This window comes from Mesorhizobium sp. M1143, from assembly GCF_040318435.1.
Taxonomy (GTDB): Bacteria; Pseudomonadota; Alphaproteobacteria; order Rhizobiales; family Rhizobiaceae; genus Mesorhizobium.
The window spans coordinates 1-57671 of record NZ_JAMYMJ010000030.1 but is presented as its reverse complement, the minus strand read 5'-3'; the positions used below and the strand labels follow the sequence as shown (position 1 = coordinate 57671).

At 64.0% G+C, this 57671-nt stretch carries 50 protein-coding genes and 1 tRNA gene (1 of these 51 running past the window's edge); 33 read left to right on the top strand and 18 right to left on the bottom strand.

What is annotated here, in order from left to right; genetic code table 11:
* The 6 genes from NKH35_RS19990 to NKH35_RS19965 all read left to right on the top strand — a co-directional run.
* Positions 1 to 582 carry the 3' portion of a COG4223 family protein gene (locus tag NKH35_RS19990; RefSeq protein ID WP_352915991.1) on the top strand. 909 nt of this gene lie to the left of the window's left edge, so the window shows 582 of its 1491 coding nt (coding positions 910-1491); the start codon falls outside the window, past its left edge; the stop codon is at positions 580 to 582.
* Positions 583 to 592: 10 nt separating this feature from the next.
* Positions 593 to 2194, top strand: a complete 1602-nt coding sequence (locus NKH35_RS19985; protein WP_352915988.1) for a heme biosynthesis protein HemY — start codon at positions 593 to 595, stop codon at positions 2192 to 2194.
* Positions 2195 to 2270: 76 nt separating this feature from the next.
* Positions 2271 to 2750, top strand: coding sequence for a tellurite resistance TerB family protein (locus NKH35_RS19980; protein ID WP_023687738.1), 480 nt, complete (start codon positions 2271 to 2273; stop codon positions 2748 to 2750).
* A 14-nt stretch (positions 2751 to 2764) separates the two neighbouring features.
* Positions 2765 to 3481 (top strand): glutamine amidotransferase, encoded by a 717-nt coding sequence (locus tag NKH35_RS19975; RefSeq protein ID WP_023834670.1) that lies wholly within the window; start codon positions 2765 to 2767, stop codon positions 3479 to 3481.
* Between the two features lie 188 nt (positions 3482 to 3669).
* Positions 3670 to 3933, top strand: coding sequence for a YMGG-like glycine zipper-containing protein (locus tag NKH35_RS19970; RefSeq protein WP_023670477.1), 264 nt, complete (start codon positions 3670 to 3672; stop codon positions 3931 to 3933).
* 56 nt (positions 3934 to 3989) lie between these two features.
* Complete coding sequence (locus tag NKH35_RS19965; protein WP_352915985.1) at positions 3990 to 4625, top strand: LolA family protein; 636 nt, start codon at positions 3990 to 3992, stop codon at positions 4623 to 4625.
* A gap of 30 nt (positions 4626 to 4655) precedes the next feature.
* Here NKH35_RS19965 and NKH35_RS19960 read toward each other — a convergent pair whose 3' ends face one another.
* The 9 genes from NKH35_RS19960 to NKH35_RS19920 all read right to left on the bottom strand — a co-directional run bounded on the left by NKH35_RS19960 (position 4656) and on the right by NKH35_RS19920 (position 18289).
* Entirely contained in the window at positions 4656 to 7859 is a 3204-nt protein-coding gene (locus tag NKH35_RS19960) for an efflux RND transporter permease subunit (protein WP_023745388.1), read from the bottom strand.
* Positions 7856 to 8962: an efflux RND transporter periplasmic adaptor subunit gene (locus NKH35_RS19955; protein ID WP_023687741.1), complete on the bottom strand. Its 1107-nt coding sequence runs from the start codon at positions 8960 to 8962 to the stop codon at positions 7856 to 7858. The genes NKH35_RS19960 and NKH35_RS19955 overlap by 4 nt, the downstream gene beginning before the upstream one ends.
* Positions 8963 to 9323: 361 nt before the next feature.
* Positions 9324 to 10565 (bottom strand): MFS transporter, encoded by a 1242-nt coding sequence (locus NKH35_RS19950; protein WP_023670472.1) that lies wholly within the window; start codon positions 10563 to 10565, stop codon positions 9324 to 9326.
* Positions 10566 to 10723: 158 nt separating this feature from the next.
* Positions 10724 to 11824 carry an aminotransferase class I/II-fold pyridoxal phosphate-dependent enzyme gene (locus NKH35_RS19945; protein WP_023670471.1) on the bottom strand — a complete coding sequence of 367 codons (1101 nt, stop codon included), beginning with the start codon at positions 11822 to 11824 and terminating at the stop codon, positions 10724 to 10726.
* A 133-nt stretch (positions 11825 to 11957) separates the two neighbouring features.
* Positions 11958 to 12422 carry a Ros/MucR family transcriptional regulator gene (locus NKH35_RS19940; protein WP_023670470.1) on the bottom strand — a complete coding sequence of 155 codons (465 nt, stop codon included), beginning with the start codon at positions 12420 to 12422 and terminating at the stop codon, positions 11958 to 11960.
* Between the two features lie 214 nt (positions 12423 to 12636).
* The gene (locus NKH35_RS19935) at positions 12637 to 13341 is read right to left on the bottom strand and encodes an ROK family protein (protein ID WP_023670469.1); all 705 of its coding nucleotides are present in this window, start codon (positions 13339 to 13341) and stop codon (positions 12637 to 12639) included.
* Between the two features lie 119 nt (positions 13342 to 13460).
* Positions 13461 to 14834: a glucose-6-phosphate dehydrogenase gene (gene zwf, locus NKH35_RS19930; RefSeq protein WP_023687745.1), complete on the bottom strand. Its 1374-nt coding sequence runs from the start codon at positions 14832 to 14834 to the stop codon at positions 13461 to 13463.
* A 23-nt stretch (positions 14835 to 14857) separates the two neighbouring features.
* Positions 14858 to 15871, bottom strand: coding sequence for a phosphogluconate dehydrogenase (NAD(+)-dependent, decarboxylating) (gnd, locus tag NKH35_RS19925; RefSeq protein WP_023670467.1), 1014 nt, complete (start codon positions 15869 to 15871; stop codon positions 14858 to 14860).
* Positions 15872 to 15913: 42 nt separating this feature from the next.
* Entirely contained in the window at positions 15914 to 18289 is a 2376-nt protein-coding gene (locus tag NKH35_RS19920; protein WP_352915980.1) for a glucan 1,4-alpha-glucosidase, read from the bottom strand.
* A 248-nt stretch (positions 18290 to 18537) separates the two neighbouring features.
* On the opposite strand from NKH35_RS19920, the gene NKH35_RS19915 reads away from it, so the two are divergent.
* The 8 genes from NKH35_RS19915 (at position 18538) to NKH35_RS19880 (ending at position 28156) form a co-directional block, all read left to right on the top strand.
* Complete coding sequence (locus NKH35_RS19915; protein ID WP_023683930.1) at positions 18538 to 19551, top strand: ABC transporter substrate-binding protein; 1014 nt, start codon at positions 18538 to 18540, stop codon at positions 19549 to 19551.
* 48 nt (positions 19552 to 19599) lie between these two features.
* Positions 19600 to 21117 (top strand): sugar ABC transporter ATP-binding protein, encoded by a 1518-nt coding sequence (locus tag NKH35_RS19910; RefSeq protein WP_023709692.1) that lies wholly within the window; start codon positions 19600 to 19602, stop codon positions 21115 to 21117.
* A gap of 1 nt (position 21118) precedes the next feature.
* Positions 21119 to 22090 (top strand): ABC transporter permease, encoded by a 972-nt coding sequence (locus NKH35_RS19905; RefSeq protein ID WP_352915976.1) that lies wholly within the window; start codon positions 21119 to 21121, stop codon positions 22088 to 22090.
* A gap of 2 nt (positions 22091 to 22092) precedes the next feature.
* Positions 22093 to 23040, top strand: a complete 948-nt coding sequence (locus NKH35_RS19900) for an ABC transporter permease (protein ID WP_023698400.1) — start codon at positions 22093 to 22095, stop codon at positions 23038 to 23040.
* A 126-nt stretch (positions 23041 to 23166) separates the two neighbouring features.
* The gene (locus NKH35_RS19895) at positions 23167 to 24192 is read left to right on the top strand and encodes a BMP family protein (protein WP_023694458.1); all 1026 of its coding nucleotides are present in this window, start codon (positions 23167 to 23169) and stop codon (positions 24190 to 24192) included.
* 174 nt (positions 24193 to 24366) lie between these two features.
* The gene (locus tag NKH35_RS19890; RefSeq protein WP_023747356.1) at positions 24367 to 25878 is read left to right on the top strand and encodes an ABC transporter ATP-binding protein; all 1512 of its coding nucleotides are present in this window, start codon (positions 24367 to 24369) and stop codon (positions 25876 to 25878) included.
* Positions 25879 to 26159: 281 nt separating this feature from the next.
* The gene (locus tag NKH35_RS19885) at positions 26160 to 27215 is read left to right on the top strand and encodes an ABC transporter permease (RefSeq protein WP_023683937.1); all 1056 of its coding nucleotides are present in this window, start codon (positions 26160 to 26162) and stop codon (positions 27213 to 27215) included.
* Positions 27212 to 28156, top strand: coding sequence for an ABC transporter permease (locus tag NKH35_RS19880; RefSeq protein ID WP_352915972.1), 945 nt, complete (start codon positions 27212 to 27214; stop codon positions 28154 to 28156). Before NKH35_RS19885 ends, NKH35_RS19880 begins: the two co-directional genes overlap by 4 nt.
* 71 nt (positions 28157 to 28227) lie before the next feature.
* Here NKH35_RS19880 and NKH35_RS19875 read toward each other — a convergent pair whose 3' ends face one another.
* Positions 28228 to 28995, bottom strand: a complete 768-nt coding sequence (locus NKH35_RS19875) for an SDR family NAD(P)-dependent oxidoreductase (RefSeq protein ID WP_023686096.1) — start codon at positions 28993 to 28995, stop codon at positions 28228 to 28230.
* Positions 28996 to 29229: 234 nt separating this feature from the next.
* Between NKH35_RS19875 and NKH35_RS19870 the strand changes: the two genes are divergently transcribed.
* Positions 29230 to 29385: a hypothetical protein gene (locus NKH35_RS19870; RefSeq protein ID WP_023670454.1), complete on the top strand. Its 156-nt coding sequence runs from the start codon at positions 29230 to 29232 to the stop codon at positions 29383 to 29385.
* A gap of 158 nt (positions 29386 to 29543) precedes the next feature.
* The gene (locus tag NKH35_RS19865; RefSeq protein ID WP_023726079.1) at positions 29544 to 30500 is read left to right on the top strand and encodes an LLM class flavin-dependent oxidoreductase; all 957 of its coding nucleotides are present in this window, start codon (positions 29544 to 29546) and stop codon (positions 30498 to 30500) included.
* A 245-nt stretch (positions 30501 to 30745) separates the two neighbouring features.
* Here the strand turns inward: NKH35_RS19865 and NKH35_RS19860 are convergent, their stop codons facing one another.
* The gene (locus tag NKH35_RS19860) at positions 30746 to 31420 is read right to left on the bottom strand and encodes a cysteine hydrolase family protein (protein ID WP_352915969.1); all 675 of its coding nucleotides are present in this window, start codon (positions 31418 to 31420) and stop codon (positions 30746 to 30748) included.
* Positions 31421 to 31764: 344 nt separating this feature from the next.
* Between NKH35_RS19860 and exbB the strand changes: the two genes are divergently transcribed.
* The 12 genes from exbB to NKH35_RS19800 all read left to right on the top strand — a co-directional run bounded on the left by exbB (position 31765) and on the right by NKH35_RS19800 (position 44792).
* Positions 31765 to 32754, top strand: a complete 990-nt coding sequence (exbB, locus tag NKH35_RS19855; RefSeq protein WP_352915966.1) for a tonB-system energizer ExbB — start codon at positions 31765 to 31767, stop codon at positions 32752 to 32754.
* Between the two features lie 6 nt (positions 32755 to 32760).
* The gene (gene exbD / locus NKH35_RS19850; RefSeq protein ID WP_023726082.1) at positions 32761 to 33219 is read left to right on the top strand and encodes a TonB system transport protein ExbD; all 459 of its coding nucleotides are present in this window, start codon (positions 32761 to 32763) and stop codon (positions 33217 to 33219) included.
* Complete coding sequence (locus NKH35_RS19845; RefSeq protein WP_352915963.1) at positions 33216 to 34181, top strand: energy transducer TonB; 966 nt, start codon at positions 33216 to 33218, stop codon at positions 34179 to 34181. Before exbD ends, NKH35_RS19845 begins: the two co-directional genes overlap by 4 nt.
* 171 nt (positions 34182 to 34352) lie before the next feature.
* Positions 34353 to 35447: a transporter substrate-binding protein gene (locus tag NKH35_RS19840; protein ID WP_352915960.1), complete on the top strand. Its 1095-nt coding sequence runs from the start codon at positions 34353 to 34355 to the stop codon at positions 35445 to 35447.
* The gene (locus NKH35_RS19835) at positions 35444 to 36058 is read left to right on the top strand and encodes an ANTAR domain-containing response regulator (RefSeq protein ID WP_352653433.1); all 615 of its coding nucleotides are present in this window, start codon (positions 35444 to 35446) and stop codon (positions 36056 to 36058) included. Before NKH35_RS19840 ends, NKH35_RS19835 begins: the two co-directional genes overlap by 4 nt.
* Positions 36036 to 36938 (top strand): ABC transporter permease, encoded by a 903-nt coding sequence (locus tag NKH35_RS19830; RefSeq protein ID WP_023668590.1) that lies wholly within the window; start codon positions 36036 to 36038, stop codon positions 36936 to 36938. The genes NKH35_RS19835 and NKH35_RS19830 overlap by 23 nt, the downstream gene beginning before the upstream one ends.
* 13 nt (positions 36939 to 36951) lie before the next feature.
* The gene (locus NKH35_RS19825; RefSeq protein WP_023668591.1) at positions 36952 to 37872 is read left to right on the top strand and encodes an ABC transporter permease; all 921 of its coding nucleotides are present in this window, start codon (positions 36952 to 36954) and stop codon (positions 37870 to 37872) included.
* A gap of 28 nt (positions 37873 to 37900) precedes the next feature.
* The gene (locus NKH35_RS19820; RefSeq protein ID WP_352915955.1) at positions 37901 to 39544 is read left to right on the top strand and encodes an ABC transporter substrate-binding protein; all 1644 of its coding nucleotides are present in this window, start codon (positions 37901 to 37903) and stop codon (positions 39542 to 39544) included.
* Positions 39534 to 40478 (top strand): acetamidase/formamidase family protein, encoded by a 945-nt coding sequence (locus NKH35_RS19815; protein WP_352915952.1) that lies wholly within the window; start codon positions 39534 to 39536, stop codon positions 40476 to 40478. Before NKH35_RS19820 ends, NKH35_RS19815 begins: the two co-directional genes overlap by 11 nt.
* A 187-nt stretch (positions 40479 to 40665) precedes the next feature.
* The gene (locus tag NKH35_RS19810; protein WP_352912307.1) at positions 40666 to 42447 is read left to right on the top strand and encodes an ABC transporter ATP-binding protein; all 1782 of its coding nucleotides are present in this window, start codon (positions 40666 to 40668) and stop codon (positions 42445 to 42447) included.
* Positions 42448 to 42574: 127 nt separating this feature from the next.
* Positions 42575 to 43525, top strand: coding sequence for a hypothetical protein (locus tag NKH35_RS19805; protein ID WP_352915949.1), 951 nt, complete (start codon positions 42575 to 42577; stop codon positions 43523 to 43525).
* Between the two features lie 52 nt (positions 43526 to 43577).
* A complete protein-coding gene (locus NKH35_RS19800) occupies positions 43578 to 44792 on the top strand; it encodes a hypothetical protein (protein ID WP_352915946.1) in 1215 nt (404 codons plus the stop codon).
* Between the two features lie 48 nt (positions 44793 to 44840).
* On the opposite strand, the gene NKH35_RS19795 is transcribed toward NKH35_RS19800, so the two are convergent.
* From NKH35_RS19795 to NKH35_RS19785, 3 genes are all read right to left on the bottom strand, one after another.
* Entirely contained in the window at positions 44841 to 48266 is a 3426-nt protein-coding gene (locus NKH35_RS19795; RefSeq protein WP_352915943.1) for an acyl-[ACP]--phospholipid O-acyltransferase, read from the bottom strand.
* A 91-nt stretch (positions 48267 to 48357) separates the two neighbouring features.
* Positions 48358 to 48645, bottom strand: coding sequence for a YiaA/YiaB family inner membrane protein (locus NKH35_RS19790; RefSeq protein ID WP_352915940.1), 288 nt, complete (start codon positions 48643 to 48645; stop codon positions 48358 to 48360).
* A 110-nt stretch (positions 48646 to 48755) separates the two neighbouring features.
* Positions 48756 to 49442 (bottom strand): PspA/IM30 family protein, encoded by a 687-nt coding sequence (locus tag NKH35_RS19785; protein ID WP_352915937.1) that lies wholly within the window; start codon positions 49440 to 49442, stop codon positions 48756 to 48758.
* A 107-nt stretch (positions 49443 to 49549) separates the two neighbouring features.
* Between NKH35_RS19785 and NKH35_RS19780 the strand changes: the two genes are divergently transcribed.
* On the top strand, positions 49550 to 50158 hold the full coding sequence (locus NKH35_RS19780) for a TetR/AcrR family transcriptional regulator (RefSeq protein WP_352915934.1): 609 nt from the start codon (positions 49550 to 49552) through the stop codon (positions 50156 to 50158).
* A 105-nt stretch (positions 50159 to 50263) separates the two neighbouring features.
* Positions 50264 to 52228 carry an acyltransferase family protein gene (locus NKH35_RS19775; RefSeq protein ID WP_352915931.1) on the top strand — a complete coding sequence of 655 codons (1965 nt, stop codon included), beginning with the start codon at positions 50264 to 50266 and terminating at the stop codon, positions 52226 to 52228.
* Positions 52229 to 52329: 101 nt separating this feature from the next.
* Here the strand turns inward: NKH35_RS19775 and NKH35_RS19770 are convergent.
* Positions 52330 to 52405 (bottom strand) — tRNA-Ala (locus NKH35_RS19770).
* Positions 52406 to 52553: 148 nt separating this feature from the next.
* Here NKH35_RS19770 and NKH35_RS19765 point away from each other — a divergent pair.
* Positions 52554 to 52844 (top strand): YggT family protein, encoded by a 291-nt coding sequence (locus tag NKH35_RS19765; protein WP_023668602.1) that lies wholly within the window; start codon positions 52554 to 52556, stop codon positions 52842 to 52844.
* A gap of 13 nt (positions 52845 to 52857) precedes the next feature.
* Complete coding sequence (locus NKH35_RS19760) at positions 52858 to 53169, top strand: DUF167 family protein (RefSeq protein WP_023715892.1); 312 nt, start codon at positions 52858 to 52860, stop codon at positions 53167 to 53169.
* Positions 53170 to 53279: 110 nt separating this feature from the next.
* Here NKH35_RS19760 and NKH35_RS19755 read toward each other — a convergent pair whose 3' ends face one another.
* Genes NKH35_RS19755 through NKH35_RS19745 form a run of 3 tightly spaced genes read right to left on the bottom strand, consistent with a single transcriptional unit; the run spans position 53280 to position 56052 of the window.
* The gene (locus NKH35_RS19755) at positions 53280 to 54161 is read right to left on the bottom strand and encodes a MurR/RpiR family transcriptional regulator (protein WP_352915928.1); all 882 of its coding nucleotides are present in this window, start codon (positions 54159 to 54161) and stop codon (positions 53280 to 53282) included.
* Between the two features lie 50 nt (positions 54162 to 54211).
* Positions 54212 to 55279 carry an ABC transporter ATP-binding protein gene (locus tag NKH35_RS19750; RefSeq protein ID WP_352915925.1) on the bottom strand — a complete coding sequence of 356 codons (1068 nt, stop codon included), beginning with the start codon at positions 55277 to 55279 and terminating at the stop codon, positions 54212 to 54214.
* A 2-nt stretch (positions 55280 to 55281) separates the two neighbouring features.
* Positions 55282 to 56052, bottom strand: coding sequence for an SDR family NAD(P)-dependent oxidoreductase (locus NKH35_RS19745; protein WP_352915923.1), 771 nt, complete (start codon positions 56050 to 56052; stop codon positions 55282 to 55284).
* Positions 56053 to 56230: 178 nt separating this feature from the next.
* Here NKH35_RS19745 and NKH35_RS19740 point away from each other — a divergent pair, with 178 nt between their 5' ends.
* The gene (locus NKH35_RS19740; protein ID WP_352915920.1) at positions 56231 to 57463 is read left to right on the top strand and encodes an ABC transporter substrate-binding protein; all 1233 of its coding nucleotides are present in this window, start codon (positions 56231 to 56233) and stop codon (positions 57461 to 57463) included.
* Positions 57464 to 57671: the final 208 nt, after the last annotated feature.

Below are 57671 nucleotides of genomic sequence, written 5' to 3'. Positions count from 1 at the left end.
AAGACGCAGGAAGGCAAGATCGCCGCGCTGGAGCAGTCGGTGACGCAACTCGCCGGCAAGGTCGATGCGCAGGCCTCGCAGCCAAAGATCGCGATGGCCATCGCCGCTTCGGCCTTGAAGGCGGCGCTTGACCACGGCGCGCCGTTCGCCGCCGAGTTGGAGACCTTCGCAGCGATCTCGCCCGATGCACCGCAGATTGCGGCGCTGCGCCCCTACGCTGAAAAGGGCGTCCCGACCCGCACCGAGATCGCCGGCGAGGCCGACGCCGCGGCCAATGCGATGGTCGCGGCGGCGACGCCGGTCGATGAAAATGCCGGCTTCTTCCAGAACCTTTTGTCGAGCGCCGAATCGCTGGTCAAGGTTCGGCCGATCGGCGCCGTCGAAGGCGCCGGCGCGCCGGAAACCGTGGCGCGCATCGAAGTGGCGGTCAATCAGGGCGACTACGCCAAGGCGCTCAGCGAATACGCAACGCTGCCGGATGCGGTCAAGGCCGCCGGCGCCGACTTTGCCGGCAAACTGAAGGCGCGCATCGACGTCGAGACGCAGGTCGACGCGCTGATTGCAGGTGCGATGAAGGCATGAGGACGACACGATGATCCGCATTCTCATCTTTCTCGGCGCCGTCTTCGCGCTCGGTCTTGGCTTTGCCTGGCTGGCCGATCGTCCCGGCGAGATGGTCGTTACCTTCAACGGTTACCAATACCAGGTCAGCCTGATGGTGGCTGCGGTGGCGATCGTTGCCGTCGTCGCAGCGGTGATGATCGTCTGGTGGCTGATCAAGTCGCTGTGGAACAGCCCATACACGATCTCGCGCTATTTCCGCGTGCGCCGCCGCGACCGCGGCTACCAGGCGCTGTCGACCGGCATGATCGCAGCCGGCGCCGGGGACGGCGCGCTAGCCCGCAAGAAGACCAAGGAAGCCGCCAAGCTGATCCGCTCCGACCAGGAGCCGCTGATCCAGTTGCTCGAAGCGCAAGCCTCGCTGCTCGAAGGCGACCATGAGGGCGCGCGCGAAAAATTCGAGGCCATGCTCGACGACCCCGAAATGCGGCTGCTTGGCCTGCGCGGGCTCTATCTCGAAGCCGAACGGCTCGGCGACCGCAACGCCGCGCGTCACTATGCCGGCCGCGCCGCTTCCGTCGCGCCGCAACTGGCTTGGGCCGCCGAATCGACGCTGGAGGATCTGACCGGGCGCGGCGACTGGGACGGCGCGCTGAAGCTGGTGGAGGCGCAGAAGTCGACCAGGCAGATCGGACGCGACGCCGCCAATCGCCGCCGCGCTGTGCTGTTGACCGCCAAGGCGCAGGCGCTGACCGACAGCGACCCCAATGCAGCCAAGGCAGCCGCTCTCGAGGCCAACAAGCTCGCGCCCGATTTCGCGCCGGCCGCGGTTGCAGCCGCCAATCTTCTGTTCAAACAGAACGATGTGCGCAAAGGCTCGAAGATCCTTGAGGCAGCCTGGAAGGCTGAGCCGCATCCCGAGATCGCCGAGCTCTACACCCATGCAAGGCCGGGAGATGCCGTGGTCGATCGTCTCAACCGGGCGAAGAAGCTGCAGGAGCTGAAGCGCAACAATGCCGAATCGTCGATGACGGTGGCGCGCGCCGCGCTCGATGCGCAGGATTTTTCCACCGCCCGCCGCGAGGCGGAAGCCGCGATCCGCATGGATCGCCGGGAAGGCGCTTACCTGCTGCTGGCCGATATCGAGGAGGCAGAGACCGGCGACCAGGGCAAGATCAGGCAATTGCTGTCCAAGGCGGTCAGGGCGCCGCGCGATCCGGCCTGGGTCGCCGACGGCGTCGTCTCCGAACGCTGGGCGCCGGTATCGCCGGTCAGCGGCAAGCTCGACGCTTTCGCCTGGCGCGCACCGATGGAGCGGCTGGGCCAGCTCATCGACAGCCATGAAGACGAAGCCGATGTGCCGGTGCTTGCGGCACCCGCCAAGCCGGCAAAGGAAGCCGAAGTGATCGATCATCCCGCCGTTGCCAAGACGATCAGCGAGGCGCCGACCGAGCCGAAGCCCGCTGTGGGCGACGACCAGGTCACGCCGGTCACCGCCGCCGCTTTCGCCGCAATACCAAACGACGCCGAACCCGTCGAACCTGCCGAGGAACTGGCTCGGCTGCCCGACGACCCTGGCGTCGACCCCGACGACGAAGCGGAGAAGTCACCGCGCCGCTTCCGCCTGTTTTGATCCCTGAAGCATGATCCCAAAAAGTGGATACCGGTTTTTGGAAAAGATCATGCTCCAATAAAGTGAAGTGAGCACCATGTTCGAACGCGTCCTGGCCTTTCTGAAAGACCTGCCCTCCGGGGCTGGGGCTCGCGCGAATGCGGACGATCCGCGCGTTGCGGCGTCGGCTTTGCTCTATCATGTGATGAATGCCGACGGCGTGCGCCAGGATGTCGAGTGGGAGCGGTTCAAGCAGGTGCTGGCGCAGAGCTATTCGATCAGCGGCGACGAGCTCGATGCACTGGCTGCCGCCGGCGAGCGCGCCGACAATGAGGCGATCGACCTCTATGCCTTCACCAGCGTCTTGAAGCGCCATCTCGACGCCGAGGCGCGCAAGGCTTTCATCGGCCTGATGTGGGAAATCGTCTATGCCGACGGCGAACTGCATGAACTGGAGGACAACACCGTCTGGCGCGTTGCCGAACTGATCGGCGTCGAGCGCCAGGATCGCGTCGAGGCGCGCCGCAAGGCGGCGGCCGCCGCGCCCGACGCCAGCGGAACGTCGAGCGACGAATAGGATTCCGCCTTTCCATGCCGCCCAGACCGAGCTCGAAACCAAAAATCCTGATCGTGCTGCATCAGGAGACTTCGAGCCCCGGCCGGGTTGGCCACATGCTGCTCGAGGAAGGTTTCGACCTCGACATCCGCCGGCCGCCTCTCGGCGACAGCCTGCCGGAGACGCTGGAGGGACACGCCGGCGCCGTGGTGTTCGGCGGGCCGATGAGCGCCAATGACGAAGATGAGTTCGTCCGCCGCGAGACCAACTGGCTCAATGTTCCGCTAAAGGAGAACCGGCCCTTCCTCGGCATCTGCCTTGGCGCGCAGATGCTGGCCAATCATCTCGGCGGCAAGGTCGAGGGGCATGGCGAGGGGCTGGTCGAGATCGGCTGGTATCCGCTGAAGCCGACCGAAGCCGGCAAGAAGCTGCTGCCTTGGCCCGACATGGTCTACCAGTTTCACCGCGAAGGCTTTTCGCTGCCCAGGGATGCGACGCTGCTGGCGACGGCGGAAACCTACCCCAACCAGGCTTTTCGCTATGGCGACAATGCCTGGGGCATCCAGTTTCATGGCGAACTGACCCGGTTGATGATGCAGCGCTGGGTGGTGCGCGGCGCGCACCGTTTCGAATTGCCCGGCGCGCAGCCCGGCCGCGACCATCTCGGCGGCCGGCTGATCTGGGATATGCACCTCAAGCGCTGGCTGAGCGAATTTTTGAGCCTGATCTTCGGCAAGCCTACTGAGGGATAGAGCAAAATCCAACTACTCTGAACGGCCGAGCTTGCCCAAAGACGACTTACCTCTGGGAGGCGTGTACGATGGATCCGGGACCTTAGCCCGTTCCCGCAGATTTGGATTGCGCCCCAAACACTCCGATGGATCGAAAAACTCCGTGGCGCATTTAAGCTTCGGCTAATAACGGCCCCAGGAGAGAACCAATGAAGAAGACACTGCTCATTTTGAGCCTACTCATTCCGCTCGCGGCATGCTCCCGCACCGAACAAGGCGCTGCCGTCGGTGGTTTGGGTGGCGCAGCTGTAGGCGCAGCAGTGGCCGGCGACCCGGTAAAAGGGGCGGTTGTTGGCGGGGCGGTCGGAGCGCTGGCCGGGGCGGTCATCGGGCACGCCAGCGAAGCCGGCCAGTGCAGATATCGCGGTCGGAACGGTCGAGTTTACGTTGCTCAGTGCCCGGACGGCTACTGATCTCAAAGGCGCGTGATCTCTTTCGATCACGCGCCTGCTCGGGGTAGGATAACTGAATGGCATATAACAGCAAAAGACTGCTGGCTTTCTGGTTAGCCGTTATCAGCGCTGTCGCGATAAACGCCGAACTTTCGACCGCGGCCTTGGCCGCACCTGTAGAAGCGAAGACGATTGCCGATCACTTCTCATCGGTAAAGTCCATGTCCGGGGACTTTGTCCAGTCGGGCCCAAGAGCGGAAAGGACCAAAGGGAAATTTTTCCTCCAGCGGCCGGGCAAGATCCGGTTCAACTATGCAGGCCAATCAGGGGTCAGCGTAATTGCAGATGGAAAATCCTTGGTGGTCTATAACAAGAAGCTCAAGACATCGCGGCTTTATGCTCTCTCGAAGACGCCGCTCAAGCTGCTCCTCGACAATCAGGTCAACTTTTCCGGCAATCGCCTCAAAAGTATCAGGGACGATGGCGCCCAGGTGATCATCAGGCTGGCCGACAAGTCGGCCTTCGGCAATTCGAATATCACTATGGTGTTTGACAGGGAATCGCTCGATCTACGCAGATGGACCCTGACTGACGAGAGGGGCCTTACCTCGACAGTCACCATATCCAACGTGAAGCAGGGCGTTCGCGCTCCTGCGGGCACCTTCACTATCGACTATGCTGCAAACCGTGAATTCAACACCAAAACGAAATAGTCGGCAGCGCCACGAACTGCCCGTGTAACACTACTCGGCGGCCGTCTCGGACGGCACCTCTGCCGGTGCCGAAGACTCGGCCTCGGCATGCGGCTTGCGCCGTGAGAACAGCGACCTGAGCGTGACGTAGAACACCGGCGTCAGGAACAGGCCGACGAAAGTGACGCCCAGCATACCGGAGAACACCGCGGTGCCGAGCGACTGGCGCATTTCCGCGCCCGGGCCCGTCGCGATCATCAGCGGCACGACGCCGAGGATGAACGAGAAGGCGGTCATCAGGATCGGCCGCAGCCTGAGCCGGCAGGCTTCGACGGCAGCCTCGGCTGCCGACAGGCCGCGTTCCTGGGCCTGCCGCGCGAACTCGACGATCAGGATCGCGTTCTTGGCGGCAAGCCCGATCAGCACGATGAGGCCGATCTGCACGAGGATGTTGTTGTCCAGCCCTCGGAACGACACGCCGAGCAACGCTGCGAGCACGCCGAGCGGCACCACCAGCACGATGGCGAACGGCAGCACCCAGCTTTCATATTGCGCCGCCAGCGCCAGGAACACGAACAGCACCGACAGTCCGAAGATATAGACAGCGGCATTGCCGGTGTTGCGCTCCTGATAGGCGAGTTCGGTCCATTCGTAGGAGGTACCGGCCGGCAACGTCTGTGCCGTGATCGCTTCCATCTTGGCAAGCGCATCGCCGGTGGAAACACCGGGCGCGGCGTTGCCCTGCAGCGGCACGGAGACGTACATGTTGTAGCGCTGGACCAGCGCCGGGCCGGTGACGTCGCGGATCTCGATCAACGTGCCCAGCGGAACCAGCGCGCCGGTCGCCGAGCGCACCTTCAGTTTCAAGATGTCGGCGCGATCGAGGCGGAACGCCTGGTCGGCCTGCGCGCGCACCTGGTAGACGCGCCCGAAAGCGTTGAAGTCGTTGACGTAGGCGGTGCCCAGATTGATCGACAGCGTCTCGAAGATGTTGGGGATCGGCACGTTCAGGATGCGCGCCTTGTCGCGATCGATCGCCAGGAAGAATTGCGGGCTGGACGCGGAGAAGGTGGTGAACACGCCGGTCAGCCCCGCCGTCTTGTTGGCCTTGCCGGCAATTTCATAGGCAAGCGCCAGGATCTGCCGCATGTCGGCGCTGTTGCGCTCCTGGATCTGCAGCTTGAAGCCGCCGGCATTGCCGACGCCGCGGATCGGCGGCGGCGGCAGTGCGATAATGAAGGCTTCCTTAATGCTTTGCAGGCTGCCGAACAAATTGCCGATGACCTGGGTCGCGGACTGGCCGGCTTCCAGTCGCTCGTCAAACGGCTTGAACCTGGCGAAGATCACGCCCGCGTTGCTGGCATTGGTAAAGGTGGCACCGGAGAAGCCGGCGAAGGCGACCGCGTAGTCGACGCCCGGCGTTTTCTGGATGATCTGCGACGCCTGCTGGATGACGGCATCGGTCCGCGATAGCGAGGCGCCGTCCGGCAACTGGACGACGACGATCGCATAGCCCTGGTCGAGCGACGGAATGAAACCGCGCGGCACCGTCTGGACCATATAGACCGTGGCGTAGATGAGGGCCGCGAAAACGGCCAGCGTGGCGGCGATCGCTATCCGCGAGCCGACCAACACGCGCACGATGCTCGAATACCAATGGGCGACCTTGTCGAAGCCGCGATTGAAGCCGTCGGCGAGCGCCCGTCCGAACCGCGCCAGGAAAAAGCGCGGCGGCGCCGCAGCAGTGTGGTGCGGCTTGAACAGCAGCGCGGCCAAGGCCGGCGAGAGCGTCAGCGAATTGAATGCCGAGATCGCCGTCGACACCGCGATGGTGATCGCAAACTGCAGGTAGAACTGCCCGGAAATGCCGGGAATGAAGGCTGTCGGCACGAACACCGCTATCAGCACCAGCGAGATCGCGATGACCGCCGTTCCGACTTCGTCCATGGTCAGATGCGACGCCGGATTGGGCGCCAGCCCGCTGGCGATATTTCGCTCGACGTTCTCGACCACGACGATCGCATCGTCGACGACGATGCCGATGGCCAGCACGAGGCCGAACAGCGTCAGCATGTTGAGGGAGAAGCCGGCGGCGTAAAGCACCGCCAGCGTGCCGATCAGCGACACGGGGATCGCCACGATCGGCACGATCGCCATGCGCCACGATTGCAGGAAGACGATGATGACGATGATGACCAGAACCATCGCCTCGAGGATCGTCTTGTAGACCTCCTGGATCGACTCGGCGACGAACTCGGTCGGATTGTAGACGATGTCGTAGCTCAATCCCTTCGGGAAGTCCTGGGAAAGCTCCTTCATCTTGTCCTGGATCTCCGCGGCTGCGGCGAGCGCATTGGTGCCTGGCCGCTGGAAGATGGCGAGCGCCACCGCCGGTTTGCCGTTGAGATAGGAGTTGGTGACGTAATCCTTGGCGCCGAGCTCGATGCGCGCCACGTCCTGCAGCTGGATCAGGCGGCCGTCTTCGGCCGATTTGACGATCACGTATCGGAAGTCCCGTGCGTCGTTGAAGCGGCCTTGCGTGGTGACGGTGTACTGGAACGCCGTGCCGGTATTGGTCGGCGGCGCGCCGATGGAGCCGCCCGACACCTGGACGTTCTGGTCGCGCAGCGCCTGCACCACATCGCCCGAGGTCATCCCCAGGGCGGACAGTTTTTCCGGATCGAGCCAGATGCGCAGCGAATATTCGCGTTCGCCAAAGATGATGAGGTCGCCGACGCCGTCCAACCTGAGCAGTATGTCGCGCACCCGCGAGCGGGCGTAGTTCGAGACGTAGAGCTGGTCGTAGGTATTGTCGGGCGACAGCATGTGCACGACCATCATCAGGTCGGGCGAGCTCTTGATGGTGGTGATGCCGAGGCGGCGGACTTCTTCGGGCAGGCGCGGCTCGGCGACCGACACGCGGTTCTGTACCAGCACCTGCGCCTGGTCGAGATCGGTGCCTAGCTTGAAGGTGATGGTCAGCGCCATCGCCCCGTCGCCGGACGAATAGGACGACATGTAAAGCATGCCCTCGACGCCGTTGATCTCCTGCTCGATCGGCGTTGCCACCGTCGCTGCGACCGTCTCGGCGTCGGCGCCCGGGTACTGGGCGCGAACGACGATGGTCGGCGGCGCGATCTCGGGATATTGCGCGATCGGCAGCTGGGTATAAGCAATCCCGCCGAGGATCAGGAGGACGATCGAAACCACCGATGCGAAGATCGGACGGTCGACGAAGAAATGGGCGAACCTCATTGCTGCAACCCGGCGGTCTCGACCTTGGGCGGCAACGTCACCATCTCGACTTTCACCTTGGTGCCGGGCCTGGCGTGCATCAGCCCGTTGACGATGATCGTCTCGTCGCCGGTCAGGCCCGCGCGGATCACCCGGTAGCCGTCGAGAAGCGGGCCGGTGCGCACGGGCTTCGCCGACACCATCCCGGCCTCATCCACCAGGTACACGATGCGGCGATCCTGATCGGCGCCGACCGCCTCGTCGGGCACCAGGACGCCGCTATGCGGCAGCGACCCCGGCACGTTGATGCGCCCGAACATGCCTGGCTGGAGAACGCCGTCGGCGTTGGCAAACCTTGCACGCACCCGCATGGTGCCGGTCGCGTTGTCGATCCGGTTCTCGGCAAAATCGAGCTTGCCCTTGAATACCGCCTCCGCGCGGTCGGCGACGCGAACCACCACCTCGAGCCCGCCGGCGCCTTCCTGCATGCTGCCGCCGCGCTCCTTCGCGTCGCGGGCGTAGCTGAAATACAGGCGCTCATCGACGTCGAAATAGAAGTCGATCGGATCGCGTGTGACGATAGTCGTCAGCAAGGTGGAATCCGGCTGCACGAGGTTGCCGACCGACACCAGCCGGCGGTCGATGCGGCCGGACAAGGGCGCCTTGATCTCGGTGAACTCCAGGTTCAGGTTGGCCGTCGTCAGCGCAGCCGTCGCGCCTTGCATCTGCGCCTGCGCCGAAAGGTATTCCCGCCGACGGTCGTCGACCGTCGCGGCCGAGATATTGCCGGTCTTGGCGAGTTCATCGGCGCGATCCAGCTGCATCTTGGAGAATTCGAGCAGGGACTTGGCGACGTCTACTTGCGACTTGGCGGCATCGTAGGCCGCCTGGTACGGACGCTGGTCGATGGTGAAGAGCAGGTCGCCCTTGTTGACCAGTGCGCCGTCCTGGAAGCTGATCTTGTCCAGATAGCCGCTGACGCGCGAACGGATGGCGACCTCGTCGACGGCTTCGAAGCGCCCGACGAACTCGTCGTCTTCGACGATTTCACGCACCACCGGCTTGGCCGCCGTCACCACCGGCAGTTGCTGGTCCTGCGCAAACGCGTTGCTGCTGAAAGCCATGCCGAGCAGGAATGCCACTGGGACGGCGGAGCGGGCCAGCCAGCCGACCGATCGGCTGGGTCGCCCGCTTGCGTCGCGATGCGATTGCCGATTCCCTGAAGTGTCCATTTGCGTCCCCGCTAGCTGGACCCGGAGGTCGGGTGGTTCTCTTCTATATTTAAGGTTTCTCGTCGAGACCAGAGCACTGCAGTATTGTGCATGGCAACATAATCATTTTCCATATGGACTGAAATGTCCACCCTGTGGCTGCCCCGCCTTCTGGCTAGTTCGCCCAGAACCGGCCCATCCGCTTCCGGCCCATCTCAGCCGTCATCGGCGCAAGCTGATTTGGACCGAGCGCCGGATCCTGCGGCTTACTCGATCAGTTGCGGCTGTTGAGATGCCGCACCCTTCGCAGTTGCGGAAACAGCACCGCCCACAGTCCGGCGACGGCAATCGCACCGACGCCGCCGATCACCACCGCCGGCACGGTGCCGATCAGCGCCGCCATGGTGCCGGCGCGGAACTCGCCGACTTCGTTGGAGGCGCCGACGAAGACCTGGTTGACGGCGTTGACGCGGCCGCGCACCTCGTCGGGTGTCCACAGCTGGATCAGCGTCTCCCTGATATAGACGCTGAACATGTCGGTGGCGCCGAGGCCGGCAAGGGCCAGGATCGACAGCCAGGTGATGGTCGAGACGCCGAACAGCACGGTGAAGGCGCCGAACCCGGCGACGAAGCCGAGCATGATCTTGCCGGCACTGTCGCGCAGCGGATGCCCGGCAAGCCAGACCGCGACACAGATGGCGCCGATGCCGGGCGCCGAGCGCAGCAGGCCGAGGCCCCACGGGCCGAGTTCCAGAATATCGCGGGCATAGACCGGCAGCAGCGCCGAGGCACCGGACAGAAGCACGGCGAAGAGGTCGAGCGAGATGGCGCCCAGGACGATCTTCTCGCTCCAGATGTATCGGAAGCCGGCAAACAGCGTCTCCATCGTCGGCTTGTCGGTGGCGCTCTGCTGGGCCGGTTTCGGAATGGTGAAGATCAGCAGACCGGCCACCAGCATCAGCACGGAGGCAACGGCGTAAGCGGCTTCGGCCGAGACGCCATAGAGCAGGCCGCCGGCGACCGGGCCGACAATGGTCGCCGTTTGCCAGGCGGACGAGTTCCAGGCGATCGCATTGCCGAAATCTTCCGGCGGAACAAGGTTGGCGAACAGCGACGACGAGGCCGGCCCATAAAAAGCGCGCGCCAGGCCGAACATAGCCAGCACGATGAAGATCGGCAGCGGGCTGACGAGACCGCGCAGCGTGAAGTACAACAGGACAAGCGCACAACCTGCCTCGACTACCGTCGCCAGCGCCATGATCAGGCGGCGGCCGAAACGGTCGGCGACAACGCCGGTGACCAGCACCAGCAGCAGCGACGGCAGGAACTGGACGATGCCGACAATGCCGAGATCGAAGGGATCGCGCGTCAGATCATAGATCTGCCAGCCGACGGCGACGGACACGATCATGGTGGCGAAGGTGGTCAGGAAACGCGCCGCCCAATAGCTCAGGAAGGAGCGATGGCGGAAGGCGGCGTAACGCCGGTCAGGCGGTGTATGGGAATGGGATGTCATGGATACAGGCCCCGTTGCTTGCATTGGCCGGCGGGGCACTTCCCGGAAATGGGCGCTGTTCCGGCCAATGAAACTTATCAAAGTTCGGGGCGCGTATGCGTGAAAATCGGGCCCGGATCAAGCGGTTTTCAAGCCGCTCGCCCGATTGCACGCGGACGTTACTGCCTCAGCGCGGCGGAAATGGCGTCGAGGCCGCCCTGTAATTCCGCCTCTTTCGGCCAGCCGAAACCGACGCGGAAGAAGCGCTTGGGCATATCAAACCAGTGGCCGGGACCGACATAGGTGCCGTGGTTTTCCAAGAGATTGACGTAGAAACGGTCGAGGTCGAAGTCTGGACTGACAACGAGCCTTGGAAATCCGACGACGCCGCCTTGTGGCCGCACCCAGTCGACCAGCGGCTCGCGGTCGATCCAGGCTTGCACGATGTCGCGGCGTTTCGCCATCTCGGGCAGCAGCGCGCCCAAGAAAGCGTCGCGGCGCCCCAGCATGCCGCGCGCAATGCCTTCGTCGATGACGCTGCCGCAAATGCCGATCTGCTCCTTGGCGGCGAGGAAGCGCTCCTGCAGTTCGGCATCGCTGGTGATCAGCCAGCCAATGCGGATGCCGGGAATGCCGAAGGCTTTCGACAGCGACGAGACGCTGATCGCTTTGGGGCTGAGAGAAGCCGCCGCCGGCAGGCGCTGTCCATAGGAGAGGTCGCGATAGGTCTCGTCGACCAGCAGATGGCAGCCGCTCGCTTCGGCCAGCGCAATCAGCGCGTCGAGATCGGCCCGGCCCATCATCGTGCCGGTCGGGTTGTGCGGGCAGGTGACGCTGATCAGCTTGGTGTTCGGTTGCATGCTGGCGGCGACGCGGCCGAAATCGATGGCAAAGCCTGCGTCGAAATCGAGATCGACATAGGAGATGGCGCAGCCGATCGCCTTGGGGGTCTCGATGTTGGTGGCGTAGTTCGGCCGGACGACGACAAGGTGGTCGCGCTCCGACAGAAGCGAGGTCGAAATGATGAAGAGCGCGCCCGCCGCACCGGCGGTCACAAGAACATCGTCAGGCGAAATGCCGGAATCCTGCGCCGCGATCAGCGCCCGCAACTCCTTGTCGCCGCGATGCTCGCCGTAGAACAGCGTGAGATCCGGCAGCGACAGGCCGACGTCGGAGAGTTTCTGATCGGCGATCGAGCTTTCGGAGAGATTGAACCGAATGCGATCGTAGCCGTATTCCTCCGGCGCCTCTTTCTCGATCACCATTCTGGCGTAGTTCATGGCTGCTCCCCCAAAGTCCTGACACTCAGAGGTACAAGCCATAAAAGCACGAAGCCTGCCAAGGCTCATTCGCCGGCAGGCTTCTGTTCCAGTCGTCCAAACGATTGGCTCAGGGCCGAGGCGCTGATCCCACTCAGGCCGGAACTTTGGCCTTCCGGCCCTTGGCTTTCGCCGGCGCGGCAACTGCGGCCTTGCGGCCGAGGCCGATCGACTTGGCCAGCTCGGAGCGCGACGCCGCGTAGTTGGGGGCAACCATCGGATAGTCGGCCGGCAGGGCCCATTTGGTACGATAGGCTTCCGGCGTCAGGTTGAAATGGACGCCGAGATGGCGCTTCAGCGATTTGAATTTTTTGCCGTCCTCGAGGCAGATGATGTAATCCGGCGTCACCGACCGCTTGGGATTGACGGCCGGGATCTGCGGCGCCGCCACTGGGGCCGGCGGCTGGCTGAGCCCGCCGATCGACGCCGCAACGCTGGCGATGAGATCGCTCAGGCCGGCAACGGGCAAGCGGTTCTTCTCGACGTAAGCGGACACGATATGGGCGGTAAGCTCGAGCAGGTCGATGTCCTTGTCAGAGTCGTTGCTGTCGTCGGCCAATTTATCTCTCCGTCGCTAGGGGGGTGGCGGAAACTCCCAGAGTGGTCCCAGCGGAGCCGGAAATCCGCTCTAGTCATTTGTCTTGCCGCATATGTGCGGTTGCGCCAGATGATTCCATCCGGTGCCACCGCTCTAATCGCCAAATCTGCGTAACGCAATGACTTCGTATCGCGCCACACGTCATTTTGAACAACTATACTGAATTTTAATACTATCAGACGATCAGCGCCTTGTCGCGCCATAGTCGAAAACCGCCCTCGAAAGCGCGCGTATTGTCGCCGCGCCTGGATGTGGCGGGCAATTCATCCAGTCTGTCGACATTGCCGCCGCCGATGACGACATAATCCGGCTGCAGCGCCGCACGCAGCCGCCCCACGACGTCGAAAACGTATTTGCGCCATTTTTTCTTGCCGTATTTCTCCAGGCCGCGCTCGCCGACATAATCTTCGAAACTGCCGCCCTTGCGGTACGGCAGATGCGCCAGTTCCATCGGCTGGCCGACATTGTTGAGGATCATCGCCGCGCCCAGGCCGGTGCCGAGGCCGAGGAACAGCATGCGCCCGCCATCGTAGCTGCCGATCGCCTGCAGCAGCGCGTCGTTGACGACCTTGACCGGCTTGCCGAAGGCGGCAGCAAAATCGTAGCCGTCCCAGCCCTTGCCGAGATTGGCGGGATCGAGCGAAGGCCTGTTGTGCCTGACCGGGCCGGGATAGCCCATCGAGATCAGGTCATAGGCCAGCCCTTCGGCCAGCGTCTTCACCGTGGCGACCATCTGCTGCGGCGTCAGGTCCGGTCCGGAATCGGCGCGGCGCATCTCGCCGCCTGCGCTGGTGAGGATTTTCACATGCGAGCCGCCGACATCGATCGTCAGCACGATCGGTTCGGCCTTGGCCTTCGCGGGCCTGGCTGCCTTGGCCATGTCGTTTCCTCCGCTCACTTGGCGCATTCCCGCGTTTCAGGGAAACGGGGGAATGCTCCAACTCTTTGTTTTTACCCAATTTCGGACGGAAAGACCGCTCGCACTTTTCCTGGAATTGCTCAACTCGGATTGATCCAGCCGTTGGGCGGCCCGAAGCTGGCCATGGCGTCGGCAGGCCCCCAGGTCTTCGGCTCATACATATGCGGCGGCGTGGTGTCGCCCAGCACCGGGCCGACGATGCGCCAGGCAAGCTCGCTGGCATCCTGGCGGGTGAACAATTGGCCATTGCCGTTCATGGCATCGCCGATCAGCCGCTCATAGGGCGGCATGTCGCCCTTCGAATCGTCCAGCGCGGTGAGCTCGACCTGCTCGCCGACCATGTCGTCGCCGGGCGCCTTGCGCTGCGCGCCGATCGAGATCGCCACCTGCGGGTCGATGCGGAAGCGCACGTAATTGGCGTCGCTGGGCTTGATCGGATCGAAGACGTCGAGCGGCGGCCGCTTCAGCCGCACGATCACTTCGGTCACATGCACCGGCATGTTCTTGCCGGTGCGGATGAAGAAGGGCACGTCCTGCCAGCGCCAGGTGTCGACCATGAAGCGCACCGCGGCAAAGGTTTCGACCGGCGAGTTCGGCTTCACGCCGGGTTCAGCGAGGTAGCCGGTGAACTGGCCGCGCACGACGTCGTCCTTGGTCAGCGTGCGGATGGCGCGCAGCACCTGCACCTTCTCGTCGATCAGATCGTCGGCCGAGCGGCCGACCGGCGGTTCCATGGCGAGCAGCAAAAGGATGTTGAGCAGATGGTTCTCGATCACGTCGCGGATAGCGCCGACATCGTCATAGAATTTGCCACGGCCTTCAACGCCGAAGTCCTCGGCCATGGTGATCTGTACGCTTTCGACGAAGTTGCGGTTCCAGATCGGCTCGAGAAAGGAATTGGCAAAGCGGAAATAGAGCAGGTTCTGGATCGCCTCCTTGCCGAGATAGTGGTCGATGCGGAAGATCGACTGCTCTTCGAACACCAGATGCAGCACGCGATTCAGCCAGCGCGCCGATTGGAGATCGTGGCCGAACGGCTTTTCCACCATCAGCCGCGCGCCATGCGCGGTACCGGATTGCTCCAGCCCCTGGACGACGGTCTCGAACATGGTCGGCGGCACCGCCATATAGTGCAGAGGCCGCTGCGCCGAGCCGAGCGCCGTCTTCAGCTTCTCGAAGGTCGCGCCGTCGCGGTAGTCGCCGCTGACATAGCGCAGCAGACTGGCGAATTTGGCGAAGATCTTTTCGTCGATCTTGCCGAGAGCGTTGACGATGCCGTCGCGGGCCCGCGCCTGCAATTGGTTGATGTCCCAGGCATCGAAGGCGACGCCGATCACCGGCTCGGTCAGCGTCCCCTTGGCTACCATCTGGTAGAGGGCCGGAAATATCTTCTTGTGGGCAAGGTCGCCGGTTGCTCCGAAGAGCACCAGCGTGTCGGACCGTTCCGGGCTCATCTTGCGCGTCTCCCCTGCGGCCTTCACTTGCCGGCCTTCGGCTTTTCGACATGGCCGCCAAAGGCATAGCGCATGGCCGACAGCAGCTTGTCGGCGAATTCGGATTCGCCCTGCGAGGAGAAGCGGTCGAACAAAGCCGAGGACAGAACCGGCGCCGGCACGCCGGTGTCGATCGCCGCCTTCAGCGTCCAGCGTCCTTCGCCGGAATCGGAGACGCGGCCGCCGAACTGGGCCAATGCCGGGTCGCTCTTCAGTGCGCCGGCGGTGAGGTCGAGCAGCCACGAGCCGATCACACTGCCATGGCGCCAGACCTCGGCCACTTGCGGCAGGTCGATGTCGAACTGATAGTATTGCGGGTTTTCCAAAGGGCTGGTCTCGGCGTCCGCCGTGCGCTGTCTTTTGCCGGCATTTGCCGATTTCAAAATGTTCATGCCTTCGGCATAGGCGGCCATGACGCCATACTCGATGCCGTTATGGATCATCTTGACGAAATGGCCGGCGCCGCTCGGTCCGCAATGCAGGTAGCCAAAGGGTGCGGTTCCACCCGCCTTGTCGGGCGTGGCGCCGACATCGGCGCCGGGCGCCAGCGTGGCGAAGATCGGGTCGAGGTGTTTGACCGCCGTGTCGGGGCCACCGATCATCAGGCAATAGCCGCGCTCCAAGCCCCAGACGCCGCCGCTGGTGCCGACATCGACATAGTGCAGGCCCTTGGCCGCGAGCTCGGCCGCCTGGTCGACAGCGTCGTGATAATAGGAATTGCCGCCGTCGATGATGATATCGCCGGGCTCCATCAATGCTGCCATCTGGTCGGCGATCCTGCCGGTGATCGCCGCCGGCAGCATCAGCCAGGCGCTACGCGGCTTGGACAGCTTGCCGACGAACTCTTCCATGGAGGCGGCGCCGATGGCGCCATCGGCAACCAGGGCGGCAACGCTTGCCGGGTTGATGTCGTAGACGACGCATTCATGGCCGTCGCGCATCAGGCGGCGCACCATGTTGGCGCCCATCCTGCCCAGTCCCATCATTCCGATCTGCATGGTCTTGTCCTAGTCGCTTGAGGAAAGAAAATTGTGGGCGAGTTAGTTCTCAATGCCGACGGTGAAGTCGACATTCTCCCAACGGTCGCCGTCGGGCCAGAAAAAAGTGAAGACGATCGTATTACCTCGCGGAATATCGGCCACCGGCAGATCCGCCAGATGGACGCCAAAGACATTCACGGACGTGTTGATTTCATGGCTGGTCTGCCACTGGTCGCCGCTCCAGCGGATCAGTGCCGGCTGCAGCAGTTCAACCCGCAGCGTCTTGCCGGCTTCCAGGGTGCGCAGCCTGTTGTTGAAGCGCCATATCCTCAGCGGCGAGCCGGTCTTGTCCCTGACATAGCGCTTGACGCCTTGCGGCGGCATGTCGAAGACGGCGCCGTCGCGGAGCGAGCGCAACAGCTTGATGTGTTCCGAATGCGCCCAGACCAGCGGCATGGCGCTGCCCGACGGCCTGCCCAGCCACAATTCGCGCTCCGGTATGTCGGCGCCGTCCCAGACCTGTTCCGGCAGCAGACCGCCCACACCAGCCGAAGCCTCGAATGTCCTGAGCAGGCTTGCCGCCTTGTCCTTGTTACCGGCGGCCAGCTCGTAGTGGGCGCGTTCGCCGGCCAGCAACGGCCAGGGTCGGCCCTGGCCGTTGCCGTCGAAGGGGGCGCCGTCGGCGTGTTCGCCATAACCGTCGCTGGTGTAGCGGTACCATAGAGGCCCTTGCGGCAGGTCGCAGCGCAGTTGCGCGTCGATGATCTTGACCGTGCCGACGATGCGCGGATCGTCCGCGGCCCTGAGGCCGAAGCGGACTAGCGCCAGCGCGTCCGGGCTGACAATCGCTTCGGCCGGCTTGTCGGTATCGCCCGGCGGACGGTTCTTGATCGGTACGAAGCCGTCCTTCGGCGATGCGGCGCCTGAACCGTCGGCCGGCGCGATGCGGATGTAGTAGCCGTCGACGCCAGCCTCGTGGCACGCCGGTGTGCCGCTGACATAGGTCCAGCGCTCGATCTGGTCGTTCCAGCAATCCGCGACCTCGCGCAAATAGTTAGCCGGCTCCGGTTTGCCGTCAACGTCGAACAGATCGGCGGCGCCAAGCAGTGCCGATATTTCGACGGCGAGCGTGAATGGGCTGTAGCCGGCATCCTCTTCCCAGCGGTCCTGCCCGGTGACGGGACCATTGCGCACGACATAGGACGCTGCTTTCTCGACCATCGGCATGAAGGCGGCGAGCTTGGCGCGCGGCAGGTGGCCGGCGCGGTGCAGCGCATCGGCAAGCAGCAGTGGGAAGGCGCATTCGTCCATCTGGATGCCCGGCCAATAGAGCGAGCCGTCGAGCCACACATTTTGTGGCCAGTGGCCGTCCGGCTGCTGGATGGAACGGAGATAGGCGAGGATCTCAAGCGCCTGCGCCGGATCGCCGGCGGCGAGCAAGCCGCCCGCGGTTTCCACAAGGTCGCGCGGCCAGACCAGATGATAGCCGCCAAGGTCGTCGTCGCCCTTGCTCGCTCCCCACGGGATCGACAGGCTGGCAACGGCCGCACCGGGCCTCGCCAGCGACAGGTGCGTCGCCAGCACCGCTGTGCTGACGCGGTAGGTGTTGAGGCCGGATGCATCATGGTGGTCGAGCGGCGTCAGGCCTGCCTGCCATTTCCGCCATTTCGCGACATAGGCCTTTGCCGCCGGCTCAAAACCGCGTTTCAGGCTGGCGGCGGCGTTTTCCGCCGCTTCATCCGGCGTTGCCCCAAACCCAAGCGCAAGCAAGGCTTTGCTGTTAGCCAAGGAAAAGCCGATCTCGCCGGTCAGCGCGACATTGCCGTCCTCCGCCCTTTGGCAGGCCGGATCGAGCCGGCCGGCGCGGCTGAGTTGCTGCCAGCCGTCGGAAAAGCCTGCATAGCCGGCCGAGCAATCACCCCAGGGCAGCGAGGAGGCAAGCGCCAGGCAGGTGCCGCGCCCGGACGCAAACAGCATCGGCTTGCCCTTGTGCTCGCCGATCCAGGCGGTGTTGCCCATGCCGGCATTGACCAGATGCGGCGCCAGCAGGGCGTAGACGCGGTAGTCCGTGGCCACGCCCTCGAGTGCCGTGAAGCTGATTTCCTGCAGCAGGGCCGGGCGCGCCGCATCCGCCAGGATGCGCTTTTCGATCCGGTAACGCGCCGTCGCGTTGACCAGCCGGTAGGCGGGCACGCCGTCCTCGAATGTCTCGATGGCATGCGTGGCGTCGCGCTTCTCCTCGGAGAACCAGCCGCCGGGGCCGGTGACCAGCAGTCCCATGTCGCGCGTGCAGGCGCTGTCGAGACCAGGATAGTAGACTTCATTGACGATGCCATGGCTGAGCGTGAACCAGACGCGGCTCGCCGGCGAAAGCGCGGCACCTACGCCGCTCTTGGCGCTTGACGTCCAGCGCGCCGGAATTCCGGGCGGGCCCATTCTTTTGGGTGCACTGGGGGGAAGGGTCGGCGGCGTCGCTGCCAGGCATGGTCTCCTGGCCCTTCCCTAGACCAGCAGGCGAAGGCTTTTCAACCGCCGCACCTGAAGTTGATCGCCAAGGTGTAACCGATCGCAGTTGACAAGCGAGCTCATCTGCATTTGTCTGACAATAGATAAAAAACAGGCAGCCAACGCCAAAACCATCAGCAACAGTCGGCGGGGCCGACAATCCATGGGAGGATTATGACATGAAGAAACTGCTCGTCCTGAGCGCTCTGGCGGCGATGCTCGCCTCGGGCACGGCGCTTGCCGACACCAGCGGCAAGAAGATCGCCTTCTCCAACAATTACGCCGGCAATTCGTGGCGTCAGGCGATGCTCGACAGCTACGGCATCGTCACCAAGAAGGCGGTTGAGGATAAGATCGTCGGCGCCGCCGACATCTTCACCACCGCCGACAAGGAAGTGCCGACCCAGGCTGCCCAGGTGCAGAACCTGATCCTGCAGGGTTATGACGCCATCGTCATCAATGCCGCATCGCCGGATGCGCTGAACGGCGCCATCAAGCAGGCCTGCGATGCCGGCATCGTCGTCGTCTCCTTCGACGGGACCGTCACCGAACCTTGCGCCTACCGCGTCGTCGTCGACTTCAAGGACATGGGCAAGCAGGAAGTCGAGCAGATGGCCAAATTCCAGCCCAAGGGCGGCAATTTGCTGGAAATCCGCGGCCTTGCCGGCACCTCGATCGACGATGCCATCCATGCCGGCATCCTCGAAGGCGTCGCCGCCCATCCCGAGTTCAAGATCGTCGGTTCGGTGACCGGCGACTGGGACCAGACGACGGCGCAGAAGGCGGTCGCGACGATCCTGCCGTCGTTGCCCGACATCGTCGGTATCGTCGACCAGGGCGGTGACGGTTATGGCGCGGCACAAGCCTTTGCCGCCGCAGGCAAGCCGCGTCCGACCATCATCATGGGCAACCGCCAGGACGAGCTGAAATGGTGGAAGGAGCAGAAGGACAAGGATGGCTACCAGACCTGGTCGGCCTCGATCGCGCCCGGCGTGTCGTCGCTGGCCTTCTGGGTGGCGCAGCAGGTGCTCGACGGCCGCACGGACATTCCGCATGACCTTTTGGTGCCGTATCTCGCCTTTACCCAAGACAATTTCGAGACCGAGCTGCCGAAAATCAAGGAGGGCGGCGTCGCCACCCACGAATACAGCCAGGAAGACGCAATCGCGGCGATCAAAGCCAATATCAAGTGATGCATTGCATTCATTGCCAGCGGCATGACCGACCGGATATCGTTGAGCATGCCTGAGGCCAATACGGACATCATCAGACTGGGCGGCGCCGAAAAACAAATCGGCGCCGCCCATTTGGACATCATCAGGCTGAACGGCGCCGAAAAACATTTCGGCGCCGTTCGGGCGCTTAACGGCGTCGACTTCCATGTTGTATCAGGCGAATGCGTCGGGCTGGTCGGCCACAACGGCGCCGGCAAGTCGACGCTGATGCATATGGTGGCCGGTACGCTGCAGCCCGATGGCGGTGAGATCGCGGTGCGTGGCAATGCCGAAACCGACTACTCGGTGGCGCGCGCGCTGAAACTCGGCATACGCTGCGTGTTCCAGGAACTGTCGCTCTGCCCTAACCTCAGTATCGCGGAGAATACGCGCATCAACCATCCGGCGCTCACCGGCTTCGGCTGGCGACGCAAGGCGGCTGCTCTCATTGCCGCCAAGCTGGACGAAATCTTTCCGGATCACGGCATCTCGGCGGACGACATTGCCGGCGATCTCTCCATCGGCCGGCGGCAGATGGTCGAGGTGGCGCGCGCCTTCACGGTGACGCGCGATCCGCTCGACCTGGTCATCCTCGACGAGCCGACCTCTTCGCTGGACGCGCATACTGCGGGCCAGCTGCTTGCCTTCGTGCGCCGTTTCGTCGCCACCGGGGGCAGCTGCATCCTGATCTCGCATGTGCTGGGCGAGGTGCTGCAGAATGCTGACCGCATCGTGGTGATGCGCGACGGCAAGGTGGTCGCCACGGACGTGGCAAAAGCGTTCGACCGCGACCGGCTGGTGACGACGATGGGCGGCGCGGAAGCGTGCGAGAAGATCGCGGCGGAGATCGCCGCCAGGCCGGCGGCGGGCCCGCTCAGGGTGCGGGCGCGGCCCGAGCGGCAGCAGGACGGCAAGGAGCTTGTCGCCCGCGCCGGCGAGATCATCGGGCTTGCCGGGCTTGCCGGCCATGGCCAGACCGACCTGTTGCTGGCGATCTTTGCCGCCGCGACGCGTAGAAGGCTTGATATCGAGGTGACCGCCCCGGTGGCGCTGGTGGCCGGAGACCGCCAATCGGACGGCATTTTCCCGCAATGGTCTATTGCCGAAAACATCGGCATCCGCTCGCTGGCGCAGCTGCGCAAAGGGCTGCTGATCTCGCCGCAGCGCGAGGCCGAGCTTGCCGAGTTCTGGAAGCAGAAGATTGGCATCCGCACGCCTGATATGACCAACAACATCTTCTCGCTGTCCGGCGGCAACCAGCAGAAGGCGCTGTTTGCCCGCGCACTGGGTTCCGATGCGCAGATCGTGCTGATGGACGATCCGATGCGCGGCGTGGACATCGGCACCAAGCTCGAGGTCTACGATCTCGTGCGCGAGGAGGCGGCCAAGGGCCGGACCTTCCTCTGGTACACCACCGAGACCGAAGAGCTCGACAATTGCGACCACATCCATGTCTTCAAGAACGGCCGCATCGTCGCCAATCTCACGCGCGACGAGCTGACCGAGGAAAAGATCATCCAGTCCTCATTCGGCGACGCGGCCTGAGATGACGGCAATCGCTCCCGGCCCGACGACCTCGCCGCGCAGCAGTGCCGCCCGCGCGCGCCTGCTGCGCAGCCTGTTGCCGGCGCTGTCGCTGGCGCTGGTGGTTATCGCCATCGCCTGGCTCAACCCACGCGCCATCAGCTATTTCGGCTTCAGCTTGATGTTGAACCTCGCTATTCCGATCGCGCTGGCGACGATCGCCCAGATGTTCGTCATCGCCGGCAATGAGCTCGATCTGTCGATCGGCACCTTTGTCGGCTTTGTCGGCTGCGTCACCGCGACCTGGCTGAAGGACGCGCCGCTGCTCGGCGTGATCATCCTGCTCGGCTCCATAGGCGTTTATGCGCTGCTCGGCGCACTGATCCATCTGCGCAATCTGCCGTCGATCGTGGTGACGCTGGGCATGAGCTTCGTCTGGCAGGGACTTGCCATTCTGGTGCTGCCCAAGCCCGGTGGCAAGGCGCCGGACTGGCTCTTGTCGCTGATGGCCTTCAAGCCGCCCTTCATTCCGTTCCCTATCATCGCCGCGCTGGCGATCGCAGCGGTGGTGCATTTTGGGCTGATGCGCACCTCCTATGGCGTCATCCTGCGGGGATCCGGCGGCAATCCGGCGGCGCTCAGGCGCGCTGGCTGGTCGCTGCTTCGAACCAAGATCGTGCTGTTTGCGCTGACCGGCCTATTCGGCGTTCTGTCCGGCATGGCGCTGATCGGCATCACCACCTCGGCCGACGCCAATATCGGCAATGGCTACACGCTGCTGGCGATCGCCGGCGTCATTCTCGGCGGCGGCGAGTTCGTCGGCGGCCGGGTGTCGCCGATCGGCGCCGTGCTCGGCGCGCTGACACTGGCGCTGGCGGCATCGCCTCTGCTCACCTTCATGCACATTCCGCCGGACTGGCAGGTCGCGGCCAACGGCGCCATCCTGATCATCGTGCTGGCAGCCCGCGTCCTGATCAGCCGCAGGGAGAGGTAGCGATGACGCTGGTTAAATCGCTTGTCGCCAAACCCTGGATCTGGTCGTTCATCGGCGCGATGTTCGTCTGGCTGGCGACCATCGCTTTCACCGGCGGCTATGGCGGCGGCGGCATGATCACGGCGGCACTTTCGCTTGCCGTGTTCACCGTGATCGTCGGCGTCGGCCAAATGTTCGTCATCACGCTCGGGCCAGGCAATGTCGACCTGTCGCTGCCGGCCAATATCGGGCTCGCCAGTGCCGTCGCCATGAAGGTCATGGGCGGCAGCGATTCCATGATCGTGGTCGGGCTGCTCGCCGCGCTCGCCTGCGGCGCTGCCATCGGTGCCGTCAACTATCTCCTGATCTGGGCGCTGAGGATCCCGCCGATCATCGCCACTCTGTCGGCCAGCTTCATCATCCAGTCGATCGACATCAGCTATGGGCGTGGCCTGCAGATCAAGCCGCCGCCCGGCTTTGCCGATTTTGCCAACTGGCAAATCCTGGGCATTCCAGTGCTGGCGATCCTTACCGTATTGTTCACCATCGGTGCGGCCATCGCCTTGCAGCGCATGATCTATGGCCGCTCGGTGCTGGCGATCGGCCAGAACATCCGCGCCGCGTGGCTTGCCGGCGTCAATGTCGGCCGCACCCGCTTCCTCACTTACACGCTGTCGGGCGCGCTCGGCGGCATGGACGGGGCGCTGCTCGCCGGCTATTTCCGCGGCGCCAATGTCGATATCGGCAACGAGTACCTGCTGGCCTCGATCGCCGTCGTCGTCATCGGCGGCACCTCGGTCGCCGGCGGCAAGGCCAATGTTCCCGGTGTCTGGGGCGCGGCGCTGTTCCTGGTGCTGCTTCTGACCATGCTCAACACGTTCGGCGTCAGCGCCGGCGTTCGGCTGTTGCTGACCGGGCTGATCATCGTCGGCGTCATCACCGTAGCCGGTGGCGAGAAGGCGGTACGCTAGCGCCGGCTCCTGCCAGCGACACGGCCAAATTTGACCATGTGGACAAAAGTCCGCACCCGTTCCATAGTTCCGCGTCTGATTTCGGAACAGCCGGCTCGACACGGCTGTCAAACAGAGGGGCACTAGATGGAAAACCGGAAAAACAAATCGCAATCGACCGGCCTGTCGCGGCGCGACGTGCTGGAACTCGGCGCACTTGGCCTGGCCGCAGCCATGCTGCCGGGTGCAGCCCTCGCCAAGGACAAGAAGCTGAAGGTGGCGGCGATCTTCGCCACGCCGATCGAGGAGCCGTGGGACAACCAGATCCACGTCGCCCTTCAGAAGGCCGAGAAGGAACTCGGCATTGAATACAAATGGTCGGAAAAGGTGCAGACCGCCGATTTCAGCCGCGTCATGCGCGAATATGCGCAAGGCGGGTATCAGCTGGTGCTGGGCGACGCCTTCGCCGCCGAGCGTGAATCGCGCCGCACGGCAAAGCAGTTCCCGAAGACGGCATGGCTGTTCGGCTCGGGCGCCGGGCCGGCCGAGCCCAATTTCGGCGTCTTCGACAACTGGATCCACGAGCCGGCCTACCTCTCCGGCATGATCGCCGGCAAGATGTCGAAGTCGGGCACGATCGGCGCGGTGGCGGCCATGGGCATTCCGGAAGTGAACCGGCTGGTCAACGCCTTCTTTGCCGGCGCCAAGGAGGTCAATCCCAACATCAAGAAGAAGGTCGCCTTCATTGGCTCGTTCTTCGATCCGCCCAAGGCCAAGGAAGCGGCGGTCGCCCAGATCGATGCCGGCGTCGATGTCATCTATGCGGAGCGCTTCGGCGTCATCGAGGCGGCGGTGGACAAGAAGATCCTCGCCATCTCCAACATGTCCGACCAGTCGAGCCTCGGCCCCGACACGGTCATAACCGGGCCGGTCTGGGACATGTATCCGACAGTCGAGCAGGCGATCAAGCTGGTCAAGGCCGGTGTCTTCACCGCGCAGGACTATGGCGATTTCTCGCGCATGGCCAAGGGCGGGTCGTTCCTGGCGCCCTACCATAAATTCGACAAGACGCTGCCGGCGGATGTGAAGGATCTGGTCGAGAAGAAGAAGGCCGAGATCCTGGAAGGCAATTTCCGGGTGGATGTGGATGAGAACACGCCGGTTTCGGATTAGCTCGGCGCACCCCCTCCCCCTTGAGGGGAGGGTGGCCCGCAGGGCCGGGTGGGGTCCTCCGCGAAGTGCTCCATCCTGCTAAGTCATGGGTTGAGGCAGTTGAGGTGACCCCACCCGCCTCGCTTCGCTAGCACCCTCCCCTCGAGGGGGAGGGGTATCTCCGCAGGAGCATCCTTGTCCGCCCCTCTCATCGAAATGCGCGGCATCACCAAGAGCTTCGGCGCCGTCAAGGCGAATGAGGCTGTCGATCTAAGCGTCGCCCCAGGTGAGATCCTCGGCCTGCTGGGCGAAAACGGCGCCGGCAAGACGACGCTGATGAATGTGCTGTTCGGCGCCTATGCGCCCGATGCCGGCGAAATTCTTATCCAGGGCAAGACCGTGCGGATCACCAGTTCGGCCGATGCGCTGGCCGCCGGCATCGGCATGGTGCACCAGCATTTTCATTTGGCGCCAAGGCTGACGGTCCTGGAAAACCTTCTGATTGGCATTCCCGGCAAATCCGGCCGCATCGACCGCGCCGGCGGACTTGCCCGGTTGTCCGACATCAGCCGTCAGTATGGGCTGACGCTGGACCCCAACCTGCCTGTCTCCGCGCTGTCGGTCGGCGAGCAGCAGCGGCTCGAAATCGTCAAGGCGCTGTTTCGCGGCGCCAGGCTGTTGATCCTCGACGAGCCGACGGCGGTGTTGGCGCCGAGCGAGGTCGACGGGCTGTTTTCGGCGTTGCGCTCGATGGCGGCGCAGGGGCTCGGCATCATCTTCATCTCGCATAAATTGAACGAGGTGCGGGCGCTCACCCATCGCTGCACCGTGTTGCGGCACGGCCGCGTCGCCGGCCGTGTCGACGATCCGGCGAACACGACATCGGCAGAAATGGCGCAGCTGATGTGCGGCCATGAGATCGTGCCGCCGGCAAGAGGACCTTCGACCCCAGGCGCGGCGGTGCTGACGCTCGACGGTATTTCCACCTCACGGCATTCGGGGACGCCGCTGCGCGATGTATCGCTTGCCGTTCGCGCGGGCGAAATCCTCGGCATTGCCGGGGTCTCCGGCAATGGCCAGCGGGCACTGGCCGAGGTGATTTCCGGCACGCGCGCGCCCGACGCCGGCGTGATGACGATAGCCGGCAAACCTGTGACGCGGTTCTCCCCGCGCGAGGTGCAGGCGCTCGGCCTTGGCCGCATCCCGGAAGACCGTATGACGACCGGGCTGGTCACCAATCTGCCGCTCGCCGATTCCATGGTGTTGCCGCGCATTGGTACTGCGGCTTTCAGCAGCCGGGGCCTGCTCAAGCCAGATGCGATCCGCGCCTTCGCCGAAGAACAGATCAAGGCCTATGACATCAGGTGCCCCGGGCCGATGACCCGCGCCGGCGCGCTGTCGGGCGGCAATCTGCAGAAGGCGCTGTTGGCGCGCGAACTGGCTTTCGACCCGAAGGTGCTGATCGTCTCGCAGCCGACGCGCGGCCTCGACATCGGTGCCGCCCGCTTCATCCACGAAAAATTCCTCGACATGCGTGCCAAGGGCTGCGGGATCATCGTCATCGGCGAGGATCTCGAAGAGCTGCTGGTGCTCTGCGACCGCATCGCGGTGATGTATGAGGGCCGCATCGCCGGCACGCTGGACAGCGCCGATGCGACCATCGCGCGGCTTGGGCTGCTGATGACCGGGGCGGAGGGCAGAGCCTAGATGGACTTTCTCACTCGGTTCCTCGCAGAAACCTCAAATAATACTGCCCGCTTTTGGCTGACTTTAAGCGTCAGCGCTGCCCCTCACCTGCCTGCCGGCATCCTCTCCCCGTATAGAGACGGGGAGAGGGGCTCTCACCCATGGTTTCGCCAATCACCACAGCTGCAAGAGGGGAGTTGCATAGGGCCCGGATCCCTTCTCCCCGTGTCTATTCGGGGAGAAGGTGCCGGCAGGCGGATGAAGGGCGGCGCGACCGTCTGGGCGGCGGAGGGGCATAGCTGATGTTCCGCCTCGAAGCCCGCAGTTCCACCCCCGCCTGGTTCAATCTCGCTTTGCCGCTGCTGGCCATCGGCGCAGCGCTGGTCCTGTGCAGCGGCCTCATCGCGCTGGCAGGCGCCGGCGTGCTTGAGGCCTATGGCGTGATGCTGTCGGCCTCGTTCGGCGACAGCTATGCCATCACCGAAACGCTGGTGCGCGCCGCCCCGATGATCTTCACCGGGCTGGCTGTGGCCGTCGCCTTCCGGGCCAAATTCTGGAACATCGGCGCCGAGGGCCAATTGCTGGCCGGCGCCGTGGCCAGCTGCTTCGTCGGCGCCATCCCAATGCCGGGCGCGCTGGCGATCCTGTCGATGGCGCTGGCGGGCGCTGCTGCCGGTGCCGCGGTAGCGCTGGTGCCCGCGACGCTCAGGGTCAAATTCAAGGTGGATGACGTCGTCAGCTCGCTGCTGCTCAACTCGGTCATCTACTATGCGCTGATGGCGCTGATCGAGGGGCCGTGGAAGGACTCGTTCAGCGGCTATCCGATCTCGCCGCCGATCGAGGATTCGGCGAATTTCCCGGTGCTGCTCGAAGGCACAAGGCTGCATCTGGGTGTCATCGCCGCGTTGATCGCGGCCCCGTTGATCTGGTTCCTGATCGTGCGCACCACGCTCGGCTTCCGGATCAGGGTCACCGGCGAAAGCCCGGAAGCCGCCCGCTATGGCGGCATACATGTCGAGCGGGTGCTGATCTCGACGGCGCTGCTGTCGGGCGCGCTGGCCGGGCTTGCCGGCGTCGGCGAGGTCGGCGGCGTGCATTTCCAGGTGATGAGCGACATTTCGCCGGGCTATGGCTATTCCGGCATCGTCGTTGCCATGCTGGCCAGGCTCAATCCGCTCGGCGTCGTACCGGCGGCGATCTTCCTGGCCGCCGTGATGACCGGCGCCGAAGCGATGTCGCGCGCCACCGGCGTGCCGGCGTTCCTCAGCGATGTCATCCAGGGCACGGCGCTGCTCGCCATGCTGGTGGCGCTGCTGTTCACGGCCTATCGCATCCGCCGCGTCGGTGCCGCCTTATGAGCGCGGTGTTCGAACAGATCTTTCAGGTCGGCTTCCTCGCCGCCATTATCCGCATCGCCACGCCGCTGGCATTTGCCACGCTGGGCGAGATGTTCTCCGAGCGGGCCGGCGTGCTCAATCTCGGTATCGAAGGCATCATGCTGCTCTGCGCGATGACCGGCTTCACCGCCGCCAGCCTCAGCGGCAGCCTGTGGCTCGGCGTGCTGGCCGCGGTGTTGACCGGCATGGCGATGAGTGCGCTGCATGCGCTGTTCACCGTGGCGCTCGGCCTCAGCCAGCATGTCTGCGGCATCGGCGTTACTTTGTTCTCGTCCGGCCTTGCCTATTTCCTCTACCGTCTGACCTTCGGCCAGCAATCGGTGCCGCCCAGCATCAAGGGTTTTCAGACGGTGCCGATCCCGCTGCTGTCGGATATTCCGGTTCTGGGGTCAGCGGTTTTCAACCACTTTGCGCTGGTCTACTTGGCAATCATTGCCATCCCGCTCGCTGCTTTCGTGCTCTACCGCACGCCTTGGGGGCTGTCGGTGCGGATGGTCGGCGAGAACCCGCGCGCCGCTGATTCCGCTGGGGTCAGCGTCATCGCCACGCGCTTCCAGGCGGTCATCCTCGGCGGTGCGCTGATGGGGCTTGCGGGCGCCTTCCTCACCATGGCACAGTTCAACGCCTTCACCTTTGGTGTCGTGTCGGGCCGTGGCTGGGTGGCGATCGCGCTGGTCGTGTTCGGCCGCTGGGACCCGTGGCGCTCTGCGGGCGCGGCGCTGCTGTTCGCCTTCGTCGATGCGCTACAATTGCGCATGCAGGCGAGCGGCCTCGGGCATATTCCCTATGAGACGTTCTTGATGCTGCCGTTCATTTTCACCATCGTCGCGATGGCCGTGATGTCACGCAACGCGGTTGCGCCGTCGGCGCTGCTGAAGCCGTTTCGACGAGAAGAGCGGTAAGCGAGTAGGACTTGGCGCCCTTCCTCTCCCCCGACCGACGGGGGAGAGGAAGGGCGCCAAGCCTGGGATACTCACATCGCCGTAAAACCATTATCGACAAACAGATGCGTCCCGTTAACGAAGCTGGACTCATCGCTGGCGAGGTACAGCGCTGCCTTGGCCACTTCCTCAGGCTCACCGATGCGGCCCTGCTGTGCGGCCAATGCGGCGTCCGATACGTCGACGCCGAGCTTGCCGAGATCGGCGACCTCGCGCAGGCCGTGCGGCGTGCGGATGAAGCCGGGACAGACGGCGTTGCAGCGTATGTTGCGGTCGCGGAATTCGACTGCGATGGCGCGCGCGAACATGTGGCAGGCGCCCTTGGTGGTGTCGTAGAGCACCTCCATGGGTGTGGCCGCCACAGCCGAGATCGACGAGGTGCAGACGATCGAACCGCCACCGGCAGCGATCATGCCCGGGAGCACGGCGCGCGTCATCAGGAACATCGAGCGGACATTGACCGCATGCAGCCAGTCCCATTCCTGCACCGTCGTCTCCAGGAACGGCTTTATCACGATGGTGCCAGCATGGTTGAACAACACCGTGGCCGGGCCGAGCCTGGCAGTCGCCGCCTTCACTGCGGCCTCGACCTGCGCCTCGTCCGAGACGTCGGCCACCCAGTGTTCGGCGATATGTCCCCGCGCGCGTATCGCCGCCGCAGTGGCTGCCGCCGCCTCGCCATTGCGGTCGATGATCGCCACCTTGGCGCCTTCGGCGGCGAACAATTCCGAGGCCGCTCCGCCCATTCCGGTCGCGCCGCCCGAGATGATTGCAATCTTGCCGGCTAGTCTTGTACCCATGTTCTGTTCCCCGTTCCCGATCGAAATAATCCGCATTTACGCCGGAATGGCGATGCTATCGCCTATGCAGACGTCGGCCAAGCTTGTCGCTCGCTTGTCTCCAACAGGGGGTCTCCCAGCAATGCCAAACCAAATAATAAGGAATACTGAGAAAATCATTCTACATATCTCCAAAAAATAGCACTCGACAAAGTCTACTGATTTTATAGATTAATCCGCAAGACGGAGGTCGATATGTCCTATATCCAGAACGCCGAGACGGACCGCACCAGCCAGAGGCTGGCCAATAGCCAGGCTTTCCGCCCGGCCTATGCCGGCGCTTTCGCCTATCTCGTCTTTGCCCTTGCGTTCGTGTTCACCGGGGCAGTCGTGCTCGGCTTGATTCCCTGACCGATCAGGCCGAAAGGGTGGCGACCTAGCGCTTTCAGTGAGTGACCGGAGTTGATGAACCGAACGCGGACGCGCTTTGGCGCTGATGCTTGTTTTTACGCATGTCGTCGTCTCAAAACCGGGGGCGACATACATCCAACGTGATGGAGGAGATGGCAATGCCGATCGAGTTCACGCATGTTCCCGGTAAAACGCACGCCGCCGATGCCGGTTCGGCCGTACCGTTCTTCTATGATTTCGTCGAGACGGCGACCAAGCTGTCGCTGATCGAGGATTCCGGCTTCCAGAACATCGTCGTCGACGACCCGGCCGGGCTGTTGACCAATATGGACATCGCCGCCCAGGCGCTGGACCGCACCTCGTCGCTGGAAGTGGTGCTGACGCACTGGGCCGGCGTGATCGCGCCAGCCGTTGCGGCGCGGCAACTGGCGGCGCTCGACGCCAGGAGCGGCGGCCGGCTGGCGCTGAGGATGCTGAGCGAGCCGCTGGATGACGACGATGCCGAGACGCGTCCGGTCGGCCACACCGTGGTCTGGCAGCGTATCGACGAATATCTGGTGCTGCTGAAGCGGCTGTGGTCGAACGACCGGCCCTTCGACCATGAAGGTGCATTCTACAGCATCAAGGGTGGCTATGTGCCGCGCAAGGGGCCGCATGGCGTCGACGTGATCATCCGCATGGGTGGCCAGTCCGGCACCGCGCTCAAGGTCGCCGGCCGCCATGCCGACGTGTTTGAACTCACGGCTGGTTCGCTCGACGAGATCCGCCAGCTGATGGAACGGGCGCGCAGCGCCGCCGCCGAGCATGGCCGCGCCGGCAAGCTGCGTTTTGCGCTTCCGGTCCGGGTCCGCTCGGAGGGTGGCGCCTCTACCGTCGGCCACAAGGCGGTCGAACTTTCCGGACCACCGGCGCAGATCGCCCTGTCGCTGCTGCCCTATGCGGCGCTGGGCATCAGCGAGTTCATGATCGTCGGTGTCGACCGGCCGCGCGAGATCGCCAGCGTCGGCCGCGAGACGATCGCGCTCTTGCGCAACTCGCTGGCACGCCGGGAGGCGGAGGTGCCGCAGCCCGGCGCGTTTGCCTCGCGGGGCGGGTCGGATATTCACGCAGGGTGAATTTGCGGGTGGAATGAAAGCTATTTCGTAGCGTTCCTTCACACCCCCCTCTGCCCTGCCGGGCATCTCCCCCGCAAGGGGGGAGATTGGCAGCTTCGAGGTATCGCTCAGCTCTTCGACGTTGGAGAGTGGCGAAAGCGGTTGAGCACTTGATCTCCCTCCTTGCGGGGGAGATGGCCGGCAGGCCAGAGGGGGGTGCTGCCCCTCCAGCGTCAAATGGTTCCCAACGCCTTCGCTTTGGTAATCTAACCAGCTTTCCCACTCGACCGCTCCAGCGCCTCCAGCACCGCGCCAGATTCCGTCAGCGCACCAAACACCCCGTCCTCCACCGTCACCATATGCAGCGCCGCGTCATGCGCGTATTGGTCGCCGCTGGCGCAGGCGTCGGCGATGGTCAGGCACTGGAAATTGAGGTCGCAGGCCTCGCGCAGCGTCGTGTGCACGCAGACATCGGTCGTGCAGCCGGAAAAGATCAGATGGGTGATGCCGCGTGCGCGCAGCACAAGCTCCAGATCCGTATAGGTGAAGGCGCTGTTGCAGGTCTTGTCGACGATCATGTCGTGCGGCGCGACGTCGATCTCGGCGACGATCTGAAAGCCGGGGCCGGAGCGCAGCAGCACGTCGGTGCCTTCGAGACCCGCCCGCTTGCGGCGCCATCTCTCGTACGGCGTCATGTCGGCCATGTCGCCGCGATATCCCTGCCTGGTGTAAATGATGGTGAGGCCGGCCGCACGTGCCGCTGATATCAGTCGGTTAACTGTCGGCAGGATGGCGCGCAGCGGCGCGGGGTCATAACCCTTCCTGGCGAAATAGCCGGTCGGCGAGAGGAAATCCTCCTGCAGGTCGATGACCAGCAGCGCGGTGTTTGCCGGCACCAGCCGGCCGTCATAGGGGAAATCGAACGGTATCGCCTTGATCATCGCAGCCTGCCTCAATTGCTGCCCGGTATCGTGGCCCAGCAACCCTGCGGCCGTCCATCCCTCAGTGCGACGACACCAGGTAGACCGATCCCAGCACGATGTGCCGTTGAGACATCGCGCCCACAATCGTTGGCCAAAAAAGCCATCTTGTTTGTTGACTACTAAACTCATGTTTTATAGTCAAGCAGGGGCACTCGGCCGCCTGAATTGTTTTCCAGCGGCTGTGCCGCGTTTGAGAGAAGCCAGAATCCGTGGCTGGAGTTTTCGGGGTTGAGATCGGGTGTTCCCGCATCCCGTCACCGACCAGCCGATCGGTACGTGCAATGACGAAGCGAGGACGAAGCGTGTCCAGAAATGGTTTGTTGGCGGCGCTGGCCGCGGTCATGCTGTCGGCCGGCAGCGCTGCTGCGCAAGAGCAGCCAAACACGCAGCCCAGGGTGACGACGGTGCCCGCTGCAGCTGCCCGGTCGGCGGCCCAGCCTTCCCCGGTCGCAGTCGAACGGCCCGCACCGGCTGCGCCTGTCGCGCCGGCTTCGCCATCTGCCGGGCAGGCGGCGCCGACCGCGCTACAGCCGGCAACCCAGCCCGGTGCATCCGCGCAGGCCGAGCCTTCGGCAATATCGCTGACGCTGCCGCACGATCTGTCGCCCTGGGGCATGTTCATGGCCGCCGACATCATCGTCAAGGCGGTGATGATCGGGTTGGCCTTCGCCTCGCTCGTCACCTGGACGGTGTGGCTGGCCAAATCGCTGGAGATTCTCTTCGGCAAGCTCAGCGCCCGTCGCGCTGCGCGCGCCATCGGCAATGCCGCCACGCTGCGCCAGGCCGGGCGCGCGCTTGGCAACAGTGGCGGCCCCGGTGCGCTTTTGGTGCGGGCGGCCGAGGAAGAGACTGCCCTTTCGGCCGGTGCGCTCGGCCATGTCACCGGCGACGGGCTGAAGGAACGCGTGACGTCGCGCCTGTCGCGCATCGAAGCGGCGGCGGCGCGGCGCATGTCGCGCGGCACCGGCGTGCTGGCGACGATCGGCTCGACGGCGCCCTTCGTGGGCTTGTTCGGCACCGTCTGGGGCATCATGAACGCCTTCATCGGCATCTCGCAGGCGCAGACCACCAACCTCGCGGTCGTCGCGCCCGGCATCGCCGAGGCGCTGCTCGCCACGGCGATGGGCCTTGTCGCGGCCATTCCCGCGGTGGTCATCTACAACGTCTTTGCGCGGTCGATAGCCGGCTACCGGCAGCTCCTTGCCGATGCCTCGACCGGGGTCGAACGGCTGGTCAGCCGCGATCTCGATTTCCGCACGGTGCCGCAGGCGCCCGCGCTGGCGGCGGAGTGATGGGCCATGGCGGCTAGAATTCGCGAGGCTATCGATGGCGATCTCGAAGAAAACCACGAGATCAATGTCACCCCGTTCATCGACGTCATCCTGGTGCTGCTGATCATCTTCATGGTCGCTGCCCCCTTGGCGACAGTCGACGTCAATGTCGATCTGCCGGGTTCGACGGCGACGCCAGCACCCCGGCCGGAAACGCCGCTGTTCCTGACGCTGAAGGACGATCTGACGCTCGCGATCGGCAATGACAGCGTGCCGCGCCAGGCTTTCGCCGCGGTGCTCGACGGCAGAACCAAGGGCGACAAGCAGACCCGCATCTTCCTGCGTGCCGACAAGGCGGTCGGTTATGGCGAGCTGATGGAGGTGATGAACCTGCTGCGCGGCGCCGGTTATCTGAAGATCGCGCTGGTGGGGCTGGAGACGGTGCCGGCGGACGCATCCGCGGCGCACCCGGGCGCCGCCCCGTGACGCAACTGGCCGCCGCCGCCCCCGCGGCCGACCCGCCGCGCGCCGGCGTGCGCGAAATTGGCTTGTGGGCGGCTGCGGCCATTGTCATTGTCGGCGCGCATGTCGCGATCGTCTATGCCGTCCAGAGCTTCAGCCTGGCCAACATGGCCGATGGCGGCCCGCCGCCGGCTGTGGCTATCGAGCTGTCGCCGATGATGGTGGCGCCGGCGGTGCGGGTGGACTCAGCGGCCGACGTGGTGACGCCCGAGCCGCCGAACCAGATTGAGGAGGCGGTTGCCGAACTGAAGCCCGTCGTAGAGCCCGAGCCCGGTCAGCCGGAGCCGGTCACCGAGAAGAGGGAAGCGGCTCAACTCGATAAGACCGCTCCGATCGAGACGGCAGCGGCCGAGCAGCCCGATCAATCGCCGCCGCTGGATGAGGTGGTGCCCGACATCGTCCCGACCATAGCGCCGGATGTGGTCATTCCGCCGCCCCAGACCAAGCCGGTGGAGACCACGCCGGTGGAGACCAAGCCGATCGAGAAGGCGAAGAAGGCTGCCGAAAAACCCAAGCCGAAAGCAAAGAAAGAGAAGAAGGAAAAGGCCGCGCCGGCGAAAGCGGTCGTGACCGCCAGTGTCGATCAAAAGGCAGTGGCGAAGGCGTCGGCGCCAAAGGCTTCGCAATCGAGTGGATCATCAGTCAGTGCAAGCAAATGGAACTCCCAGCTGATCGGATGGATCAATCGGCACAAGCGCTACCCGAGCGCGGCAAGGTCGCGGCGCGCCGTGGGTACCGCAAATGTGACCTTCGTCGTCAGCGCTTCGGGCAAGGTGACCTCCGTCCGGCTGACACGATCTTCGGGGGACGCCGATCTCGATCGCGCCGCGCTCGGCATTCTGCAGGGTGCGACGGTGCCCGCGCCACCGGCTGAGAAGGCCGGGACGGCTGTCGTGGCGCCTTTGATGTTCACGCTGCGGAACTAGAATCAGTCGGACAAGGCCGATCCCATGACCACGTACTTTCCCGCTTGACTGACCCGCCGGACCGAATACGCTAGCGCAAAATACCGGCCTTGGTCGCCGGGCGGCAAATATGCCTCGCATGCCTCGCCCTCCGGCGCTGGCTGCGGGGCATTGTCATTTCTGAGGATCGGTTTGAAACGGCGTATCGAGATCGGCATCCTGTATTCCCGTTCGGGCAGCTACCAGCTGGTCTCCGATGCGTGCCGGATGGGCGCCATGCGCGCCATCGCCGACATCAATGCCGATCGGAGCTATGGCATCGAACTGGTTCCGGTCGAGCGCGATCCGCAAAGTAATGCCGATCGCTACGCGACTTTGTGCGAGGACATTTTCAGGACCAGCAGCGCGCGCCATGTCGTCGGTTGCATCACCTCGTGGAGCCGCAAGGAAACCATCCCGGTGCTGGAGAAGGCCGGCGGCATGCTCTGGTATGCCTGCCCCTATGAAGGGTTCGAGGCCAACGAGCATGTCGTCTACATGCACGCCTGCCCCAACCAGCACCTGGTTCCGCTGATGGCGCATGTCGTGCCGCGTTTCGGCGCCAACGGCTTCCTGCTCGGCTCGAACTACATTTGGGGCTGGGAGATGAACCGCGTGGCGCGCGACCTGATCGCGGATGCCGGCGGCAAAGTGCTGGGCGAGCGCTATCTGCGCATCGGCGAGACTGACGTGTCGCGGCTCATCGCGGAAATCCGGGCGACGAGGCCGAGCTTCATCCTCAACAATTTGATCGGCACCTCATCCTACGCCTTCCTGGCGGCTTACCGCGAGTTGGGCGATAAGGATGCGGCATTCAGGCCGGAAAACTGCCCCGTCATCTCCTGCAACCTCACCGAAGGCGAGTTGCCGGCGATCGGCGAGACAGGGAAAGGGCATCTGTCGGTCGGGCCCTATTTCGCGCCCCGGCCGGCTGCCTTCGCTTCGTCCTTCGAGGCCTCGGCCTATGCCTCGGTGCAGGTGATGGCCGACGTGCTGTCGCGCGACACTGATGCCGGCCCGGCGGAATTTTCCAAAGCCTTCGCCGAGCGGCGCTTCTCGACCCGGCTCGGGCCGATCGCCATCGACGCACATTCCCAGCACGCGACGCTGCCGGTGATCATCGGCCGGATCGCCGATGGCTTCTTCGAGGTCGTCAGCCAGGAGGATGAGGTCGCGCCGGATCCATATCTGTCGCGCTACGACCCCGCCAAGACATTCGGCCGTCCGCGCCTGAGAGTGGTGTCATGACCCGGACGCGCATCCCCAATCTCGGCGGCGCGCGGGCTTTCATCCTGCATCGCCCGCATCCGACGGTGCAGGCAATCACCAGGCAATTGTCGGCCATCGGCCTGGCTACGATCGACTGCTGGCCGGAATTGCCGCCGGAAGCTCTCGCCGCCGATTTCGTCTTCTTCGATGCCGATCTCGGTTTCGACGAGCAATTCCCGTGGAAGCCGGGCGAGGCGCCGATGCCGCTGGTGGCGCTGATCGGTTCCGAGGCGCCGGGGCGTATCGAATGGGCGCTGTCGCACAAGGCCGATGCGCAGCTGCTGAAGCCGGTCGGCAATGCCGGCGTCTACAGCGCTCTGTTGATCGCGAGACAGAGTTTCGAGGCCCGAAAACATTTAGCCGGCGAGATAGCGTCGCTGCGCCAGCGCGTCGCCGAGCGCCAGACCATCGTGCGCGCGGTGACGGCCTTGTCGAAAGGCAGCGACGACGAGCGCGCCTATGCGCAGCTGCGTTCGCTGGCGATGAGCTGGCAGATCAGCGTCGAGGATGCCGCGCGTCGGATCGTGGGAATGACAAGCGAGGAAGCGACGGGGGAAGAAGGCGGCGATGACCAGTCCCATCGCGCCTGATCTACCGGTGCGCATGCCGGCAAAACCGCGCGCCGGTGTCTGGCGCCGGCTGGTGAAACGCCGCCTCGCGCTGCTCGGCCTGGTCATCGTCGCCATTGTCCTTGCCGGCGCTGTGCTGGCGCCCCGGCTGACCGGCTATGACCCCAACGAGCAGATGTTCGACGGCCTGACCATCGAGGGCTCGCCGCTGCCGCCCAGCGCCCAGTACTGGCTCGGCACCGACCTGCTCGGACGTGACCTCTTGACCCGCATCCTCTACGGCGCCCGCACCTCGCTGATCATCGGCATCGTCGCCAATGGCGTGGCGCTTTTGATCGGCACTTTGGTGGGCGTCACCGCAGGCTATTTCCGCGGCTGGATCGGCAGCGCGCTGATGCGCTTCACCGATCTGATGATGGCGTTCCCGGCGCTGCTGCTCGCCATCTGCCTGGCGGCAGTGTTTCAGCCCAGCCTGTGGATCGTCGCCATGGTCATCGCGCTGGTCAACTGGGTGCAGACGGCGCGTGTCATCTACACCGAGACATCGTCGCTGGCCGAACGCGAGTTCATCGACGCCGAGCGCAGCATCGGGGCGAGTGCGCCGCGCATCCTGTTTCGCCACATCCTGCCGCATCTCCTGCCCACCATCATCGTCTGGGGCACGCTCGGCATCTCCACCACGGTACTGCTGGAGGCGACGCTTTCCTTCCTCGGCATCGGCGTGCAGCCGCCGACGGCGTCGTGGGGCAACATCATTTTCGAGAACCAGACCTATTTCCAGGCCGCGCCCTGGCTGGTGTTCTTCCCCGGCGCCGCAATCCTGGCGTTGGCGCTGGCCTTCAATCTGATCGGCGACGCGCTGCGCGACATCCTCGATCCGACGCAAAGGGGCCGGGAATAATGGGGGGCCGGTCATGATCGCCTATCTCGGCCGCCGGCTGATCCAGTCGCTGCTCATCCTGCTTGGCGTCTCGCTGATCACTTTTGCGCTGCTCTACCTCTTGCCGGCCGACCCGGTGCGGCAGATCGCCGGCCGCAGTGCTACGCCGCAGACCGTGGAAAACATCCGCCAGCAGCTCGGCCTGGACCAGCCTTTCGTCGTCCAGTATTGGCACTACCTGACGAAGCTAATCAGCGGCGATCTCGGCCGCTCCTACATCCAGCGCTCGGAGGTTACCGAGCTCATCGTCTCGCGGCTGCCGGCCAGCCTGCTTTTGATGGTGGGCGCCATATTGTGCGAGTTGCTGATCGGTCTAAGCATGGGGCTGATCGCCGCCGTCAAGCGCGGCTCCGCCACCGACCAGACCCTGATGGTGGCCTCCTTCGTCGGCGTCTCGGCGCCGCAATTCGTCGTCGGCTTATTGCTGCTCTACGTCTTTGCCGTGCGGCTAAGCTGGTTTCCGATCGGCGGCTACGGCACATGGCGCCATCTGGTGCTGCCGTCGTTGACCATGGGCGTACTCGGCGCCGGCTGGTATGCGCGCATGATGCGCTCGTCGATGATAGACGTCCTGCGCCAGGATTATGTCCGCACGGCGCGGGCCAAGGGCCTGGCGCGCAGCGCCATCATATTCCGCCACGCACTGCCGAATGCCATCCTGCCGGTCATCGCCATGATCGGCATCGACATCGGCATCTTCATGGGCGGCATCGTCGTCGTCGAAAGCGTGTTCGGCTGGCCCGGCATCGGTCAGCTGGCGTGGCAGGCGATCCAGCGCGTCGACATTCCGATCATCATGGGCGTCACGCTGGTGTCGGCCTTCGCCATCGTGCTCGGCAATCTGCTCGCCGACATCATCGCGCCGTTCATCGATCCCCGCATCAAGCTCAGATGAAAATGAAACAGAGAAAGGGAACACAACAATGAAAAAGTTTCTCGCATCCACAGTCGCGGCATCCGCCTTGGCCCTCATGCTCGGCATGACAAGCGTCCGCGCCGAAGACATGGTCGATCCCAACGCCAAGCAAGGCGGCGCTATTACCATCACCTACAAGGACGATGTTGCGACCCTCGATCCGGCGATCGGCTATGACTGGCAGAACTGGTCGATGATCAAGAGCCTGTTCGATGGGCTGATGGATTACGAGCCAGGCACCACCAACCTGAAACCCGATCTGGCAGAAAGCTACGAGATTTCGCCCGACGGCCAGACCTTTACCTTCAAGCTGCGCCATGGCGTGAAATTCCACAATGGCCGCGAGATGACGGCCGACGACGTGAAATATTCGCTCGACCGCGTCACCAATCCGAAGACGCAGAGCCCCGGCGCCGGCTTCTTCGGCTCGATCAAGGGCTATGACGATGTCGCTGCCGGCAAGGCCGAAGGCCTTTCCGGCGTCACCGTCGTCGATCCCTACACGGTGAAGTTCGAGCTGACCCGGCCCGACGCCACCTTCCTGCATGTCATGGCCATCAATTTCGCCCATGTCGTGCCGAAGGAAGAGGTCGAGAAATATGGCGCCGATTTCGGCAAGCATCCGGTGGGCACCGGCGCCTTCAAGCTCGCCGAGTGGATACTCGGCCAACGCATCGTCTTCGAGCGCAATGCGGATTACTGGCACAAGGGCCTGCCGCATCTCGACAAGATCACCTTCGAGATCGGCCAGGAACCGATCGTGGCGCTGCTGCGCTTGCAGAAGGGCGAGATCGATGTGCCCGGCGACGGCATTCCGCCGGCAAAATTCCAGGAGGTGATGGCCGATCCCGAGCAGAAGGCGCGCGTCGTCGAAGGCGGTCAGCTGCACACCGGCTACGTCACCATGAACACCACCATGGCGCCGTTCGACAATGTGAAGGTGCGTCAGGCCGTCAACATGGCGCTCAACAAGGCGCGCATCATCCAGATCATCAACGGCCGCGCCGTGCCGGCCAACCAGCCGCTGCCGCCGTCGATGCCGGGCTACGACAAGGATTACAAAGGTTATCCCTATGACGTAGCCAAGGCCAAGGCGCTGCTGGCCGAGGCCGGTCATCCCGATGGTTTCGACACGCAGCTGTTCGCCATGAACACCGATCCCAACCCGCGCATTGCCCAGGCGATCCAGCAGGACCTGGCGGCCATCGGCATCAAGGCCAGCATCCAGTCGCTGGCGCAGGCCAATGTCATCGCCGCCGGCGGTGACAAGGCCGGCGCGCCGATGATCTGGTCGGGCGGCATGGCCTGGATCGCCGACTTCCCCGATCCGTCGAATTTCTACGGCCCGATCCTCGGCTGCGCCGGCGCGGTGCCGGGCGGCTGGAACTGGTCGTGGTACTGCAATAAGGACCTCGACGCCAAGGCGGCCGAGGCGGATTCTGTGGTCGACCCGGCAAAGGCCGGCGAACGCGACAAGATGTGGAGCGCCATCTACGACAAGGTGATGGAAGACGCGCCCTGGGCGCCGGTCTTCAACGAACAGCGCTTCACCATGAAATCCGCCCGAATGGGCGGCGCCGACAACCTCTATGTCGACCCGGTCCATATCCCGATCAACTACGACAATGTGTACGTAAAAGATGTGCAATAACTGCGACTACACCATCCATGGGCGCCACCACCATTTCGGCTGGGACAATTCCTTTGTCCCGGCCGAGCGGGTGGCGCCCGGCGCGACCATCGAGTTCCAGTGCCTCGATGCCGCCGGCGGCCAGCTGAACGCCGACAGCACGGTTGCCGAAATCGCCAAGCTCGACTTCGCCGGGGTCAACCCGGTGACCGGGCCGATCTTCGTCGAGGGCGCCGAGCCGGGTGACGCGCTCAAGGTGACGATCGAGATGTTCAAACCGTCCGGCTTCGGCTGGACGGCGAACATTCCGGGTTTCGGCCTGCTCGCCGACGACTTCACGGAACCGGCGCTGAACATCTGGAAATACGATGCAGCCGCGCTCGAACCGGCGCTGTTCGGGAAAAACGCGCGCGTACCACTGAAGCCGTTCGCAGGCACCATCGGCAATGCGCCGGCTGAGATGGGGCTTCACTCGGTGGTGCCGCCACGGCGGGTCGGCGGCAATCTCGACATCCGCGATCTCGCTGCCGGCACGACGCTCTATCTGCCGGTTGAGGTGGCCGGCGCGCTGTTCTCGGTCGGCGATACGCACGCCGCACAAGGCGATGGCGAGGTCTGCGGCACGGCGATCGAGAGCCCGATGGACGTCGTGCTCAAGCTCGACCTTGTCAAGGACGCCAGGCTGAAGACGCCGCGCTTCACCACCGCCGGTCCGGTGACGCGCCATCTCGACGCCAAGGGCTATGAGGTGACGACGGGTATCGGGCCGGATCTGATGACCGGCGCCAAGGAGGCGGTGGCGCAGATGGTCGATCTGCTTGCTGGGTGGTATCAGATCGATCCGGTCGAGGCCTATATGCTGGCCTCGGTGTGCGGGGACCTGCGCATCAGCGAGATCGTCGACATGCCGAACTGGGTGGTGTCGTTCTATTTTCCGCGTTGCGTGTTTGAATGACGGTACGTCGGCGCCGCACCCCCACCCCGCTGCTTCGCAGCGACCCTCCCCACAAGGGGGAGGGTAAAGCGCTGCCACCCTACCTCCCCCTTGTGGGGAGGTCGGACCGGACGTCCGGGTGGGGGTCAGCGCCAAGGTTTGTGCGAATGGTGCGACGGAACCAATCCGTCGCAGGGCTCCACCCACAATGACCCTCGCCGACACCCCCGTCCTCTCCATCGCCAACCTCTCGGTCAGCGTGCGCGGCGAGGACGGCGAGCGCAATGTCGTCTCCAACCTGTCGCTGACGCTGGCGCGCGGCGAGACGCTTTGCATTGCCGGCGAATCCGGCTCCGGCAAGTCGATGACCGCGCTGGCGATCATGCAGCTTTTGCCGCAGCCAGCGGCGCGCATTTCGTCAGGCATGATCCGTCTTCGGGATGGGAATCGGGGCGACACCGACCTAGCAACCCTCGACGAACGCCAGATGCGGCGCATTCGCGGCGACCGCATCGCCATGATCTTCCAGGAGCCGATGACCTCGCTCAATCCGGTGCTGTCGATCGGCCGGCAACTGACCGAATCCATCGAAGCGCATACCAGCCTGTCGTCGGCGCAAGCCCGCCAGCGCGCGATCGAGGCGTTGAAGGCGGTGCGCATTTCGGAGGCGGAAAGCCGGCTAAAGCAGTTTCCGCACGAACTCTCCGGCGGCATGCGCCAGCGGGTGATGATCGCCATGGCGCTGGCGATCGAGCCCGACGTGCTGATCGCCGATGAGCCGACGACGGCGCTCGACGTCACCGTGCAAGGCGAAGTGCTGGAGCTGTTGCGCGACCTGCAGCGCCAGCATGGCACCAGCGTCATCCTGATCACCCACGATATGGGCGTGGTTGCCGAAATGGCCGACCGGGTCATCGTCATGCGCGACGGCCGCATGGTCGAAGAAGGCACGACATCGGATATTTTTGCCCGCCCGCAGGCCGACTATACGCGCGAACTGCTGGCTGCCGTGCCGCGCATCGGCAGTGGTGTCGGTCGACAGAAATCCAGGGATGCGATTGACGTCTTGAAGCCGGCCAATGTCGCCGAGGTCAACGACCTGCATGTCCGCTTCGATCTGCGTGGCGGCATCTTTGGCCGGGTCACCCGCCGCGTCCATGCCGTCGAGGGCGTCAGCTTCTCGATCGCGCCCAACGAAACGCTCGCTCTGGTCGGCGAATCCGGCTGCGGCAAGTCGACGACCGCCAAGGCGCTGGCCGGACTGGCGCCGTATAGCGGCGACATCGTCATTGGCGGACGCAATCTCTCCGGTCTTGGCCGCGACGAGCGCAAGGCGGTGCGCCGTGACGTCCAGATGATTTTCCAGGATCCCTTCGCTTCGCTCGATCCGCGCATGCGCGTCGGCGACCTCGTTGCCGAGCCGCTGGTGATCCATGGCATCGCCTCCAAGGACGAGCGCCGGGAACGGGTGGCGGCGCTGTTCGAGCGTGTCGGCCTGTCGGCCGAACAGATGGAGCTTTACCCGCACGAATTCTCCGGTGGCCAGCGCCAGCGCGTCTGCATCGCCCGAGCGCTGGCGCTACGACCAAAACTGATCATCGCTGACGAAAGCGTCTCCGCGCTCGACGTCTCGGTGCAGGCGCGTGTGCTCGATTTGCTGAAGGAATTGCAGCGCGAATTCGGCGTCGCCTATCTCTTCATCTCGCACGACATGGCGGTGGTCGAGAACATTTCCGACCGCGTTGCCGTCATGTATCTCGGCCAGATCGTCGAGATGGGCACGCGCGACCAGGTGTTTTCCAACCCGCGCCATCCCTATACGAGGCGGCTGATCGAAGCGGTGCCGGTGCCCGATCCGGCCCAGCGCAGAAGCCGCTTCGCCCGCCTCGACCAGGAGATACCGAGCGCCACCCGCAGGATCGGCGAGGCGCCGCTGAAGCTGGCTCTGAACGATGTCGGCAACGGCCATCTGGTTGCTGTAGAAAGCTGAGCCGCACTGGCTGGCGATTGCAGCTTTACCTTGTTAAGCACAACCAGGACTTGTCATCTCGGGTTTACCACGCCTTAGGTAGATGACGGCCACTATACGGTCGGCGTTCTTGCCCTGGGGGAAAACAGTGCTCAAGGCGGTTCTGCAGCTGCTGCCGGGTCGGTTCATGGATGTGCGCATGCGCGTATCCGCCGACTACGAGACGCGTGTCGTGGAGCGGCCCGGGCGCTGGATGAAGGCGGCCGAGCTGGAGCAGTTGAGCAGCGATCTGCGGCTGGTGGCGTCGAAGACGCTGAAAGTCGGCAGCCTGACCTACGGTGTGTTTTCCGGTGACCGCAGCCGGCTGGAACATTCCATCATCACCATTGTCTACCGGCGCAGCGACCGGCAGCCGATCGCCTTCAACGCGCTGGCGCTGATGGAGATCTCGCTGGCCGGCAAGCCCTATGAAGTCTTGCACCTCGGTCTGGTCATGATCGATTCGGACGAGCGCAGCCGCGGGCTGAGCTGGATCCTCTACGGCCTGACCTGCTTCCTGATGTTCCTGCGCAACCAGCTGCGACCGATCTGGATCTCCAGTGTCACCCAGGTGCCGGCCGTCGTCGGCATGGTCGCCGAGGCCTTCAGCAATGTGTTTCCGGGGCCGCATGCAGGCGCACGGCGCTCGCTCACCCATGTGCTTTTGGCGCGGCAGATCATGGCACGCCATCGCCATGTCTTCGGTGTCGGGCCGGAAGCCGGTTTCGATGAAGAGCGTTTTGTCATCACCAATGCCTATACCGGCGGCTCGGACGATCTGAAGAAAACCTTCGATGAGGCGGCCAAGCACCGCGAGGAGACCTTTAACGAGTTCTGCCGCAAGGAACTCGACTACATGCGCGGCGACGATGTGCTGCAGATCGGCCAGATGAGCTTCCAGTCCGCGCGCACCTATCTCGCCGACACCGTTCCGCGCGGCTCGCTTGCCGCCCTTGCGGTAGCAGGTGCGGCGGCCACGCTGCAGCGGCTGGTTTTGCCGGTGGTTCACTGGGCCGATAGCACCCGCCAATGGAATGTGCTGAGACCATGGACACGCTGATGGCTTCATTCGTGGCGTCTCGGTTTATCCGCAAGCTGACGGCAGCCGGCCGATGATGAACCTCGACGGCACGCTCGTCGCCGACACCATCACCTCGCTGGCGGCGCTGGTTGGCCTGCTTGTCGTGATATCGATCATAGGCGGGCGCGACACGGGCGATCCGCTGTCGCAGCGCTTTCTATTCGGCCTCAAGGTGCTGGCAGTGCTGCTTGCCTGCCGCATCCTCGACTGGACCACGGGTCTTGCCTTTTTCCGCTTCGTCACCATCACGGCGGCGGGTCTGCTGCCGCTGGCCGCACTGCTGCTGACCGAAGGCCTGCTGCGCCGGCACGCGCCGTTCGCTCTCAAATTGTTCGCCGCCGGCGGTGCCCTGCTGTTCTTCGTTCTGGCGCCGATCCCGGAACGCTTTGCCGAGCCATGGCGAATGGCGGTACTACTTGCCTTCCAGTTTGGCGGTTTTCTCGCCATCGGCTGGTTGGTGATGACGCGCGACCGCGACAGCCTGTCGGCGGCCGAAAACCGCACGGTCGAGCGCATGGCGCTGTCGCTGCTGTTGATCATTCCGTTCATGGTCACCGACTACCGGCCCGGCCTGTTCGAAGTGCCGGTTCGGCTTGGCGGCATCGCCATCCTGTTCCTGTGTTGGCTGACGATCGGCCTTGGACGCGCGAGCCTCGGCCATCGCGACACGATCGGCGCCTTTACCGTGATTACGCTGAGCTCGGTTTTCGCCGGGCTGGCGCTGGGCGGCATCGACGATCTCGGCTGGCGCGGCAGCGTGCAGGGCGTGGTGATCGTGCTTTCGGCGACGCTGCTGGCAGTCATCTACAATGACAGCGTCAGCCTCACCGCGGAGAAGCGCCGCGACTCGTTGCTGAAGCATATGGCCGAGGGTGATCTCACCGATTCGGCGCGCTTCCTGCGCGGCCTGCAGAGCCATATCCTTGTCGACGGCGCGCTGATCCTGCCGGCAGGGGACCTCGGCGATTTCGACCTGAAGGTGCTGGCCCGTGCACTGGAGCAGGAGCCCGTGCGCTCGCTCGCCGATACGCAGCCGGGGGCGCCAGTCGACCAGGATATACGCGAGCAGCTGGCATGGCTGTTCGAGAAATTTGAGGCGACCCATGTGCTGCTGGCGACGCTCGAGCCGTTGACCGTGGTGGCGCTCAACATGCCGGCGCTGGCATCGTCGCCGGGCGTGGAAATGGAGCTGCGGGCAGTCCAGCGCATGGCGATGCTGATCTCGCAGCGGCATGCGAAGGGTTGATCATACTGAACGGGCCGGCTCTTGCGTCGGCCCGTTGCCGTAGCCGGGTCAGGCGGCCTTGGTCTTCAAGGCCTCTTCGTCGCGCACCATTTTTGTCACGGCGGCGAAGTCGAGCTTGCCGGAGCCAAGGACCGGTACCTTTGAGACCACCCGCACTTCGGCCGGGACCATCAGGTCCATGGCGCCGTTGGCCTTGGCGTAGGCGAGGAATTCCGCTCGTGTGGCGCAGGATGCCTCAGTGATGAGGATCAGCTTTTCGCCCTTGCGGGCGTCGGGCACCGTGGCGACCGCCGACAGCGAGCCCTTCCACAATTCGCCGGCCAGCGCTTCGACAGCGGCGAGCGAGATCATCTCGCCGCCGATCTTGGCGAAGCGCTTGGCGCGGCCGCGAATGGTGATGAAGCCGCCTTCGTCGATAGCGACGACGTCGCCCGTATCATGCCAGCCGTCCTCCAGCGGTTCGAGCACGCCGGGCTTCTCGGCCCGGAGATAACCGGCCATGACATTGGGGCCGCGCACGAACAGCCGGCCGCCTTCGTCGACGCCGGGTACCGGATCGAGGCGGTATTCCATGCCGGGCATGATCTTGCCGACGGTTCCGGAGCGATTGTACATCGGCGTGTTGATGGAGATCACCGGCGCCGTCTCGGTGACGCCGTAGCCCTCGAGGATGCGTAGGCCGAACTTCTCCATATAGGTCATGCGCGTCGCTGTCTTGACCGGTTCCGCGCCGGCAAAACAATAGCGTATCGAGCGGAAGTCGTAGGGGTGCGCGGTGCGCGCATAGCCGGAGAGGAAGGTGTCGGTGCCGAAGATGATCGTCGCGTTCGAGCCGTAGATCAGTTCCGGCACGAGGCGGTAGTGCAGCGGCGAGGGGTAGAAATAGACCGGCACGCCGGAGATCAACGGCAGCACCGTGCCCGCGGTCATGCCGAAGGAGTGGAAGATCGGCAGCACGTTGAACACCTTGTCGCCCGAATGGAAGTCGATACGCGACGCCGCCTGGGCGGCGTTGGCCAGGATGTTGCGGTGGGTCAGAACGACGCCCTTCGGCGTGCCTTCCGAACCCGAGGTGAACAGGATCACCGCCGCATCGCCGGGCTTGCGTTTCGCGCGCGGCGTCGACTTGCGCAGCAAGCCGAGCAGCTTATCCTTGAGACTGATGGTCTTTCTGAGATCGTCGAGCCACACGATGTCGACCGAGCGACCGAGTTCCTCGACTACAGCGCCGAGCTTTGCCTGTTCGACGAACGCGCGGGACGTCAGCACGGTGCGGACTTCGGCGGCCTTGCAGGCGGACAGAATATTGGCAGCACCTGCGGTGAAGTTCATCATCGCCGGAACCTTGCCGGCGGACATGACGCCGAGCAGCGTCGCGCAAGAGCCGTTGGCGTTGGGCAGCATGATGCCCAGCGTCTGCTGGTCGGCATAAAGGTTCTGGAACTTCTCACCAAGCACGGCGGCAGCCGTGAGCAGCTTGCTGTAGCTGAGAGAACCGGTGGCCGGATCCTGAACTGCGAGCTGTTTCATGCCGCGTTCGTTCGCCGTCTCGATGATCTTTTCCAGTACGGTCTTGTCGATGTCCTGGGTGCGGAAAACGAGATCCGACATCACCTGGTAGAGCGCGGAACCCGCCGCGGCGCGGCGCTTGCGGCCCTTCAGCTCCTGCGGCACCTCGAGCTTGACCGGTTCCAGAATGGTCACCTTGACCTTCGGGAACAGGCGGCGGCGCACATGCTGCGAGCTCAGCCGCGAGAAGTAGGTCTTCTCCAGCCCGTCGATGCGCACCGGCACAACCATCGAGCCGGTCTTGTCGGCAACCATGGCGGCGCCGTCATAGACCTTCATCAGGCCGCCGGTCACGGTGATGCGTCCCTCCGGGAAGATCACCAGCGGGTCGCCGCCCTGCACGATCTTGATCAGCGTGCGGGTCGACATCGGCTTGGCCGGGTTGAGCGGCAAAGCGCGGGCAAGTTTCATGAACGGCTTCATCCACCAAGCCTGGGCAATGGTGTAGTCGATGGCGAAGACCGGTTCCTCATCGGTCAGCGTCAAGGCGAGCGGACCGTCGAGGAAGCTGACATGGTTGAGCGCCAGGATCGGCGCCTTGCCGGCCGCCTTGAGGTTTTCCATGCCCTCGACTTCGAGGCGCAGGAAAGCGCGGAACAGGATGGAGACGAAGTCACGGAAGGGGTTCGTCGGCAAATATTTCAGCATCAGCCAGGCGGCAATCGCATTGGCCGCGACGAGGCCGAACAGGATGCCGCCGGTCGAGACCTTCGTCTGGATCAGGGCCATGATGATGCCGCCGCCAGTCATGAAGCCGGCATTGACGATACTGACGGCGGCGACGACCCGGGCGCGCCGCGCTTCGGGCGACCAGGCCTGCACGGCGGCGAAGGTCGGCACCACCAGGAAAGCGGCTGCAATGGCCATGCCGGCGAGGTCGATGGCGACGCGGATCGTGTTTGGGCCGGCGAAGAATGCGCCAAGGGTTTCCGCCTGGGGCGACGGCGTCATGCCGGAGATGGTCCAGGCGAGATGCAGGCCGAACAGGGCGAGCAGCGCCGTGCCGACCGGTGCCGGCAACAGCACGATCCGGCCCTGCGACATCCAGGCGGCGATGGCCGAACCGATGGCGATCGAGACGGCGAACACGGCGAGGTAGACGGTGACGGCCATTTCGTTGCCGCCGAGCGAATCCTTGATCAGGACCGGCAGGAGCGAGAGCACGATGGCGCCGATCAGCCAGAACCACGACGTCATCAGGCCGGCGCGCCAGATGCGCGTGTCGGTGCGCAATTCGGCGACCTGGCGCCAGGTCGAATGGAAGATGTTCTTGTCGATGACAAGGTCGGGCGCCGCCGAACCGGTGGACGGGATGTAGCGGCTGACGAGCCAGCAACCGACGGCGAGCGCCATCATGATCGGTCCGAACACCGCGACGCCGATGCCATCGGCGGAAACGACGCCGCCGGCTATGGTGCCGCCGAGAATCGCGGCAAACGTGGCTGACTCGATCCAGGCGTTGGCCTTGGGCAGTTCCTTGCGTTCGAGGTGATCGGGCAGGATTCCGTATTTGATCGGTCCGAACAGCGCCGAGATAACGCCGAACATCAACAGCGCCGTCATCAGCACGGGAATGGACGACAGGGCGATGCCGACGACGGAGACACCCGCCGCGGCGATCTCGGCGAATTTCAGACGCTTGGCTATGAGAGCCTTGTCGAAGCGGTCGGCGAGCTCGCCGCCGAGCGCCGACAGGAGCAGGAAGGGGGCCATGAAGACGGCGCCCGCCAAGGTGACCAGTGATGCCGCCTGGTCCGCCGCCAGCGTGAACAGAATAAGGAACACCAGCGTGTTCTTGAGGAAATTATCGTTGAAGGCGGACAGGAACTGCGTCCAGAACAAGGGCGCAAAGCGCCTGGACGTCATCAGATGAGCTGTCGGTCGGTTGATCGGGGCGATTTCCATAGCGGCGACTTCCATTGGGCATGACCGATTAAAATCCTGGCTGGATTGATCAGCGGTCTTGCGCGTTGAGCCTTGTTTAGCGGGAACCCGGTTACACTTCGTTACTGCGGCTGACATCCATCAGCAACTTCTCGGTCTTGGCGTCTTCCAGCCGGTTGATGAAGCGGCTTGCCTCTTCCGAGTCGCGCAGCGTCTTGGTGATGGTGATCGAGGTGTGCACGAGCATGATGGCGGCCATCGCATAAAACCCCTTGGCGGCGAAGCTCGCCTCCATGAAGTGGATGCCGCCGGCCATCATTGTGGTGGCAACGGCGAAACTGGCCATGGTGAAGGTCTTCCAGGCGCTTGAGTCCTTGAGGGAATAGGTGTTCGGGGTCATCGATATGGTCCTTTCGTTTCAAGGTTAGGTTGGTTGGGCGTGGGTCTGTTTCAGGCTGGATACAATCAGGCCGGATACAATCAGACTGGATACAATCAGGCCGGGTACGATCAGGCCGGCTTGGTCATGGTCTTCGTGAGCCGTTCGAGCACGGCGTCGGCGCTGCTTCTCAGCGGCGCGCCGCAGCCGGCGGCCGCAAGCTTCTCTGAGACCGCGGCAGGATCGCCCGACTGTTCCATCTCGGCCATGGCGGCCGCGGTGGCGTCGATCTGCTTTTGCCTGGTGCGCAGGCGCAGCAGCGTCTCCTCGGCGTCCCTGAGCGCCGACAGGCTGGAGCCGGGCGCGCTTTCTCGCAGGCGCTGGGTCGAGTCGACCGCGGCAACGATGCGCTGGCCGCGCTGCAATTCGCGCAGGCGCATTTCGGAGACGCGGATGATCCGCTTGAGACGCTCGATCTCGGTGCCGAAGCTTTTCTGCGCCTCGGCGGAGGCGTCGCGTTCGGCTTCCACCATGGCGATGGTTTCGGCGGCTTCGCGGGCCAGTTCATTCTGTCCCTGCTCGATCGCGGCGATCGTGCGCTTCTCCAAATCGTCGATGCGGAGGACAAGCTTCTTGAACTGCGCGACTTCCTGTTCGTTCTGGGCGATGGCAATTGCAACCGCCCGGCGGGCGGCCGCGATAGCGTCGGCGCAATCGCGGATCTGCTGGCGCAGGATTATCAGCGCGTTGCGGTCGACGACCGCCTCGGCGGCTTCGTAGCTTCGGCCGCGAACGAGAGCAAAAAACTGTTTCAACATTTCCGTTTCTCCTCTATGAACGTTGTTCACGACGCAACGTAGCACACTGTGAACGGCGTTCAAGGATAAAATGAACGTTGTTCATGACTTGCGCATAAGGAAGGTTAATGACCGCAAAACGGGACGCCAAACGCGAGGATCTCAAAGGCAGGCTGATCGAGGCCGCGCACGCGCGCATTCAAGCCTCGGGGCTCGCCGGCCTGCGCGCACGCGACATCACGGCCGATGCCGGCTGCGCGCTCGGCGCGCTCTACACCGCCTTCGCAGACCTCGACGAGCTCATCCTGCACGTCAACTCGATCACGCTGGCAAGACTTGGGGCGGCGTTGGAACAGGAGGCGACCGGCGCGGCCGAGCCAAGGGCCAAGCTGAGGGCTCTGGCCAAAGCCTATCTCTCTTTCGCGCGCGACAATCGCATGGCGTGGAAGGCGCTGTTCGAGCATCGCATGGCGCCAGGCGTGGCGGTGCCCGGATGGCATCTGGCCGAACATGCCGTGCTGATCCAGCATCTGGTCGAGCCGCTGGCCCAGCTGCTCCCGGCGGCGGCAACGCCGGAGCTTTTGGCCCGCGCGCGCACGCTGTTCTCCGCCGTGCATGGGATCGTCGCCATCTCGCTCGAAGACCGTTTCATTGGCCTGGCGTCCACCGATCTCGAAAGTGAGCTGCTGGGTTTCGTTGGCACGCTGGTGAGCGGACTGGAGACGGAAAGGGAATGAACTGCTGCGATCGGCTCTTGCCTCACGGCACTCTGCCCTTATGAAGATCGTGGCGCGGACTGGCCGGTTGATCCCAGGCCGGCTGAGACTGTTGGGGGATACCCGGTGACAATCGATCAGAACCGTCGGTTTCGACCCGAAATACAAGGGTTGCGCGGACTGGCCGTCGCTCTGGTGGTCGTCTTTCACCTGTGGCCCCATGCTCTTCCCGGCGGATATATCGGCGTCGACGTCTTTTTCGTCATCTCTGGCTATCTGATCACCGGGCTGCTGGCGCAGATGGCGCTGCGCGACGGTCGCGTCTCGCTGATCGAATTCTATTCGCGACGAATCCGCCGGCTCCTGCCAGCAGCGATCCTGGTGCTATTGGTGACGCTGCTCGGTACGCTGCTGTTCATTTCCAAGGCGCGCTGGGAGGAAACGGCCAACCAGATCCTGGCCAGCGCGCTCTATGTCGAGAACTGGCGTCTGGCCCACGAGGCAGTCAGCTATCTCGACGCCGACAATCTGCCGACGCCGGTGCAGCATTACTGGTCGCTTTCCATAGAAGAGCAGTTCTACATCGTCTGGCCGGTGCTCATGATCGGCGTGATCTGGCTGGCGCGGCGATGGCATCTCTCCTTGCGACGATGCCTGGCGACGACATTGTCGCTCGTTTTCCTGGCATCGCTGGCCGCCTCGATCATCCTGACGAAAACGGATCCGGCACAGGCCTATTTCGTCAGCCATACACGCCTGTGGGAATTGGCGTTGGGCGGCCTGCTGGTGCTTGGCGAGCACCGGTTCCGCCTGGGCGCGGGTGCAAGCCGGGTGATGGCGCTTGCCGGCACCGCCGGCATCCTTGCCTCCGCTCTTCTGTTTTCAGCGGCGACACCGTTCCCTGGCCTCAGTGCGTTGCTGCCAACCCTGGCCACCGTGCTCATCATCCTGGCTGGCGAAGTCCAAGCCGGTCGGTTTCGTGGGCTCGATTTGTGGCCGCTTCGGTTCATCGGCGATAGGTCCTATTCGATCTATCTCTGGCATTGGCCGTTGATCACATTCTTCCTAGGACAGGGCTTTTCGCTGACCTTTGCCAGTGGTGCCGGCCTGATTGCGGTGACCCTGGTCCTGTCGGACCTGTCTTATCGCTATGTCGAACAACCCTACCGACAGGCCCAGGGCGGAGCGTGGTGGAAGCCGCTGGGATATGGCACCATCGCGGTGCTGGCATGCGTGGCGGCATCGGAGGGGCTGCTGCATTTCGTGACGACGCAACGCACCGACATTACGCTGATCGGCACGCCGGCCTATCCCGGGCCTGCCGCCTTGCTGACCGGCGCCGCGGTTCCGGACGATGTTGACCTCCTGCCGCCGCTGGCCAGGCTAAGGCGGGATGTGTCGAGGTTGTTCTCGGCGGGATGTCAGCAGAACCTCAAAGGCGCAAAACCGGTGGGATGCGTGCTGGGCGACCCCGCCGGCCCGAAAACCATCGTCCTCGTTGGCGATTCCCACGCTGCCCAATGGGGTCCAGCCTTGAACAAGATCGCCAGGGACCGCAAATTCAAACTGGTTTCTTTCTCGAAATCCGCCTGCGCATTCGCGCGTGCGCCTACCAAGTCGGACGGCAAACCGTATCCATCTTGCTACGAGTGGAGGGAGAAAGTGCTGGCTGAGGTTTTAAAGCTCAGGCCGCTCGCCGTCATCACCAGCCAGTCCAACGCCGGATCGGTTCCGGATGACCTGATGATCGAGGGGCTGCGCAATGTCTGGAGCGAACTGACCGAGGCAGGTTCGCAGATCATCGTCATCCGGAACACGCCCTTGATGCGATTCGAACCCGGCGATTGCCTGAGCGCCACGCCCGCAAAATGCTTCACCAAAAGAAGCGACGCCGAGCTCAACAACCTGTTGGCGCTTGCCGCGGAGGGTCAGAAAAACGTGCGCGTCGTCGATATGACTGACGCTTTGTGCGGACCGGAACTATGCCCGGCGGTCGTCGGCAATATGATCGTCTGGCGCGACACCGGTCATTTGACGGCCACCTATTCGCTTGCGCTCGCGCCTTATCTCGCCCCCAGGCTCGGCCTGTGACGCGATTCCCAAAGCGAAAGGGCCACGCGCTTTCCCAAGTTGCTCCAGCAGGCACAGAGTCCAGATATTTTTCGGGACGAGCAAGGAAATGGAAATTCCGCTGGTGGAGCTGAGGAGGATCGAACTCCTGACCTCGTCATTGCGAACGACGCGCTCTCCCAGCTGAGCTACAGCCCCGTCCAGCGGATGGCGCATTTATCGAAGGCTGCGGTTTCCTGTCAAGGCGGGGTTTTGCCGAATTCCCTTGTGCCCGGTGCTTGTAGGCGACCGGCCCTTGCCGGTTTCGCGCGCAATGGCTACATGTCGGCAACAATCGGAGACCGGCATGCTCGCCCTCATTCAAACAATCGTCATGGCGCTGGACCTATACTGGTGGGTCATCATCGCCTCGGCGATCTTTTCCTGGCTCTATGCGTTCAACGTCGTCAACTCGCGCAATCAATTTGTCGGCAGCATCGGCAACATGCTCTACCGGCTGACCGAGCCGGCGCTGCGGCCGATCCGTCGGTTCATGCCCGACCTCGGCGGCGTCGACATTTCGCCGATCATCCTGCTTCTGCTCCTGTTCTTTCTCAGGCAGCTCATTCTCACCACGATAGCGCCGCTGGTCCTGTGAGCCTGACGATGGCATGAGCGCGCCATTCCGCTTGCGCGTCGACGGCATCGACCTGTTTATCCGGCTGACACCGAAGTGTTCGGTGGACAGGCTCGAAGGCGTCGAGGTATCGGCCGACGGGCGCAGCCGTTTGAAGGCGCGCGTGCGCGCCGTGCCGGAGAATGGCGCGGCCAATGCGGCGCTGGAACGGCTGGCGGCCAAGGCGCTGGGCGTTCCGGCATCGGCCGTGTCGGTCATTGCAGGCGGCACGGCGCGGCTGAAGACGGTGCGTGTCGCGGGTGATCCGGCGGTGCTGGCGCAGCGTATCGGGGCGCTCAGCCGCTGATCGAAGATCCAGCGTTGCGGCATGCAGCCCCTTGATCTGTCGGCGGAACAGCGCCCCCCTCTGTCCTGCCGGACATCTCCCCCACGAGATTGGCAGCTTCCGCCCCGCTCTCAATCCCCCAGCGGCAATTTCGGATCGTCAACCTTCAGCGTGTTCACGCTCTGCTTGATGCGGCGCAGGTTTTCGAGAACCCTGGGTCCGCGCGTCTCGGCCACGGAGGTGACGATCATGTCGACGATCGAAAGCAGCGCGTAGCGCGACGAGGTCGGCTTGTAGATGTTGCCGTCTTCCAGCGACTGGAACTGGATAACGGTATCGGCGGCCTTGGCGAGCGCTGATTCCGGCGGGGTTACGGCGATGGTGCTGGCGCCATATTGCTGGGCCACCTGCACGGCGTCGATCACCGAGCGCGCATAGCCGGACACCGAGAACGCGATCAGCGTCGTCTCCGATGTGGCGACCGCGGCATACATGCGCTGCAATTGCCCGTCGATCTGCGCCAGCACCGGCACGCCCAGCCGAAACAGCCGGTTCTGCATCTCGGTCGCCATCATCGAGGAAATGCCGCCGGAGCCGATGCACAGCACATTGCCCGAACTGACGATGCGCGCGGCCACGCCCACCAGCGTCTTCATGTCGAGGTTTTCGCTGGCGCGCTGGATGGCGGCGATTGCCGCTTCGGTGATGGCCGACGCAATGCGCTGCTCGCGCGCGTCGCGGTTCAGCGGTTCGGGCGACAGATACTGGCCGCCAATGGCGATCGCCTGCGCCAGGTAGAATTTGAAATCGCGCAGACCCTCGCAGCCGAGATTGCGGCAGAAACGGGTGACCGTCGGCTCGCTGACGCCGACGCGCGCGGCAATGTCCGAGATTGCCGCCTTGGAGGCGAAGTCGAGATCGGTCAGCACGAGGCCGGCCAGGCGGCGGTCCGATTTGGTGCCGTCCTGCGACATCAGCTGCAGGCGCGTGATGATGTCGGCCGGCGTTTTCATTTCTGGGTTGTCGTCTTCATCGTGGTGTTTTCGTTTTCATGCCGGCGCTCTCATAGCGGCAGGCCTGTCGCCGTGTCGAACAGATGGATGTTTGCAGGCGCGACCGAGACCGGCAGCATTTCACCCGGCTTGACCTGTATCCGATCGCGGAACACGGCGCGCACCGTGTCGGCACCGATGGCGCCATAGACATGGGTTTCCGAGCCGGTCGGCTCGACGACATCGACCTTGATCGCCATCGCGTCGACAGCCTCGCCGATGACGAAGTGTTCGGGCCGTATGCCGGCCTCGACCGTGCTGCCAGCCGGCACCGTCTTGCTGCCGAGCGCCAGTCGCCCTCCGCCGGCCGATTCGAACCAGCTTTTCTCGGGCGTCGTCTTCAGGGCGCCGGAGACAAAACTCATCGACGGCGAGCCGATGAAGGAGGCGACGAATTTGTTGGCGGGACGGTCGTAAAGCTCCAGCGGCGCGCCGACCTGCTGGATCTTGCCACGATCCATCACCACGATGCGGTCGGCCATGGTCATGGCCTCGATCTGGTCGTGGGTGACATAGACGATGGTCGATTTCAGCCGCTGGTGCAGCGCCTTGATCTCGGTGCGCATCTGCACGCGCAATTGCGCGTCGAGATTGCTGAGCGGTTCGTCGAACAGGAACACCGAGGGCTCGCGCACGATGGCGCGGCCCATGGCGACGCGCTGGCGCTGGCCGCCCGACAACTCCCGGGGATAGCGGTCGAGGTAGGCGAACAGGTTGAGTATCCCGGACGCCTTCTTGACCTTGTCGTCGATTACCGTGCGGCTCTCACCGCGGATCTTTGGGCCGAAGCCGATATTGTCGGCCGCTTTCAGGTGCGGAAACAGCGCATAGGACTGAAAGACCATGGCAATGTTGCGCTGCTGCGGCGGCAGATCGTTGGCGCGCACGCCGCCGATCAGGAGGCGGCCTGAGGTGATCGGCTCCAGCCCGGCCAGCATGCGCAGCAAGGTCGACTTGCCGCAGCCGGAAGGGCCGACCAGCACGACGAACTCGCCGCTTTTGATGTCTAGGCTGATGTTCTCGAGGATCTTGTGGCGTCCGAACGATTTCGACAGGTCGCGGAACTCGACGTCGGTCATGGTCAGGCTCCCAAAATGTCGTCGATGAAGGGCAGGAAGCCGGCGGTCAGTCCGGCGTCCACCGGCACCACCGCGCCGGTTATCCCCGATGCGCGCTCCGAAGCAAGGAAGGCCACCGCTTCGGCCACTTCGGTGGCGTCGACGATGCGGCCGAGCGGATAGAGTCGCTTGAGCTTGCCGAGAACATCCGGGTTCTTGGCCAGGCGATGGTCCCAGGCGGCGGTGCGGATCGAACCGGGGCAGACGACATTGGCGCGCAGGCCGCTGCGGCCGAGCTCCACCGCGACCGATTTCGCATAGCCGTTGATGCCGGCCTTGGCGGCGGCATAGGCTGGATTGCCGAAATGGGAAATCGCATTGACCGAGGAGATGAAGACGACGCTGCCCGAGCCACGCGCGGCCATCGCCTTGATCAGCGGATCGGCGAACAGCATCACCCCGGTCAGATTGAGATCGAGCTCGTGCTCTATTCTGTCAGGGGTCAGCGCGGCAAGCGTCTCGGCGCGTGTCCAACCGGCATTGTTGATCAGGATGTCGGGAACGCCATCCTTGGCGAGGATTGCCGCGATCGCGGCCTCGACTGAGGCCCGGTCAAGGAGGTCGAAGACGTGGTGCGACGCCAGGTGCGGGCTGCGCAACGCTTCTTCCGACTGGTCGCAGCCGACGACTCGCGCGCCACGTTCGGCCAGCAGCGCCACGATGGCCGAACCGAGACCGCCGCCGGCGCCGGTTACCAGCACAGTCTTGCCTGCGAATTCGGCCTTTGAAACCACCCTGCGCGTCTCCTGGGATCTACGATAGTCGGAAAACGCTATTTTAAGAAATGTAATAAAGCAACAGGATAATCCGCTTGCACAGCGTGAAATGATGGATAATGTAGGAAAGTCACATAAAGCCTTGGCCGCCTGAAAGCCGCAAGAGCGCAGGCGCCAATCAAATGGGAGAGATCGAATGACGCTTGCAAAATGGACTGTCGGCCTGATGGCCGGAATGAGCCTGCTGGCGCTCACGGCACAGGCAGATGCCGGCGAAGTGCGCGTCACCGTCGCCGAATACAGCGCCAAGACCGGGCCGTATTTCGAAGCGGTGAAAAAGGAATTCGAGGCAGCCAATCCCGGCATCACCGTCAAGTTCGAAGTCGTGCCGTGGGATGTGTTGTTGCAGAAGCTGACCACCGACATCACCGCCGGCACCAATGCCGATCTGTCGATCATCGGCACCCGCTGGCTGATCGATTTCGTCCAGCAGGATGTCGCCGAGCCGCTCGACGGCTACATCAAGCCTGACTTCAAGGACCGCTTCATCGACACCTTCCTGTCGCCCTCGATCATGGACGGCAAGACGTACGGCCTGCCGATCGCGGCTTCGGCGCGCGCTATGTATTACAACAAGGAATTGTTCGAGAAGGCCGGCATCGCCAACCCGCCGGCAACCTGGACCGAGCTTCAGGACGATGCGCGCAAGATCAAGGCGCTGGGCTCCGGCACGTTCGGCTTCGGCCTGCAGGGCAAGGAGATCGAGACCGACGTCTATTACTACTATGCGATGTGGTCGCAAGGCACCGAGATCCTCAACAAGGACGGCACGTCGGGCCTCGGCACTCCCGGGGCGCTCGAAGCCGCCAAGCTCTACAAGTCGATGATCGACGAAGGCCTGACGGAACCCGGCGTCACCTCCAACAACCGCGAGGACGTGCAGAACCTGTTCAAGCAGGGCAAGGTCGGCATGATGATCACCGCCCCTTTCCTGTCCAACCAGATCAAGGACGAGGCGCCGAACCTGAAATATGGCGTGGCCGCAATTCCGGCCGGCCCGAGCGGCGCGCGTGGTACCTACGGCGTCACCGATTCCATCATCATGTTCAAGAACTCCAAGAACAAGGACGAGGCCTGGAAGCTGCTCGACTTCCTGTTCACCACCGAACAGCGCGCCAAGTTCACACAAGGGGAAGGCTTCCTGCCGGTGAACAAGGAAGAGGCCAAGATGGACTATTACGTCAACAATGCCGATCTGGCGGCCTTCACCGCGCTGCTGCCCGACGCCCGCTTCGCGCCGGTCATCCCCGGCTGGGAAGAAGTCGCCCAGATTACCTCGGATGCGATGCAAAAGATCTATCTTGGCGGCGACCCCGAAGCAGGCTTGAAGGAAGCGGCTGCCAAGGCCAACGCCGTGATCAAGAAATAGGGCGTATCTCCCTGCGCCCGGCGCGCCCCTAGAGATCGGGGCGCGCCACCCTTTCCTCTCCCTCCGGAGGGGGGAGAGGTGGCTCGGCGAAGCCGAGACGGAGTGGGGGAACCACCTTCGCCGTAAACGCACATAAGGGCACCAGGCACAAGCATTGCCTCGCTTTGCGCCCAAGGGTCGACCCCCACTCCGTCGAGCTTCGCTCGAC

Bases quoted from the DNA above. Each gene is read 5' to 3' on its own strand.
- NKH35_RS19985 (WP_352915988.1), top strand. From the start codon at position 593: ATGATCCGCATTCTCATCTTTCTCGGCGCCGTCTTCGCGCTCGGTCTT.
- NKH35_RS19980 (WP_023687738.1), top strand. From the start codon at position 2,271: ATGTTCGAACGCGTCCTGGCCTTTCTGAAAGACCTGCCCTCCGGGGCT.
- NKH35_RS19975 (WP_023834670.1), top strand. From the start codon at position 2,765: ATGCCGCCCAGACCGAGCTCGAAACCAAAAATCCTGATCGTGCTGCAT.
- NKH35_RS19970 (WP_023670477.1), top strand. From the start codon at position 3,670: ATGAAGAAGACACTGCTCATTTTGAGCCTACTCATTCCGCTCGCGGCA.
- NKH35_RS19965 (WP_352915985.1), top strand. From the start codon at position 3,990: ATGGCATATAACAGCAAAAGACTGCTGGCTTTCTGGTTAGCCGTTATC.
- NKH35_RS19960 (WP_023745388.1), bottom strand. From the start codon at position 7,859: ATGAGGTTCGCCCATTTCTTCGTCGACCGTCCGATCTTCGCATCGGTG.
- NKH35_RS19955 (WP_023687741.1), bottom strand. From the start codon at position 8,962: ATGGCTTTCAGCAGCAACGCGTTTGCGCAGGACCAGCAACTGCCGGTG.
- NKH35_RS19950 (WP_023670472.1), bottom strand. From the start codon at position 10,565: ATGACATCCCATTCCCATACACCGCCTGACCGGCGTTACGCCGCCTTC.
- NKH35_RS19945 (WP_023670471.1), bottom strand. From the start codon at position 11,824: ATGAACTACGCCAGAATGGTGATCGAGAAAGAGGCGCCGGAGGAATAC.
- NKH35_RS19935 (WP_023670469.1), bottom strand. From the start codon at position 13,341: ATGGCCAAGGCAGCCAGGCCCGCGAAGGCCAAGGCCGAACCGATCGTG.
- zwf (WP_023687745.1), bottom strand. From the start codon at position 14,834: ATGAGCCCGGAACGGTCCGACACGCTGGTGCTCTTCGGAGCAACCGGC.
- gnd (WP_023670467.1), bottom strand. From the start codon at position 15,871: ATGCAGATCGGAATGATGGGACTGGGCAGGATGGGCGCCAACATGGTG.
- NKH35_RS19920 (WP_352915980.1), bottom strand. From the start codon at position 18,289: ATGGGCCCGCCCGGAATTCCGGCGCGCTGGACGTCAAGCGCCAAGAGC.
- NKH35_RS19915 (WP_023683930.1), top strand. From the start codon at position 18,538: ATGAAGAAACTGCTCGTCCTGAGCGCTCTGGCGGCGATGCTCGCCTCG.
- NKH35_RS19910 (WP_023709692.1), top strand. From the start codon at position 19,600: ATGCCTGAGGCCAATACGGACATCATCAGACTGGGCGGCGCCGAAAAA.
- NKH35_RS19905 (WP_352915976.1), top strand. From the start codon at position 21,119: ATGACGGCAATCGCTCCCGGCCCGACGACCTCGCCGCGCAGCAGTGCC.
- NKH35_RS19900 (WP_023698400.1), top strand. From the start codon at position 22,093: ATGACGCTGGTTAAATCGCTTGTCGCCAAACCCTGGATCTGGTCGTTC.
- NKH35_RS19895 (WP_023694458.1), top strand. From the start codon at position 23,167: ATGGAAAACCGGAAAAACAAATCGCAATCGACCGGCCTGTCGCGGCGC.
- NKH35_RS19885 (WP_023683937.1), top strand. From the start codon at position 26,160: ATGTTCCGCCTCGAAGCCCGCAGTTCCACCCCCGCCTGGTTCAATCTC.
- NKH35_RS19880 (WP_352915972.1), top strand. From the start codon at position 27,212: ATGAGCGCGGTGTTCGAACAGATCTTTCAGGTCGGCTTCCTCGCCGCC.
- NKH35_RS19875 (WP_023686096.1), bottom strand. From the start codon at position 28,995: ATGGGTACAAGACTAGCCGGCAAGATTGCAATCATCTCGGGCGGCGCG.
- NKH35_RS19870 (WP_023670454.1), top strand. From the start codon at position 29,230: ATGTCCTATATCCAGAACGCCGAGACGGACCGCACCAGCCAGAGGCTG.
- NKH35_RS19865 (WP_023726079.1), top strand. From the start codon at position 29,544: ATGCCGATCGAGTTCACGCATGTTCCCGGTAAAACGCACGCCGCCGAT.
- NKH35_RS19860 (WP_352915969.1), bottom strand. From the start codon at position 31,420: ATGATCAAGGCGATACCGTTCGATTTCCCCTATGACGGCCGGCTGGTG.
- exbD (WP_023726082.1), top strand. From the start codon at position 32,761: ATGGCGGCTAGAATTCGCGAGGCTATCGATGGCGATCTCGAAGAAAAC.
- NKH35_RS19835 (WP_352653433.1), top strand. From the start codon at position 35,444: ATGACCCGGACGCGCATCCCCAATCTCGGCGGCGCGCGGGCTTTCATC.
- NKH35_RS19830 (WP_023668590.1), top strand. From the start codon at position 36,036: ATGACCAGTCCCATCGCGCCTGATCTACCGGTGCGCATGCCGGCAAAA.
- NKH35_RS19825 (WP_023668591.1), top strand. From the start codon at position 36,952: ATGATCGCCTATCTCGGCCGCCGGCTGATCCAGTCGCTGCTCATCCTG.
- NKH35_RS19820 (WP_352915955.1), top strand. From the start codon at position 37,901: ATGAAAAAGTTTCTCGCATCCACAGTCGCGGCATCCGCCTTGGCCCTC.
- NKH35_RS19815 (WP_352915952.1), top strand. From the start codon at position 39,534: ATGTGCAATAACTGCGACTACACCATCCATGGGCGCCACCACCATTTC.
- NKH35_RS19810 (WP_352912307.1), top strand. From the start codon at position 40,666: ATGACCCTCGCCGACACCCCCGTCCTCTCCATCGCCAACCTCTCGGTC.
- NKH35_RS19800 (WP_352915946.1), top strand. From the start codon at position 43,578: ATGATGAACCTCGACGGCACGCTCGTCGCCGACACCATCACCTCGCTG.
- NKH35_RS19795 (WP_352915943.1), bottom strand. From the start codon at position 48,266: ATGGAAATCGCCCCGATCAACCGACCGACAGCTCATCTGATGACGTCC.
- NKH35_RS19790 (WP_352915940.1), bottom strand. From the start codon at position 48,645: ATGACCCCGAACACCTATTCCCTCAAGGACTCAAGCGCCTGGAAGACC.
- NKH35_RS19785 (WP_352915937.1), bottom strand. From the start codon at position 49,442: ATGTTGAAACAGTTTTTTGCTCTCGTTCGCGGCCGAAGCTACGAAGCC.
- NKH35_RS19780 (WP_352915934.1), top strand. From the start codon at position 49,550: ATGACCGCAAAACGGGACGCCAAACGCGAGGATCTCAAAGGCAGGCTG.
- NKH35_RS19765 (WP_023668602.1), top strand. From the start codon at position 52,554: ATGCTCGCCCTCATTCAAACAATCGTCATGGCGCTGGACCTATACTGG.
- NKH35_RS19760 (WP_023715892.1), top strand. From the start codon at position 52,858: ATGAGCGCGCCATTCCGCTTGCGCGTCGACGGCATCGACCTGTTTATC.
- NKH35_RS19755 (WP_352915928.1), bottom strand. From the start codon at position 54,161: ATGAAAACGCCGGCCGACATCATCACGCGCCTGCAGCTGATGTCGCAG.
- NKH35_RS19750 (WP_352915925.1), bottom strand. From the start codon at position 55,279: ATGACCGACGTCGAGTTCCGCGACCTGTCGAAATCGTTCGGACGCCAC.
- NKH35_RS19740 (WP_352915920.1), top strand. From the start codon at position 56,231: ATGACGCTTGCAAAATGGACTGTCGGCCTGATGGCCGGAATGAGCCTG.